The following is a 57,671-nucleotide window of genomic DNA, read 5'->3' on the forward strand; positions in this document are numbered from 1 at the left end:
ACACGACGTGCCGTAGCGCGCAACTATATCGGACGCAAAACGCCCGATCCAGCGCTCCTTGGCCGTCACCGGTCGCCGGTTGCGCAATCGGATTGACTCCGCTGAACCCACCCCACCAGACACCGCGTGCTTGAACAACGGACAACGCCGACACCGACCGGTGCCGGAACGCGCACTGCGGACACGAGGCCGACTGCAACGCCCGGCCGACACCGCAGTACGCACGCGGCTCCCGCCGCGTCCTCGGCCGCGGCCCGCCTGCGCGTCGGGCTCTTGACAGCGCGAACGCCAGCAAGCAACACCGCGCGTCCACGTCTCACCCGTCATTCGTCCCAGTGACGGACATCCTCCCACCGCTGCACGAATCGTCGCCACATCACGCCCGTACACCTCCGCCGCTACGCCGTAGCCGACGAACAGCCCCGTCAGCGTCCCATGCCGCACCAGCTCCACATACCGATCGGCGCCTCACCCACACTGAGACGATTCAGATCAGCCGGCCGCATGATCTCCCGCGCGACAGTCTTCTCCTGCGATCCAGACCACACTCGGGGCCACGACGACCCCGGCCACCCCACGCTACACCTGCGATGCGAGCCCGATCCCCGTTCACAGGCTCTCCCACCCTGTGCCGCGCCTGCCACCGTCCACACCCACCGGGCACAGGTCACGGACAGCCGACCTCCGCGGCTGCCGTCGTCCAGTCCTCGTAGACCACTCCCGCGGCCGTCAGTCCCGGCCAGTCCCGGCCGTCGAGCGCCGCACGAAGACACACACCCGCGCCAGAGTCGACGCGCTGGTGTCGCAGTGACCAGGGAGATCACACCGTTCTGCGGCTCATGGACAGCGCGTGGTGACTGGCGGCCGCTCGTAAGGCGTCCCCTGGGCGGCAGGGGAAGCGATGTGCCGGTGCAGATGGGGCGTTACCCTGCTGACTTTCGCCAGCGAACATGCACATCAGGTGCGCTCGGAGTCGAATACGACCCTGCCTCGACCGCCACCGCCACCGCTGGTCCGGACGATGCCCAGTGTCCATCCGCCGAAGGTAGCACCTCTCGTCGAGACTCGCGGACCACATGCTCGACATGCACCCGGGGAGGCCACCAGAACCTTGCCGGGCAGCCGGTGGGTAGCTGGTCCAGGAAGGGCGACGTGTGCTCGTCTCTCGAAGACGATCTGTTGTCGAGGTCCGTTAGTAGCACAGCGGGGTCCAGTATAGTGGGGCACCCGACACGATGGCGCTGCAGGAAAAATGTACACGAGATACAGGTGACGCGCTCCATGGCGCGCCGACGTACTTACTCCGCGAGGTCGAACTCTCTCTTGCGTGGCGCGGACGCCGCGTGTCACCGCGCGCACCGGAACCGTTGGGAGGCAGCTTACATGTCGGCGCACACCATGCGCACGGAATCGCACCGACACCGATCGACCCGATGTCGATCATCACGACGATGGGCCGGTGGAGAGGCAGGCGTTCAAGGGTGGTGGGGCCCTGCCATCGGGTGTGTGTACTGGCGGACATAAGCGCATATATCGGACAGACGGTTTTGCGTGGACGTTTTTTCGTCGGTGTGGATTCTCGTCGTCGCCGGGCACTTGCGCGGGCCAGACTTCTCGACGATCTGTCCGATGCCGTAGGCCGGGATGTACGATCGTTACCCATGACGAGTGCTGCGACGATGACGCTCTGGTCGCCGCAGGGGTGCCGCGAAGGCCCGATCGGGGAGGTCATGGCGTGATCTGGTGACCGAGCAGATCTCCGGAGCGTGTTCGTCCGGGCATCCATCGAGCAGGGGTTGTCCGTCCGGCGGATCGAGCGGTTGTCGTGCGGGTCGTGGTTCGCGACGGGACGTGGCATGTCGTTCTTTGATGCGCCGCGCGGCAGAACGGTCCTGGAGCTGCTTGAGAGGAGGTACGCTTTAACCATACAGAATTACCGCTTACTGTATGGTTAAAGATGTGTTTGTGCTGGGTGGGAGCTGCCTGACGTGGCCCTGCAGGCTTTATTGTCCACGGGCGCTGTTTACCTGTCGCGCTGAAGAGGGAGAAAGGTGCGGCCGCCCTTGCTCTTTCGCTGGGTTCGTTGTGGCATCCGGGTGCGCTTTCGCGTGTGATCGTCCTCGTTTCTGTCGGGATCGGTTCGGTGCCAGCAAGATCCACAAGCCGCGGGCCGTCTAAAACGATCAGAGATGGGCGAGGCTCCGTCGGCGGTCCTTCGCGCTCGAGTGGCCTGCCTCGGTGGAGCAGCCGCGTGGCCTGATGATCACCAGCCTCCAGCGATTTGATCATCTGCAGGCGGTTTGTCTTATTTGGGCCGTTCTTTGGAGGGCCTTCTCTGATTGTGTCGTATGACACGGTGGATGTCGTCATTCCCGGGTCGCGCGCGGGCCGCTCAGTCCCTGTGTCGTCAGTAAGCAAGTGTTCGCTCATGAGCTGGTCGGCGTTGTCGAACATCCTCGTTACGCCGGCGTAGCGCTTTGGATCGGGGCACTCCCCGGGCTTCCGGCCTGGAACGCGCGAATATCGTTGTGTATGGCGATATTCGTCCCTGTCGGCCAGTGACAAGGCACAGAAGGTGAAAGTCTCTGAGGCGCGGGGCTTGAGTCCTTCTGACGTAAGCGGGGCGGCGGCGCGTGGCTCATGCGGTCTCGCCGCGGACGAGGAAGACGTGCGCTGGTGCGACTGGTCGGAGGCCTCAGTTTCCAGGAGTAGGGCAGCTCGTAGACGAGTTGTGCTGGGCTGACGCCGCCGCCGACCATAGGCGCGTTTCTGGGGCGTTGTGCCGCTCGTACCTGCGAAGACGATCAGAGCGATGGCGACCGCCACGACGACCGCCGTCAGCAGAGGATGACGATCGGTTGGACATGCGGCAGAGTCGTACCGCTTCATGGTCATTGCGTGGATAACGGAGATCGGCGGCGGATCGGCGCTGCGTGTGTGCACCGGTGGGTCAGCCGGTGTCGGCGGTAGGTCAGTCCAGTGGGCGGTGGTGAGCCGGATGGGAAATCGTCGAGGCGGAGCGGGGTGTGGCGCGAAGGGGGATGGGGTGACGGCGGAGGTCACCGAGCGGTGCACCGGCATTGGGGCCGTACAGGTGCGGGAAGGCCTCGCCGGCTCAGTCCGGGCCACCTCCAATAGGTTTGTCGCACGATCCAGGCCGGTCGGTGTCGATGGTGAGCAGCAGACGAGGGGTCGGTGACGTCGCGGCTTAGAAGCGTTCGAACGCACGCGGCGTAGCTGTTCGTAGTGGCCGGTGTGCCGGGCGTGGATGAAGCCGATACTCGTGTCGAGGGTGTGGCGATGGGTGGTGTGAGATGCCGGTAGCTGTACTTCTACCCCACGCCGGGCGTGTGGTCGTGCGCTCTCCCAGTCGCGGCCGAGGGCCAGAGTGCAGCGGATGGTCATCGCCACATGGTGCCCGTCGGTGATGTGGTCGCGTCCGCCGCCCGATCGTCGTGTCCCGGCCGGGCGTGGGTCGGTGTCCCGCCGGACGGGGGTGTTCAGATGGCCGTGTGCCATTCCGCGGCGCAGGATCGCTGGTAGACCAGTGCGCTGGCCCACTGCTTAGGAACGGACTCGTTGGTCGACATGGTGTCGTAAGGCCTCGCGCGTCGCCATGCCTGAGTGTTGTCTTCCAGAGACGTCGCGGTGTGGAGGCGCGTGGTTGCGGGCGTCGAGGCGTTTCCGCTGATGTATGCGTGCAGTCCAGGTCCTGGGGTCGGAGCCGAGTGTGCCAGCATGGGCGTGCCGATCTCGGTGGCGTATCCGATGGCCCCAGTGGATGGTCGGGGTGCAGGACAGTATTAGCGAGTTCCGCTGCCGCGTGCCGCTGCTGTACCAGTGGAGCATAGCCGTCGTGCTCCACCTAGTTTGCCGGTGTGGCCATGTTTCGCGGCCAGGGTGAGGGTCTGTCTCTTCCTCCAGCAGTCGTGTCTGGGCCATCTCTTGGTGTGCAGTGGATCGTCTCGCTCTCGGTGCGGGTGCGGGGTTCCCAGTACAGGGTAGCGGGTCACCTCGGGCAGTCGCGCTGGATGGCAGGTGCAGGGCGTCGCGGTCGCGTCGCGGGTGTAGGGGCTGCAGGAGTCAGGGCGTTCGGATCCTGATGGGGTGTAGGTGTGCGTGAGCACCGCGCCTAGGTAGTGTGCGGGCCGGTCGGTGGCGAATCGGATTTCCGTTGCGGCTCGGGCGCCGGGAGGAGCACGGGAGCAGCGGCGCTACGGGGTGGCGCGCGGCGGAGTGCGCAGGGAGGTGCGCGTGTCAGGAGGGTGCAGGTGCGGGACGGCCGGAAGGGTGGGTGCTTTTATACAGTGGGTAGACCAACCTCCGTGCCTGAGTGATGAGCACATAGGACGACGTCACGCCGATGATCAAGGTGGCGATGCCGGCGGGCCTTGGCGAGGTTGATGCTCTCGCACGAGAAGAGCACACTGCGCATGTGCGGCGATGATCCGCGTGGGTTACCGGCGCCCGACTGAGCCCCAGACGGCGTAGGCGTCTTTGCCGCAGCGTTCGCCATTTGCCCTGGAGTTTGCAGTACCTGGGCCAGTGAGCTATCAGGATAGGCGGCGCGCGTATCCGAGCCACGAGACGCGAGGGCCCAGCCCTTGTGGGAGAAGCCGTCGCTGAGTTTGTGAGGGCGGTGGTCGCCAGCGACCACTCGGGCGACGATGATCGCGGCGTGGCGGCCAGGATTGCAGCCATGCCATGGTGTCTCCCCTGAGTGATGAACAAGTACATCAGTTACCTTTTCATGGGGTACGTCGGGGTCGTGGTGTGCGCGGGGCGTGGCGTGGTGCGCAGGATCCGGGCCTAGCGACCCTGCTCCACTTGCGAGTGGTGTCGAAGAGCGTGTCTCCAGCTGCGAGCGTACCGTATGCCATGGGATGCGCCTGTCCTGCTCTCCGTCCGCATTCCGCCTGACGTCAGGCCGCGGATCGAGCGTGTTCCGCGCTGACCAGGGTTCACGGGGCGCTGACCGCTCACGACAGGTGCTGAGGCCGTACCGCGCTGGAGTGCACTCCGCAGGTGGGCGGTCAGTCCGTACCGGGGTGCGCGCATGCGTGCCGGTACTGTTCGGCGCGGCGGGCGCACGCTTGTTACCTGTGAGGCTGGACGCGTGGTGCTGACTTCGATTTCGCGCATCGTGTGTGCGGACCAACATCGTAGCGGCGGTTGCGGGCCGAGCGTGTCGCGCTGGGCGCGAGCACGTGAAGCGTGCGTGTAGGCGGTGACTGCTGACTTCAGGGGCGCGAGCACATCTACCGGTTGATGCCGCGCGGGTGCTGGCGGCGTGTTTGCGCGAGCCGGGCGCCGCTTCACCGGTGTACACTCACGAGCCGGTCGATCCTGCGGGACGCCGATCTGCTGGCCGCGGCCCGTGCGGGGGTGGTGTGTCAGATCGCGATTCGTCGTGCGACGACGTATCCGCGCAGTGTGAGCGCGGGTGCGCGCGGGCCGTCAAGAAGGCGGCTGGAGCTGTGGCGAGCTGAACGAGCGGGGGTGGCGTGCGGGTGGCTATGGCGCCGGTGCTAGGCCGTTGCTGACGCGCCTCCCCTCGACCAGCCTGGCGGCGACGCGTGTCGGGTCGGGGTGAGCCGACGCCGGGGCGGTCAGATCCTGGTGCCGCATGTGCTGCGCCGTCCGCCGGAGGTCTACGTGAGTGGTCTATCTGGGGTGGGCTGGTGAGCACCATCCGGTCCGCGCTGGTGGAGTCACGGTATGACGGTGACTGATACGGGCGTGGGGCCACGACGCCGAGGAGGGTATGTCTGGGCGTCGGTTGACGCGCTCAGTGGCTGCCGAGCTGGCGGCGCGTTAAGCACGTCGAGCAGTGGCGGGCCGGCGCGGCGTAGCCGAGCAGACGGTTATTTAAACATGACCTGAAAACAGGAGAATGGGAGGGCTGGGCGTTTCGTCGCGTGCGTCAGGCGGACTCAGGAGTGAAAAACAGTGAGTCTAAAGTCTGAATGAGGATAGTATATGCCTGCAGGGCGGGAGACTCGAGTATGGACGTTCGTGGGTTGTGTGCGGGACGAGAATCGGTGCGAGTACAGTGGGTGTGGGGTGAGGGTGAGGTTATGGTGCGACTCGGCCGCATGTGACCGCGTGCAGGCACGGGCAGTCCCACCCTTTGCGGATACGGTGTCCGGTTTGGCGGCGCTGTAAGGCAGGGGCGGTGTGCCAGGTCCGCCGCGTCTAGCAAACGATGCCGCGTGCCCTTCGCTCCACTGTGCTTGAGAGGGGCACGGCTGCCAGAAGCGCCCAGCAGTTATTGTTCCACTCGCCATCTCGGGGCGTCGTAGTGCCCTTGATGGTGCTTCAAACGAGTCGCCGCTGCGGGACCTGGTTGTAGTGACCGACAGCGTGCTGTCGAGGGACGGGAGCTGAAGTGCATCCTGTGGCTGTACGTTTGCGTCGGCCCATGGGCCCAGACGTTGTTTGAGGGCGTGACGTACTCGCCCTGTTGGAGAAGCGGGCGGCAGTGTGGTGTGTGATCATGAGTCGTAGTAGCCGGGGTGCCGTGCCCTTCTTGGCGGCCCGGGGAGCATCAGTTGCCGCTCGGTGTGGACTGTGCCCATCGCGCCAGGTGGTACGCCGCTGGTGGATGGTGTACCATCGCGGTCGGTGCTGGCAGTTGCCGCGCGCTGATGAGCATGGTCTGCACGACCGTGCCAAGTCGCGCTTGACGATCATCTTGTGCTTGCGGTGTGTGGGCTGGAGATGTGTGTCGATCTGGGCGGGCCGATGCGGATGACCTTCGGTGGTGTTTCTTCGGTGCCGTATCATGTCCTTGCCGCCGCTGGACCGCCTGAGGCTGGGCGGTGAAGGTGACCTTCTGGGTTTGGGGCTGCCAGAATTCGCGGTGCGGTCGATCACGGTGGTGTCGTTGATACCACCGCCAGCGCGCCCTGGCGGGTTTTCGTTCCGAGGTGACACCTCCAGGGCGCGTTCCACGGCGGCCTTGCTCGGCCTGCGCGTGATCTGCTGCTGGTTGAAGGTGACGATGATGGGTGCTCACGACGCCGACCTTCTGCGCCTTGACGGCCGGGGTGACGTCGGTGACCTGGAGTCGTCGCGCTCGGGTTTGAGGGTGCGGAAGGAGCTGGTGGCGTGGTGCCAGTCGACAGCGCGCGCGTGCCGTAGAGCGGATGTACAGTGCGTGCTCTGGCGGGGATCATGGGGGTGCTGGAGACCCATGCGGGTGCGTCTGGCGTCCGAAGTCGTCCGCTGAGGGGGCTGGTCGCCGCTTTTGACGACGACCGACCTGACACTCCTCCAGGGCGGCGCCGGCGGCGGTGACGACGACCTTCTTGTTGGGGCGCACTGCTCTTGCCGCCGTCGGCGGGGCTGATCTTTATGACGGGTGCTGCGGCGGGCGTGGGCGTGCTGGGAGGCTGCGCGGGTGCCGCCTCGGTCCCGGAGCCGGGCTTGGCTCCGGAGTTCCTGTCGTGAGCGGCTGAGCAGGCGGTGGCTGGCGAGTCATCCGCCGCGGGTCGCCAGGGGCGTGCCAGACCGGCCAGCGGCGTCCTGAGGTGTCGGCGTTCTAAAGCAGATCAGCACAATTTCTCTCCCGCCCCTACAACAAAGTGCGCGTAAACACTAATAGAGAGATGCATGGTGACTGAGGGCATGTGTTGCGCCGTTTGGTAACATTCGGTCCTCGTTGCGTAGGCCGGAAAAACACCGGGCTCTCGTCACGCGGCGCCGCTGGTGACCCAGGCCGGGATACCGCCTTCGGGCGGTGCCGGTGCGCCGGGCACCGAAACCCTCGTCGGCCCAGGTACAAGTCGCCCCGGCCGGCCCAGGCGTGCATCAACGCGCCGCGCGGCCGGGCAGGGTGGTGCCACGGTCTTCCCAGTGCCGTGCTCCCCCGCCCGTCCGGCCGACACAGGCCGTCCGCCCACCGGGCGACGAAAAGATAATCGGGTCTGCCCCTACGCGAACGGAAGCCCCGGGTGTTGACAGGACCTTCCTCCATCGCGGCCTGCCAGGTCACTGACCGGCCTGGGCCGGCCGACGGCGTCCGCTGGCTCCGTCCGCCGGGCGGCGCCCTCGGTGACCACGGCGCCGATACCCGACCTGTCGTACGGGCGCGCGCCGGACGCAGCGGCTGCTCGCGCGCCATCGTGCAGGAGTGCGGCGAGTGGGATCGTCGTGTGCGACGCGCCTTGGGCGTGGTCGTGATGCGCTAAACGCCTGCGCCGCGGCCGAGCGTGAGCGCCCAGATCGTGCCCGCAGCGGGTGCCGGCCGTCCGGCCGGCCGCGCGCTGGACCTGATCGGGCAGGGGGCCGAATGGGAGAGCTCGTGAGCACGAGCACGGGGGGCGGCGGCTGCTGGTGCGTCACGCGAGAGCTTCGGCGGCGCCCACCGGGCCTGGTATCTGCGTGATCGTCAGCGCCGAGTCGTGGCCAGGACCGACGCGTCTGCTGGCCGAGCGCGTTGACGAGCACCGCGTTCCTGCTGGAGGCCGTGCAGCACAGGCCTGTCGGCCTCGCTGAACCTGCGCCGCTGCGCGCGTACCGAAGCGGTCGAGCTGGCCGTTTCCCTTCCTGAGCCAGACACCCGGATGCGATGGTCGTTAGGACGCTGCCGCTCCCGCCGGCGCCGCCAGGCGCGACTCGGCTGCGCCTGAGCGGCCGATCGGACCGGCCTGCCTAGCAGGAGGGCGCATCGCACCTGGTACGCGCCGTCGGGCTCGATGGTGCCGGGGCTGACCGAGGCGCTGTGTGCCGGGTTCCCGCCGGTGCCACAGCGCACGCGGCCCGGCACCCCGTTGTGCCCGCAACGGCGTGACGATCAGATGCCCGGCCGGGGGCCGAACCCCTGCGGCAGCACCCACCCCGGGGCACCTGACCGGGGTCCAGCCAGCGGCTGGGCACCGGCGGGAACCCGGCCAGCGCCTCGGTCAGCCCCGGCACCTGCCCGGCGGCGTTCAGGGCGATGGCGCCCTCCTGCAGGCGCCGGTCGTCGCCGCTCAGGCGCCAGCCAGTCGGCCTGGCGGCGCCCGGCGGGAGGCAGCACGACCATCGCGGTGTCGGCCAGGAAGGGAACGGCCAGCTCGACCGCGGTACGCGCGCAGCGGCGCAGGTTCAGCGAGGCCGACAGCCTGTGCCCGGCCTCCAGCAGGAACGCGGTGCGTCCCCGCTCGGCCAGCAGCGCGTCGGTCCTGGCCGACTCGGCGCTGACGTCACGCAGGTACCAGGCCCGGTGGGCGACGCCGAAGCTCTCGCGGCGCACCAGCAGCCGCCGCCCCCCGTGCTCGTGCTCACGACTCTCCCCTTCGGCCCCCTGCCCGTCCAGCAGCGCCGCGGCCGGGCCGGAGGCCGGCACCCGGCCGGGGACGATCTGCGGCGCCAGCTCGGCCGCGGCGGCGTTGCGCATCACGACCACGCCCAAGGCGTCGCACACGACGATCCCCCTCGCCGCACTCCTGCACGATGGCGCGCAGCAGCCGCTCGTCCGGGCGCGCGCCCGTACGACAGGTCGGGTTCGGCGCCGTGGTCACCGGAGGGGCGCCGCCCGGCGGACGGGCCGGGGACGCCGTCGGCCTGGCCCAGGCCGGTCAGACCGGCCAGGCCGCCGATGGAGGAAGGTCCTGTCATCACCCGGGGCTTTCCGTTCGCGTAGGGGCAGACCAGATTATCTTTTCGCCGCCCGGGGGCGGACCGGCCTGGGCCGGACGGGCGGGGGAGCGGCACTGGGAAGACCCGTGGGCACCACCCTGCCCGCCGCGGCGCCGTTGATGCACGCCGGGCCCGGCCGGGGCGGCGTACCTGGCCGACGAGGGTTTCGGCCCGGCGCCACCGGCACCGCCCCGAAGGCGATCCCGGCTGGTCACCGCGGCGCCGCGTGACCGAGGCCCGGTGTTTTTCCGGCCTTACGAAGAGACCGAAATGTTACCAAACCGGGCGCAACCATGCTCAGTCACCATGCATCTCCTATTAGTGTTTTAAGCGCACTTTGTTGTAGTGGGGGAGAGAAATTGTGCTGATCGTAGAACGCCGACACCTCAGGACGCCGCTGGCCGGTCTGGCCCTGGCGACCGCGGCGGTGCTCGCCACCGCCTGCTCCGGGGGGCCGCTACGAAGGACTCCGGAGCCAAGCCCGGCTCCGGGACCGAGGCGGCACCCCGCCGCCTCCAGCACGCCCACGCCCGCCGCACCCGTCATAAAGATCAGCCCCGCCGACGGCGGCAAGAGCGTGCGCCCCAACAAGAAGGTCGTCGTCACCGCCGCCGGCGCCGCCCTGGAGGAGGTCGTCGTCAAAAGCGGCGACCAGCCCCTCAGCGGCGACTTCGACGCCGAACGCACCCGCTGGGTCTCCAGCACCCCCATGATCCCCGCCAGCGACTACACCGTCTCGGCACGCGCCGTCGACGGCACCACCGCCACCAGCTCCTTCCGCACCCTCAAACCCGAGCGCGAACTCCAGGTCACCGACGTCACCCCGGCCGTCAAGGGCGAGAAGGTCGGCGTCGGAGCACCCATCATCGTCACCTTCAACCAGCAGATCACCGCCAAGGCCGGCAAGGCCGCCGTGGAACGCGCCCTGGAGGTCACCTCGGAAAAACCCGCCCAGGGCGCCTGGCGGTGGATCAACGACACCACCGTGATCTACCGCACCGCGAAATTCTGGCAGCCCCACCAGAAGGTCACCTTCACCGCCCGCCTCAAGGGCGTCCAGGGCGGCAAGGACATGTACGGCACCAAGAACACCACCAAGGTCATCCGCATCGGCCCCGCCCAGATCGCCACCATCGACACCCGCAAGCACAAGATGATCGTCAAGCGCGACGGCAAGGTCGTGCAGACCATGCTCATCAGCGCCGGCAACGCCAGCACCCGCGAGTACACCACCACCAGCGGCGTCCACCTGGCGATGGGCAAGTCCAACCCCGAGCGCATGATCTCCCCGGGCCGCAAGAAGGGCGACCCCGGCTACTACGACCTCATGATCAACCACGCCGTCCGCTTCTCCAACAGCGGCGAGTACGTCCACGCCCTCAACAACGTCTGGGCCCAGGGCCGACGCAACGTCAGCCACGGATGCATCAACTCCCGCCCCGACCAGGCCCGCTGGTACTACAACCAGGTCCAGCGCGGCGACGTGATCACCATCAAGGGCACCGACCGCGAGATGGAGTGGAACAACGGCTGGGGCTTCTGGCAGCTGCCCTTCAAGCAGTGGAAGAAGGGCAGCGCCATCGGCTGACGGCTGACGGCACCCGCCCGCACAGAAACCGGACAGACCGCAAAGGGGGGCCGGCCCGCACGGGCCGGCCCCCCTCGCGTCTGCAGATCTCTCGCGTCTGCAGATCTACAGAAGACTCATCTGCGCCTGACGCGGCAACGCCAGCGGCAACGGCTGCTCGGGCCGCGCCGGCCCCATCCCGTAACGCGCCGCCAGCTGCAGCACCTGAGCGGTCACCGCCCGCACATACCCCTCCTCGGCGTCGGCCCCACGCCCGTACAGCTCCGCATACCGCTCCACCAGCGCCGGATGGTGCTCACCCAGCCACCCCAGATACCACTCACGAGCCCCCGGCGGCAGCCGCAGCACATGCGGCACCAGACTGACCGCCCCGGCGTCGGCCACCCGCCGCACGGTCGCCGCCAGCTGGTCGGGGGAGTCGGTCAGCAACGGCAGCACCGGCGCCATCGCCACCCCGCACGCCACCCCCCGCTCGTTCAGCTCGGCCACCAGCTCCAGCCGCTTCTGCGGCCCCGGCGCACCCGGCTCCACACTGCGGCGGATACGGTCGTCGACGAACGCGATCGACACCACCACCCCCGCCCCCGGAGCCGCGGCCAGCAGATCGGCGTCCCGCAGGATCGACCGGCTCTTGGTGTACACCGTGAACGGCGCCCCGGCCTCGCGCAACGCCGCCAGCACCCCCGGCATCAACCGGTAGATGTCCTCGGCCCCCTGGTAGCAGTCACCGCCCACACCCACGCTCACGTGCTCGCCGTCCCAGCGCGACCCCAGCTCGGCCCGCAACCGCCGCACGATGTTGGTCCGCACCACGATGCGCGAATCGAAGTCCGCACCCGCGTCCAGCCCCAGGTAACGGTGCGCCCGCCGCGCCGAACAGTACCGGCACGCATGCGCGCACCCCCGGTACGGACTGACCGCCCACCCCTGCGGAGTGCTCTCCAGCGCGGTACGCGCCTGCACCTCGTAGCAGGTCAGCGCCCCGTGAACCCTGGTCAGCGCGGAACGCTCGATCCGCGGCCTGACGTCAGGCGGAGCGGAGAGCAGGACAGGCGCATCCCATGGCATACGGCTCAGTGGAACACGCTTTCGACACCACTCGCAAGTGGAGCAGGTCGCGGCCCGGATCCGCGCCGCCACCCCCCGCGCCACCACACCCCGACGACCCCATGAAAAGGTACTGATTGTACTTTTCATCACTCAGGGGGAGACACCATGGCATGGCTGATCCTGGCCGCCGCGATCATCGTCGAGGTCGTGGCGACCACCGCCCTCAAACTCAGCGACGGCTTCTCCCACAAGGGCTGGGCCCTCGTCGTCGTGGCCGGATACGCCGCCGCCTTCCTGCTCCTGGCCCAGGTACTGAAACTCCAGATGGACGTCGGCACCGCCTACGCCGTCTGGGCGGGCGCCGGAACCGCGGTCATCGCCGCCATCGGCGTGCTCTTCCTCGGCGAGAGCATCAACCTCGCCAAGGCCGCCGGCATCGCCCTGATCATCGGCGGAGTCGTCATGCTCAACCTCGCCGGAGGCACCCACTAGCCCCACCCCGGCCCGCGCACCCCTCACCGCACCTCCCGCGCACCTCCCGCGCGCCCCCCGAGCCGCCGTGCTCCCGTGCTCCTCCCGGGCCCGAGCCCGTACCCCCGGAAATCCGATCGCCACCGACCGGCCCCGCCCTCTACCCTGGCGCGGTGCTCACGCCCACCTACCCCATCAGGACCGAACGCCTGATCCTGCGCCCCTACACCCCCGACGACCTCGACGCCCTGCACGCCATCCAGCGCCTGCCCGAGGTGACCCGCTACCTGTACTGGGAACCCCGCACCCGCACCGAGAGCGAGAAGTCCCTGCACACCAAGATGGCCCAGACACGACTGCTGGAGGAGGGACAGACCCTCACCCTGGCCGCCGAACTGGCCACCACCGGCCAACTGGTGGGCGACGGCATGCTCCACTGGTACAGCAGCCGGCACCGCGGCGCGGAACTCGGCTACGTCCTGCACCCCGACCACCACGGCCACGGATACGCCACCGAGATCGGCCACGCCCTGCTGGCACTCGGCTTCGACGGCCTGGACCTGCACCGCATCATCGGACGCCTCGACGCCCGCAACCACGCCTCCACCCGCGTCCTGGAAAAACTCGGCATGCGCCGCGAGGCACACCTGGTCGACAACGAGTTCGTCAAGGGGGAGTGGGCCAGCGAACTGGTCTACGCGATCCTGCGCCGCGAATGGCACCCCCGCCACTGAACACCCCCGTCCGGCCGGACACCGACCCCGCCCGGCCGGACACGACCACCCCGGCGGCGACGCGACCACACCCGACGGGCACCATGTGGCGATGACCATCCTGCACCTGGCCCTGGCCCGCGACTGGGAGAGCGCCCGCCCGGCGGGGGAGTACCGCATCTCCACCCTCGGCCACACCCTCGACGAGATCGGCTTCATCCACGCCTGCACCGGCCACGAACAGCTACGCGGCGTCGTCGAACGCTTCTACCGCGACGTCACCGACCCCCTCGTCCTGCTCACCATCGACCCGACCGGCCTGGACGTGCGCATGGAGGTGGCCCCGGACTCCGGCGAGGCCTTCCCGCACCTGTACGGCCCCCTGCCGGTGACCGCGGTGACCTCCGCCGTCCCCTTCCCCCTGCCCACCACCCCGCCCGCCCTCGACGACCCACCGGCCACCACCGCCCACTGACCACCGCTGACCACCGCTGACCACCGCTGACCACCGCGCGCCCGATCCGCCGATCTCCGTATCCCACGCAATGACCATGAAGCGGTACGCTCTGCGCATGTCCAACCCGATCGTCATCCTCCTGCTGACGGCGGTCGTCGTGGCGGTCGCCATCGCTCTGATCGTCTTCGCGGTACGAGCGGCACAACGCCCCAGAAACGCCCTGGTCGGCGGCGGCGTCAGCCCCGAACTCGTCGAGCGCATCCTGGAACTGAAGGCCTCCGACCAGTTCGACCAGGCCGTCTTCCTCGTCCGCGGCGAGACCGGCATGAGCCACCGCGCCGCCGCCCGCTTCGTCAGAAGACTCAAGCCCCTCGCCTGAGACCTTTCACCCTTCTGTTCCTTGTCCTGGCCGACAAGGGACGAATATCGCCATACACAACGATATTCGCGCGTTCCAGGCCGGAAGCCCGGGGGAGTGGCCCCGATCCAAAGCGGTACGCCGGTAACGAGGATGTTCGACAACGCCGACCAGCTCATGAGCGAACACTTGCTCTGACGACACAGGGGAGAGGCGGCCCGCGCGCCGACCCCGGGAATGACGACATCCACCGTCATCGAACAATCAGAGAAGGCCCTCCAAAGAACGGCCCAAATAAGACAAACCGCTCAGATGATCAAATCGCCTGGAGGCTGGTGATCATCCAGCGGCTTCCACCGAGCAGGCCACTCGAGGCGAAGGACCGCCGACGGAGCCTCGCCATCTCTTGATCGTTTTAGACGGCCCGGCGGCTTGTGGATCTTGCTTGCCGAAACGACCGAACGAGGACGATCACACGCGAAAGCGCACCCCGGATGCCACAACGAACCCAGGAGAGAAGGGGGCCGCACCTTTCTCCCTCTTTCCGCGACAGGAAGCGCCCGGTGGACAAAAGCCTGCAGGACACGTCAGGCAGCCCCCACCAGCACAAAACATCTTTAACCATACAGAAGGGTAATTCTGTATGGTTAAAGATTACCCTCTCAAAGCAGCTCCATGACCGTTCTGCCGCCCGGCGCATCGAACGACATGCCACCGTCCCGTCGCGAACACGACCCGCACGACAACCTCCGATCCGCCGACGGACAACCCCTGCTCGATGGATGCCCGACGAACACGCTCCGGATCTGCTCGGTCACCAGATCACGCCCATGACCTCCGATCGGGCCTTCGCGGCACCCCTGCCGGCGACCAAGGTCATCGTCGAGCACTCGTAGGAACGCGTACACCCGGCCTGGCATCGGACAGATCGTCGAAGTCGGCCCGCAAGGCCCGGCGACGAGAATCACACCGACGAAAAAACGTCCACGCCAAACCGTCTGTCCGATATATGCGCTTATGTCCGCCATACACACACCCGATGTCCCGGCCCCACCCCCTGAACGCCTGCCTCTCCCCCGGGCCCATCGTAGTGATGATCGACATCGGGTCGATCGGTCGGTGCGTTCCGTGCGATGGTGGCCGACATGAGCCTGCCTCCCAACGGTTCCGGTCGCGGTGACGAGGCGTCCGTGCCACGCAAGGAGAGTTTCGACCTCGCGGAGTACGTCCGGCGCGCCAGGAGCGGTCCCTGTTTCGTCTGCGCCATCGTGTCGGGTGCTCCCGGTTACGACCTCGAACAGATCGTCTTCGAGGACGAGCACCACGTCGCCTTCCTGGACCGCTACCCCACCGTGCCCGGCAAGGTTCTGGTGGCTCCCCGGGTGCATGTCGAGCATGTGGTCCGCGATCTCGACGAGGAGGGCTACCTTCGGCTGATGCGGATCGTCCGCCGGGTGGCGGTGGCGGTCGAGGCGGTCGTCGCCTCCGAGCGCACCTATGTGCTGTCGCTGGGAAGTCAGCAGGGTAACGCCCATCTGCACTGGCACATCGCTCCCCTGCCGCCCGGGACGCCTTACGAGCGGCAGCAGTACCACGCGCTGATGACCGAGAACGGTGTGATCCCCTGGTCACGGGACCAGGCCGTCGATCTGGCGGGGTGTCTTCGTGCGGCGCTGGCCGGGATGGCCGGGACTGACGGGAGCTGACGAGGACTGACGAGGCCGGGAGGTCGGCTGTCCGTGACCTGTGCCCGGTGGGTGGATGGGCAGGCGGCAGGGGGCATAGGGACGGGTGATCGGGTTAGCGTGGGGTGGCCGGGGTCGTCGTGGCCTGGCGGGTGTGGTCTGGATGCAGGAGAAGGGGTGTCGCGGGAGTCATGCGGCCGGCTGATCTGAATCGTCTCAGTGTGGGTGAGTGCGCCGATCGGTATGTGGAGCTGGTGCGGGCCAGGACGCTGACGGGGGCGTTGTCGGCGTCGACGGCGGAGGTGTACGGGCGTGATGTGGCGACGTTCGTGCAGCTGGTGGGTGAGGATGTCGTCCTGGACGATCTGACGGGTGAGGACGTGGACGCGGTGTTGCTGGCGTTCGCGCGTAAGCCCGACGGGCGCAGGCGGCCGGGGCCCGAGGACGCGGCGGGAGCCGGTGCGTCGGGGGTGTCGGGGGCGTTGCAGTCGGCCTCGTCGCAGGCGCGTTTCCGGCGGTCGGTGTCGGCGTTGTTCAAGCACGCGGTGCTGGTGGGGTGGGTTCAGGTCAATCCGATGGCGACGGCGACGGTGACGGCCAAGGAGCGCGGGGGGTTGCGTCCGCAGCGGCGGGCGTTGACCCGGGAGCAGGCGCAGGGGCTGATCGGTGCCGCGCGTGAGCTGGGTGAGGTGGGGGCCGGCGGTGGTGCGGGGCCGGCTCCGGCCGATGCCGAGGGTGGCGGTGAGGGGCGGGGGCGGCGTCGTGACCAGCGTACCGAGCTGCGTGACGGGTTGATCGTCTTGATGTTGTCGACGATGGGCCCGCGGGTGTCGGAGCTGGTGCGGGCGAACGTGGAGGACTTCTACACCAATGACGGGGTGCGGTACTGGCGCATCTTCGGCAAGGGGGGCAAGACGCGGGACGTGCCGTTGCCCGGTGACGTGGCGGCGGCGCTGGAGGCGTATCTGGCGCGGGGGCGGATGGAGTCGCCGGAGAAGGCGTTGCTGTTGTCGTGGCGGGGCAGGCGGCTGGCGCGGGGGGACGTGCAGGCGGTGATCGACCGGGTGCAGCGGGGGGTGGAGGCCGATCGGCGCCGGTCGGTGACGCCGCACGGGTTGCGGCACACCACGGCCACGCATCTGCTGGCGGACGCGGTGGACATGGACGCGGTACGGCGGGTGCTGGGGCACAGTGATCTGGCGACGCTGGGGCGTTACCGTGACGAGCTGCCCGGGGAGCTGGAGGTGGCGATGCGGTCGCATCCGTTGCTGCGGGGTCCGGGCAGGGGCTGAGGGGGCCCGTCGTGCTCCTCTCCCCCGCCGCCCGGCCCGGAACCGGCCCGTCAGGGGTCGTGGGAGGCGTCCGTGGCGGGTTGACCCTGTCGTAACGTGAGGGTGCACGCTGGCGGGATGAGGCTGGGAAGCACCATGGAGCAGGCGGTGGAGTACGCGGTCGGGCAGGTGGCCCGTATCGCCTCGGTGAGCGTGCGCACGCTGCACCACTACGACGAGATCGGCCTGGTGTGCCCGTCGCGGCGTACAGCGGCGGGGTATCGCCGTTACACCGGGGAGGATCTGCGGCGTCTGCAGCACGTGCTGTTCTACCGTGAGCTCGGTTTCGCCCTGGAGGAGATCACGGTCATCCTCGACGATCCCGCCACCGACGCGCGGGCTCATCTGCGTCGTCAGCACGAGCTTCTCAGCCGTCGTATCGAGCGGCTGCAGACGATGGCGGCCGCGGTCCAGCACGCTCTGGAGGCCGACATCCTGGACATCTCTCTGACGCCTGAGGAGCGGTTCGAGGTGTTCGGGGACTTCGATCCCGCCGAGCACGAGGCCGAGGCGCGTGAGCGCTGGGGTGAGGGTGAGGCGTGGCGGCAGTCGCGTCACAGGGTCGCCGCGATGACCCGGCGGGACTGGGCGCGTTTCACCGGTGAGGCGGCCCGGACGGTGGAGGACTTCGCCGCCGCGTACCGGGCCGGTCTGCCGGCGGGTGGGCCGCGGGCGATGGAGCTGGCCGAGCGGCATCGTGAGCACATCTCCCGCTGGTGTTACGACTGCTCGTACGAGATCCATCGTGCCCTGGGTGACCTGTACGTCGGGGACGCGCGGTTCGCGGCGCACTACGAGGCGGTGGCCGCGGGGCTGAGCCGTTACATCCGTGACGCGCTGCACGCCAACGCCGACCGTGCCGAGGCTCTCCTGCCGCCCCCGTGACCCTCCCCCTCTCCCCCGTCCCGGTGCGGGAAGGGACGGGAGGGAGAGGCGCGAGGAAGGTCAGCGGGAGGCCGTGACCCCGCCGGTGAGCTCCCCCGCCTCTGCCGCCGACACCGCCGATACCGACACGGCCGTCGTCGTCGCGGCCGTGGTGCCGTGTGCGGTGCCGTGCGGTTCGAACTGGGTGCGGTACAGCTGGGCGTAGCGGCCCTCGGCGGCCAGCAGGTCGTCGTGGGTGCCGCGTTCGACGATGCGCCCGTCCTCGACCACCAGGATCAGGTCGGCGGCGCGGACGGTGGACAGCCGGTGGGCGATGACCAGGGCGGTGCGTCCGGCCAGGGCCTCCCCCAGGGCCTCCTGGACGGCCGCCTCGGAGGTGGAGTCCAGGTGGGCGGTGGCCTCGTCCAGGACCACCAGGCGGGGGCGGGCCAGCAGCAGGCGGGCGATGGTCAGGCGCTGGCGTTCGCCTCCGGACAGGCGGTAGCCGCGTTCGCCGACGACGGTGTCCAGGCCGTCGGGCAGGGACGTGACCAGGTCGGCCAGGCGGGCGCGGCGCAGCACGTCCCACAGCTGCTCGGTGCCGGCCTGGGGGCGGGCCAGCAGCAGGTTGGCGCGGATGGAGTCGTGGAACAGGTGGCCGTCCTGGGTGACCATGCCCAGGGCCTGCTGGATGGAGGAGGCCGACAGTTCGCGTACGTCGACCCCGGACAGGCGTACGCTGCCGCTGTCGGCGTCGTACAGGCGTGCCGTCAGTTGCGCGATGGTGGACTTGCCGGCTCCGGAGGAGCCCACCAGGGCGATCATCTGCCCGGCCTCGGCGCGGAAGGACACCTCGTGCAGTACCTGGGTGCCGCCGCGGGAGTCGAGGGTGGCGACCTCTTCGAGGGAGGCGAGGGAGACCTTGTCGGCCGAGGGGTAGGCGAAGCCGACGCGGTCGAACTCCAGGCTGACGCCGCCCTCGGGGACGGTGCGCGCGTCCGGCCGGTCGACGATGAGGGGTTTGAGGTCGAGGATCTCGAAGACGCGCTCGAAGCTGACCAGGGCGCTCATCACCTCCACGCGGGCTCCGGCCAGGGCGGTGAGGGGTGCGTACAGGCGGGTGAGCAGCAGGGCCATGGCCACCACCGCGCCGGCCTCCAGGCGTCCGCCGAGGGCCAGGACGCCGCCCAGGCCGTAGACGAGGGCCAGGGCGAGGGCGGAGACGAGGGTGAGGGCGGTGACGAACACCGACTGCACCATGGCGGTGCGCACGCCGATGTCGCGGACCCGCCGGGCGCGTTCGAAGAACTCGGCCGATTCCTGGGCGGGGCGGCCGAACAGTTTGACCAGGGTGGCGCCGGGGGCGGAGAAGCGTTCGGTCATCTGGGTGCTCATGGCGGCGTTGTGGTCGGCGGCCTCGCGTTCCATGCGGGCCAGGCGGGCGCCGACGCGTCGTGCGGGCAGGACGAACACCGGGAGCAGGGCCAGGGCCAGCAGGGTGATCTGCCAGGAGATGCCGAGCATGACGACCAGGGTCAGGGTGAGGGTGACGAGGTTGCCGGCGACTCCGGAGAGGGTGTCGCTGAAGGCGCGCTGGGCGCCGATGACGTCGTTGTTGAGGCGGCTGACGAGGGCTCCGGTGCGGGTGCGGGTGAAGAAGGCGATCGGCATGCGCTGGACGTGGTCGAAGACGGTGCCGCGCAGCTGCAGGATGAGTCCTTCGCCGATCCTGGCCGACAGCCAGCGGGTGGTCAGGCCCAGTGCGGCCTCGGCCAGGGCGATGACCGCGATCAGTATGGCCAGGCCGGTCACCACGCCGTCGGCGGCGCCGGTGACGATGGCGTCGACCACGCGTCCGGCGAGCAGTGGTGTGGCCACGGCGAGGACGGCCGACACCACGCTGAGCAGCAGGAACCACACGAGCAGGGCGCGGTGCGGGTGGGCGAAGGCGGCGATGCGCCGCAGGGTGGCCATGGAGAAGGGGCGCCGGTCGCGCTGGGCGTTCATGGCGTTGTACAGCGAATGCCAGGCGGTCATTTCCATGCTCATCGCGACACCATCACTTTTTCCGTGTTCTCGGCGTTCCGGGAGGGGTCCGCCGGGTGGGGGGCGGGCCGGTGGTGGCCGTCCGCGTGCTCGTCCGGGTGGCCGGGGGTGCGGGCGGGGCCGTGACACGACCATAGAACCTCAAGATAACTTCAGGTCAAGGCCGAGGGGGTGGCGCTCCTGCCGGCGACGGGCGCCGCTCCCCCGGAGGGGACCCGGTCTCGCGGGGCGCGGGGTGTCACAGGTCCAGGACGGCGCGGGTGGCCGCCCGGCAGCGGCGCGGGTCGGTCAGCAGGTCGGTGCTGTGGGCGAACTGGTCGATCGAACCCACCCGGGGCAGTGCCCGCACCCGGGTGTCGGTGATGGCCCGGTGCAGTGCCTCGGCGAAGCGTCCGGCGTCCAGCACCGGGAAGGGCCGCCGGTGGTGGTCGCGCAGCCCGTCGTCCAGCGCGGCCGCTCTGCCCATCCGGTTGTGCAGTGCCGCCGCGCGCCGGTAGACGACCCCCAGGTGCCGGTGCCGCTCACGCCACGCACCGGCCCCCACCTCCGCCGACACCGCCGCGGCCAGCTCCTCGGACGCCTCGGCGGCGCCCGACACGCGGCCGAAGGCACTGCCCAGCCACTTGGCGTACGGCGGGTAGCGGCGCCGCATCAGCAGCCACAGGCACATCAGGTCGCGGGCCAGCTCCGCGGTGACCAGCGCCGACCCCAGCTCGTCGCCCACCTCCCCGCACCGGCCGGGAAAGGCCTCCTGCCGGGCCAGGCGCCGCCACTGCCCGGCCAGCACGTAGCGTTCCAGGTCCGGCGGGTACCAGCGCAACGCGGCCCGGGCCGGTTCCAGCACGTTCAGGCCGTCGTGGAAGACCTCCCCGCTGGTGACCTCGGCCAGGCGCTGCCAGGGGGTCGACAGCCAGTCCAGCACGCCTACCCCGGCCAGCGGGTCGAAGCCGAGACGTTCGGTGAACCAGGTGGAGGCCTGGCTCACCTGCACCCCGTGTGAGCCGCTCTCCCCCAGCTCGGTGCGGTAACCGCAGAAGACCTCCGGCAGGCCCTCGTCCAGGGCGTGCCGTACCTGCCCGGTCCGCTCCAGGGTGACGAACAGCACCACCCGCGGTCCCCAGTCGTGATCGGTGGAGCGTTCGGTGTCGAAGGCCAGCACCTCCGACCCGGCGCCGATCAGCGCGGCGCTGTGCGGCACCCCGGCCACCAGGGGCCGCACGACCTGGAGGTAGAACGTACGCGAAAGCTCCAGGCCAGGTATGAAACTGGACATCATTTCGCCCACTCTGCCTGCCGGGGCGTCGTCCCGCACATGGTTTTCCCGCCCTTGCGCGCCCCCGGCTTCTCCCTGCCCTCCGTGCCCTGCGGGGGTGTCCGCCGGGACAGGTTCAGGGGTGCTCGGCGGAGGCGGCCGCGAGGGGGCGGATGCGCAGCCCGAGCCGCTCGTACAGGGCGATCGCGGCGTGGTTGGCGGTGTCGACCATCAGGGCGGCGCGGCCGTGCGCGGCCACCAGCTCGCCCAGCGCGAAGCGGCACACCGCCTCGCCCAGGCCGCGGCCGCGCCAGGCCACGGCCGTAGCCACCCCGGCGACGAAGCCGACCTGAGGGCTGGACCAGGCGTCGGCGGCCACCGCGACCAGCCCGCCTTCCGTGCCTTTTGTGCCTTCCGTGCCTTCCGTGCCGGTGGGGTGGCACACCCCGGCCCAGCGGCGTATCCCCGTCATGCCCGGTACCGCCCAGGAGGATGGAGCCGCGCACGCCAGCAGCGCGGCGACCTCCCCGTCGCGGGCCCGCGGCAGCCACCCCGCCCGCTCACCGTCCGTCCGCGCGGCATGCGGGCCCGCGGGGGGCGGCGGGGGCCGGTGGGTGTCCATCCACTCGAACGAGCCCGCGATCCGCAGCCGCGGCCAGCCGGCCACGACCTCCTCCACCAGGGTGCGTGAGCCCACCATCCGGTAGGAGGGGCCGACCTCGGCCAGGGCGTGCTCCACCAGGGCCCGCACCTGCCCGGCCGGGCCGCGCACCGTGATGCGGTCGCGGCGGTTGAGGTCGGCGCAGGTGACCGCGACCGCCTCCCCCAGCGCCCAGGCGCGCACGCCGGGCCGCAGCCCCTGGGCCCCCCACAGCAGGAGCGGGTCGTCGTCACAGGCCGCCGCGAGCTCGGCCACGTCTCGCAGCGCGACGGGCCCAGCGTTCAGAGGATCGCCCCGGGCCGGTAGGCGGCCGCCCGCGGGTGACGGCCGGTGATCTCCCCGATCCGTGTCACGACCGCCTCCACCTGGGAGGAGGCGGCGCCGGTGAAGGAGACCCGGTCGGCCAGCAGTGCCCGCAGCGCGGCCTCGTCGAGCGGGAAACGCTCGTCGGCGGCCAGCCGGGCCAGCAGCTCGTTGCCCGCGCCGTCCTCGCGCATCGCCAGCGCCGAGGCCACCGCGTGCTCCTTGATGAGCTCGTGGGCGCTCTCGCGTCCCACCCCGGCCCGTACCGCGGCCATCAGCATCTTCGTCGTCGCCAAGAACGGCAGGTAGCGCTCCAGCTCGGCCGAGACCACCGCGGGGAAGGCGCCGAACTCCTCCAGCACGGTCAGCATCGTCTCCACCAGCCCGTCGAAGGCGAAGAACGCGTCCGGCAGCGCCACCCGGCGTACCACCGAGCAGGAGACGTCGCCCTCGTTCCACTGGTCACCCGCCAGTTCCCCGGCCATGGACGCGTACCCGCGCAGCACCACGGCCAGGCCGTTGACGCGTTCGCAGGAGCGGGTGTTCATCTTGTGCGGCATGGCCGACGAGCCGACCTGGCCGGGGGCGAACCCCTCGGTGACCAGCTCGTGCCCGGCCATCAGGCGGATCGTCTTGGCCAGGGACGACGGCGCGGCGGCCAGCTGCACCAGCGCGCTGAGCACCTCGTAGTCCAGCGAGCGCGGGTAGACCTGCCCGACGCTGGTCAGCCGGTGGGCGAAGCCCAGGTGATCGGCGACCTCGTCCTCCAGGCGCGCCAGGGCCTCCTCGTCGCCGCCGAGCAGGTCCAGCATGTCCTGGGCGGTGCCGACCGGGCCCTTGACGCCGCGCAGCGGATAGCGGCCGATCAGCTCCTCCAGGCGGGTGAAGCCGGTCAGCAGCTCGTCGGCGGCCGAGGCGAAGCGCTTGCCCAGTGTCGTGGCCTGGGCGGCCACGTTGTGCGAGCGCCCGGCGACCACCAGCTGCGAGTGCTCGGCCGCCAGGCGCGCCAGGCGGTCCAGCAGCGCCACGCACCGGTCGCGTACCAGCAGCAGGCTGTCGCGGATCTGCAGCTGCTCGACGTTCTCGGTCAGGTCGCGGGAGGTCATGCCCTTGTGGACGTGCTCGTGCCCGGCCAGGGCGTTGAACTCCTCGATGCGGGCCTTGACGTCGTGGCGGGTGACGCGCTCGCGGGCGGCGATGGACTCCAGGTCCACCTGGTCGAGGACCTTCTCGTAGTCGGCGATCGCCTGCTCGGGAACCGCCACCCCCAGGCGTGCCTGCGCGGTCAGCACGGCCAGCCACAGGCGCCGTTCGGCCACCACCTTGTACTCCGCCGACCACAGGCGGGTCAGCTCCGCGGAGGCGTAGCGGGAGGCAAGGACATTGGGGATACGCGGCTTGGCAGTCACGTTGCGTCAGTATATTCGGCCCCGCGCGCCCGCCCGGCGCAGGGGCCGCCCCGCGCGGACGGGACAGCACCGGGACGGCGCCGGAAGACCGGTGGGAGGCCCGGAAGACCGGCGAGAGCCGCGGGGGCCGGGCGTGTGGCCGGGCTCCCGCGGCTCCCGCGGCTCTGGTATGTGCTGGACGGAGTCAGGGCGCCGGGGAGGGTGCCGGGGTCAGGTCGTCCCTGTCGTAGACCTTCGGCTCGGCACGGTGCTGCCCCTGGGCCGCAGTACCGTCCGCGGGGCCGTCCGTACCGGCGTCCGTGCCGCTGTTCGCGGTGGCACCCGGGGTGGCCTTGGGCTTGCGCCGCAGCCGCTCCTTGAGGCGCTCCACCATCACGTACAGGGTCGGCACCAGCACCAGCGTCAGCAGCGTCGACGACAGCAGGCCGCCGATCACCACGATCGCCAGCGGCTGGGAGATGAACCCTCCCGAACCGGTCAGGCCCAGCGCCATCGGGACCAACGCGAAGATCGTCGCGACCGCGGTCATCAGGATCGGCCGCAACCGGCGCCGTCCCCCCTCGATCACCGCCTCCACGATGCCCATCCCCTGCGCCCGGTACTGGTTGATCAGGTCGATCAGCACGATCGCGTTCGTCACCACGATGCCGATCAGCATCAGCATGCCGATCAGCGCGGGCACGCCCATCGGGGTCCCGGTCGCCAGCAGCAGGCCGATCGCGCCGGTCGCCGCGAACGGCACCGACACCAGCAGGATCAGCGGCTGCACGAAGCTCCGGAACGCCGCCACCATGATCATGAAGACGATCGCGATCGCCGCCAGCATCGCCAGCCCCAGCTGACCGAACGCCTCGGCCTGGTCGGCGCTGACCCCGCCCACGGTGAAGGTCGCCCCCGCCGGCAGCGACAACGCATCCAGCTTCGCCGTCAGCGCCGTCGTGGTGGCACCCAGGTCACTGCCGGTCGCCGTACCCGACACCGTCGCGCTGCGCTCACCGTCGATACGGGTGATCTGCGCCGGGCCCTGCGCCCTGGCCACCTCGGCCACCTGCGACAGCTTCACCACGCCCGCCGCCGTCGGCAGCTCCAGCGCCCGCACCTCCTTGACCGTCTCGGGCGCCTCCCCGCCGCTCAGCACCACCGCGCCACTGCGGCCGTCCAGCGTCATGTCGCCCATCGGCGCCCCGCGGAACCGCTGCGCCACCAGCTGGCCGATCTGCACCTCGGTCAGGCCCCGGGCCGCGGCCTTGCGCCGGTCCACCCGCACCTCGACCCGCTCGGCGCCGGCCTCCAGGTTCGAGGTGACGTCACGCAACCCCTCCAGGCCCGCCATCGTCGTGCGCACCGACTCGGCCGCGGTACGCAGCGTGGCCACGTCCGGCGCCTGCACGATCACCTGCAGCTGGTCGTTCGCGCCACCCGCCGGACCGCCCTGGCCGCCGCCCACGGTGACCTCACCGACGCCGCTCAGCTCCTTCAGCCGCGCGCGCAGCGTGTCCTGCAGCGCCCCGGAGTCACTGCCCTCCTCGACCGTCAGCGAGTACGACGCCCGGTCCCCCGCGCCGCCGCCGAGACCGCCCAGGAACCCGCCGCCACCGCCGACGTTCACCTGGTAGTCCTTGACGCCCTTGAGGGAGGCCAGCACCTCCTCGACCTTCTTGGCCGCCGCGTCCGTCGTCTCCAGGTCCGTGCCCGCGGGCATCTTCTGGCTGAGCGAGACCGTGTCCTGCCCGGAGGAGTCGATGAAGTTGGTCTCCAGCCGCCCGGCCAGGCCCATCGTGACGGCGAACACCACCAGGCCCACCAGGAGCGTCACCAGCCGCCGCCGGGTGGCGAAACGCAGCACCGGCAGGTAGGCCCGCTGCAACGGGCTGCGCAGCTCCTTGGCCTCGGCCTTCTCCCGCGCGGCGCGCGCCTGCTCGGCCGACAGCACCGGCGCCCTCAGGAACCAGTACGCCAGCACCGGCACCACCGTCAGCGACACCAGCAGCGACGCCAGCAGCGCCACCGTCACCGTGATCGCGAACGGCGCGAACAGCTGCCCCACCATGCCGCCCACCACCGCGATCGGCAGGAACACCGCCACCGTCGTCAGCGTCGAGGCCGTCACCGCGCCGCTGACCTCGCGCACCCCCGCCAGCACCGCCTTGCGCTTGGCCTCGCCGTACTCCAGGTGACGCTTGATGTTCTCCAGCACCACGATCGAGTCGTCGACCACCCGGCCCACCGCGATCGTCAGCGCCCCCAGCGTCAGCAGGTTCAGCGAGTAGTCACCCACCCACAGGGCGATCAGCGCGATCACCACCGACAGCGGGATCGAGGCGGCCGTCACCAGCGTCGAGCGCACCGACAGCAGGAACACCAGGATGACCAGCACCGCGAACGCCAGCCCCAGCAGCCCCTCCGTCGTCAGGTCCTCGATCGAGCGCTCCACGTACGGCGCCTGGTCGAAGACCACCGTCACCTCCGAGGAGTCACCGATCGCCCGCACCAGCTCCGGCAGCTTCTCGCGCACCTCGTGCGAGATCGCCACCGCGTTGCCGCCCGGCGACATCGTCACCGACACCCCCAGGCTCGGCTGCCCGTTGGTACGCGTCAGCGACGTGCCCTCGGCCAGCTCGCGCTCCACCGTGGCCACGTCCTGCACCCGTACCGGCCTGGGAGCCGGCGGCGCCACCTGACGGCGCGCCGCCTGCGCCGCCTGGGCCTGCTGAAGCTGCGCCTGCTGGGCCTGCTGGGCGGCTCCTCCCCCGCCCCCGGGAGCCTGCCTGCCCTGCTGCTGACCCTGCTGGGGCAGCTGCACCGGCGCGGCCGGCGTCAGGTACAGCTTCTTCAGCTCCTCCAGCGTCGTGACCCGCTTGCCCACCTGCACCGTCAGCGACATCTTGTCCTCGGTCAGGCTGCCCGCCGGGACCGGCTGGCCGTTGGCGCGCAACGCGTCCGCCACCGCCGACGCCGGCAACCCCACGATCGCCAGCCGCTTCGGGTCCGGGGTGATCGTCACGACCTCCTCGCGGGTGCCCGTCACCGACACCTCGCGCACCCCCTCGACGGCCTGCAGCTGCGGCACCATCAGCCGCTCCAGCCGCTCGGCCATCACCCGCTGGTCACCGGCGTCGCCCACCGCCAGCTGCATCACCGGGATGTCGTCGGTCCCGCCGGTCAGGACCTGCGGATCCACCCCCTCGGGCAGCTGCGTCTCGATCCGCGACAGCGCCTGCTGCATGTCCGACACCGCGGCGTCGATGTCGGTGCCGTACTCGAACGCCACCTGCACCTGCGACATCCCCTCCCGGGACGTCGAGGTCATCTCCTCCATGCCTTCCAGCCCCTGGAAGCTGTTCTCGATCGGCTCGGTGACCTGCTCCTCGACGATCTCGGGAGAGGCGCCGCTGTAGGGAGCGATCACGAAGGCCCCCGGAAACGACAGCGACGGCAGCAGCTGCTGTTTCAGCGACGGGATCGCGAAGACGCCGAAAGCGCTCAGCACCAACGCGATCATTATGACGAGGCTGCGGTTGGCAAGGCTCAACCTGGCCAGGGAGGTCATGGGGGCGGACTCCTAAAGGGATGTCACGACAAGATTTGCCCCAGACTAACACTTCGCCTGATACGAATATTTAACGAAGCAAACCATCCTGATAACCTTCTCAGGAACCGAGAGGTGAGAGTGAACGACGAACGCGAACAACTGATCCACCAGATCGGCGCCATCCAACGCGACCTGGGACGACTGTTCGCCCAGCAACGCCCCTCCTCACCCCTGTTCGACTCCAACCTCACCATGCGCCAGCTCAACGTCATCATGCTGCTGTCCCTGCGCCGCTCGGCCACCGGCCAGGAACTCTCCCACCACCTCGACGTCGGCCTCGGCACCGTCACCGGCATCGTCGACCGCCTCGTCGCCCACGGCCTCGTCACCCGCCGCGAAGACCCCCACGACCGCCGCATCCGCCGCATCGAACTCACCCCCGCCGGCCACACCCTCATCGAGCAGATCGCCGACGCCGGCCTCAACGAGTTCCGCCGCGTCCTGCAACACCTCGACACCCCCACCCTGCGCGACCTGTCCACCGTCATGGACAAACTCCAGAACGCCGCCCTCGCCCTGCACGAGACCTCCCCCCACCCAAACATGGGATGATAGGTTCCGTCGCTGTGAGCACACCCTCCACCGACCTTTTCTCCCTCACCGGACGCACCGCCCTCGTCACCGGCGGCAGCTCCGGCATCGGACACGCCATCGCCCACGCCCTCGGCCGCGCCGGCGCCAACATCGTCATCACCGCCCGCCGCCCCGAACCCCTCACCCGCACCATCACCGAACTCCACCACCACGACATCCAGGCCGCCTCCATCACCGCCGACCTCGCCGACCCCCACGACCTCGACCGCGTCATCGACCACGCCCCCACCCTCTTCGGCGACATCGACATCCTCGTCAACAACGCCGCCAACAACATCCGCCCCCACATGAACGACCTCACCCCCCACGACTACGAACAGACCATCAACCTCAACCTCACCACCCCCTACCTCCTCGGCCAGCACTTCGGCCCCCGCATGGCACGACGCGGCTGGGGACGCATCATCAACATCGGCTCCCAGCAATCCCACCGCGCCTTCGGCAACAGCGGCGCCTACGGCATCTCCAAAGCCGCCATCACCGGCCTCACCCGCTCCCAGGCCGAAGCCTGGTCCCCCCACGGCGTCTGCGCCAACACCATCATCCCCGGCTTCGTCCTGACCCCCCTCACCGAACCCGCACAGGCCATCCCCGGCCGCGTCGAAGCCCTCGCCGCCCGCACCATGATCGGCCGCAACGGCCTCCCCGCCGACTTCGCCGGCATCGCCGTCCTGCTCGCCGGCGACGCCTCCGCCTACATCACCGGCCAGACCATCTGCGTCGACGGAGGATTCTCCGTCCACTGACCCACCCGACCCACCGACCCCGCACACCCGCCCGAACCGTTCACCGACCCCGCACCACCCACCCCGTACCCCACGCGCACCCGACACCCCCCACCGACGGCGCGCACCCACACAGCCGGGACCACCGTGACCACCACCCCCACCCGCCGACACACCAACGCCCGCGCCGCCGTCTGCTACTTCTTCATCCTCCTGGGCACCGTCTCCGGCGCCTGGGCCGCCCGCATCCCCGACGTCAAGAACACCCTCCACCTCACCGACGGCCAGATCAGCTACGCCCTCCTCGCCGCAGCCCTCGGCCTCGTCCTCGGCATGCGCTTCGCCGGACACCTCAGCGACCGCCTCGGCAGCGCCCGCCTCCTACCCCCCGCCGCCATCGCCACCGCCCTCGTCATCACCCTCCCCGGATACGCCCCCGACCTCCCCGCACTCATCACCGCCCTGTTCCTGTTCGGCCTCATCAGCGCCAGCGTCGACGTCTCCATGAACGCCCACGGCGTCGAGATCGAACGCGCCTACGGCCGCCCCCTGATGTCCTCCTTCCACGGCATGTTCAGCATCGGCGTCCTCGCCGGCGCCGCCATCGGCGGCCTGTTCGCCTGGCTCGACCTCAACGCCGCCGCCACCCTCACCGCCGTCGGCATCCCCCTCGCCCTCGCCACCCTCTACGTCCGCCGCCACCTGCTGCCCACCACCCCCCACCCCACCGACCCGGACGGCGACCCGCACACCCCCACCCCACGACGCGCCCGCTGGAACCGCTGGATCATCCTCATGGGAGTCGTCTCCTTCGCAGGCCTCGTCGGAGAAGGCGCCGCCAACGACTGGACGGCCGTCTACCTCTTCCAGAACCTCCACGCCTCCGAACCCGTCGCCGCCGCCGCCTTCGCCGTCTTCTCCGCCACCATGACCATCGGCCGCTTCGCCGGAGACCACCTCGCCCAGCGCCTCGGACCCACCCGCCTGGTCCGCTACTCCGGCCTCGTCGCCGCCATCGGCCTCGGCGGCGCACTCCTCGGCGGGCAGATCCCCATCGCCTTCGCCGGCTTCGCCCTGTTCGGCCTCGGCCTGGCCCCCATCGTCCCCCAGGTCTTCTCCGCCGCCGGGAACCAGGACCCCGTCACCGCCGGACGCGCCATCGCCCAGGTCGCCACCGTCGGCTACGCCGGACTCCTGGCGGGCCCCGCCATCATCGGCGCCGCCGCCGAACTCGTCGGCCTGCCCGCCGCCCTGGGCATCCCGGCCGTGCTCGCCCTCTTCATGGCCGCCTCCGCGGGAGCACTACGCTCCCCCGCGCCCCGATGACCGGGCCCTGCCTTTCAGGTGATGAGTCTTCAGTCCATTGTAGATGATCTTGAAGTTCGGAGATCGCCTTTACAATGTAGATTAATAAGTTATGAAGAGGGGCCTTCGAACCGTGCGGACGCGACCCGGCCGGCCGGACGGACAGCCGGTGGGCGGAGACGCGCCGACCGCGGCCCAGAGCCGCCCCCGCATCATCGGCATCCCCCTCGTGCGGTCAGTCGAGGACCGCGGTGGCCTCGACCTCGATCAGCAGGTCGGGCTCACCCAGAGCAGCGACGCCCAGCAGCGTGATCGGCTTGACCGGGTCGACGCCCAGCCGAGCGGCCGCGCGGGCGACCCCCTCCCCCAGCAGGGGCAGCTTGTCAGGGCTCCAGTCGACCACGTAGACGGTCAGCTTGGCCACGTCGTCGAAGGAGCCGCCGACCGCGGCCAGCGCGGTGGCGACGTTGAGATAGGCCTGCTCGGTCTGGGCGGCGAGGTCGCCTTCGCCGACCTTTCCCCCGTCGGCGTCACGGGCGACCTGACCGGCCAGGAACACCAGCTTCGATCCGGTGGCGACCGACAGCTGCCGGTACACCTCGGGCTTGGGTAGTCCGTCCGGGTTCATCAGGGTGACGGCCATGATCGCTCCTTCGTCTGCGAGGGGAGTACGCGGGGTGTTCCATAAACCATAGCAATGCCATGCATTGGAAACCATAGCATCGCTATATATTGTGGTGTCATGGCGAGGACGAAGAACCCCGCGGCCCGCTCACTGCTCATCGAGCGCGCCGCGCAGATGCTCCGGTCCCGCGAGCCCGTCACCCTGCGCTCCCTGGTGGCCGGGACCGGGGTGTCGACCATGGCCGTCTACACCTACTTCGGGGGCATGGACGGGGTGTGGAAGGCGGTGCGCCAGGAGGGCTTCTCCCGCCTGGCGGTCCGGCTCGCCACCGTAACCGTCTCGGCCGACGCGGTACGGGACCTGACCGCCCTGGGCTCCGCCTACCTGTCCAACGCCCTGGACAACCCCGATCTGTACCGGGTCATGTTCGACGCCACCTTCGACCTGGAGGACTCCCACGCCGCCGACCAGAGCCTGCACCATCTGGTCCGCGCGGCCGAACGGGCCAGGGACAGCGGCCGCTTCCGCGGCGACGTCGACCCGCTGGAACTGGCGACGCAGAGCTGGACCATCGGTCACGGTCTGGCCTCCCTGGTCGCCACCGGTCCCCTGCCGCGCCAGATGCTCGCCCACGGCGTCCCGCTGCTGACCGCGCTGTTCGTCAGCGCCGGGGACGACCCCGGCCGCTGCCGCTCGTCGGTCGAGCAGGGCTGGAACCTGCCCTCCTCTCCCCCGTGCGACGACGCGCCTGGGGAGAAGGCCTGAGAAACGCACCGGGCCGCCCGTACACGATCGATGTCAGGGGCGCGTCCGCCACCCGGGCCTCCGCCGGGGGCGACGCGTCAGAGCGGTACGGGTCAGCCGGCCTCGGCCTCCTCCAGCGTCCGCTTCATCTCCTGCGCGCCCCGCTCGACCCGCACGCGGGTCTGCGCCGCCAGCGTGTGCGGCAGCAGGTCGGTCAGCCAGACGAGCCGGCTGCGGTCCGGCCCTTCGGCGAAGACCTGGAACGAGGCGTGGTGGTGGGTGACGGACTGCCGCGTGCCGCCGATCACCGCGTAGGCGAGCCGGCGAGCGGTGTCGTCGACGTCGACGATCAGCTCCCGGACGACCGTCCCGCCCGGGAGGACCAGGATCCTGACGTCGCCCTCCATACGGGTGTCGACGACACGGCCGGGCAGCAGGCGCCGGTGCACCGCGCCCACGTCGCGTATCGCCTCCCACACCCGCTCGGGGCGGGAGTCGATGACGACCTCCGTACGGATGGAAGCCACGTGCCGGTCTCCTGACTGCGTGATCCTCGGAATTCCCGGATCACAGCGGTTGGCGGTGAGGGGCCGGGCGTGTCCGCCGGGCCCAGGGGGTACGCCGGGATGCGCCGCACCGGACGGCCGGCGGGCGGGAGGGTGCGGCTCAGGGCCGATCCCCCTGCGCGTCGCCGGGGTGGTCCGGCCGTTCCGTAAGAGCCCGGCCGAGGTGTTCCGAGACGCGGTGCTGGTTGTCGGCCAGCAGCAGGCACAGGTGCCGCAACCCGGCCAGCTCGGCGCGCGTGAAGCCCTGGAAGATCGCCGCCATGGCGGCCTGGGTCGGCCGGCGGAAGGCGTCGATCCACGCCCGCCCGGCGGGGGTGATCCGGACCAGGACCGAGCGCCGGTCGCGCCGGCCGGGGACGCGCCGTACCAGCCCGTCGCGCTCCAGGGTGTCGACCAGGCCGGTGACGTTGCGCGAGCTCACCCCGGCCGACCGGGCCAGATCGCCGATGGTGAGCCCGTCGTCGCCCGTCCCGTCGTCCCCGTCGCCCGCATCGGCCGTGTCGGTCCTGATGTCCGTGTCGGCCGTGTCGGCCGTGTCGGCCGTGGTGTTCAGGCGGATCAGGACGTCGAGCGCCCCCGAGCTCAGCCCGCGACCCTGGGCTCCGTGAGCGCGCATGCGCTCGACGGCGTGGAAGGCGGTGCGGACGGCGGTCGCCGCCTCCAGGGCGAGGGTGTCCTCCCCCGCGGCGAACCGGGTCATCGCGGCCCTGGCCCGGGGGTCGAAGAGCGAGCCGTCGGGATCACGTTCGAAGCCCGCCGTCGATTTATCTACGTCCTTCATAATAAGTCAAAAGATTAGTACGTCCTTCCCTATCTGTCGAGCCCGAGCCGACCTGTCAGCAGGCCAGACAGCGGATCTTCAAGCCACTACCGGGCGGGTCTGCTCGAACTGCTCCAGGCGACGCTGTCGGCGCTGTAGCGGATGAGGAGGCGGGCGAACTGGACGCGTTCGTCGGGATCCCAGTTCGCGGTGATCTCTTCGAACACGTGTCGCTGGGCGGCGGCGAAGCGGTCGCGCTCGGCCCGTCCGGCATCGGTGAGTTCGAGCACGGTGCGCCGGCCGTCCTGCTGGGACACGGCCCGGCGCATCAGGCCGTCGTCGATGGCGGCCGCGACGGAGCGGCTGGCGACCGGCTGGCTGACGTTCATCTCGGCGGCCAGCGCGCCGACGGTGATCTCGCCGTCGTGGTCGCCGACGATGTTCAGCACCAGGTTCCGGGTGAGGCCGCCCGGTTCGCTCATGGTGCGGCGGCGCATCCGGGAGATCGCCGGACCTACCTCGTCGAAGATGGAGCGCTCGGGCGGGACGGGTGTACTGGTCATGACAATAGCGTACCCAACACAGATGCATGTCGTAGGTATTTACATATCAAATGGTATATAGTTGGGCAGCGAGAAGCCGACCATGAGCGAGGTACTTCATGACTGTAACCGCCATCACCGGGGCCAAGGTGTTCGACGGGATCGACACCCACGCGCCGACCACGGTGCTCATCGACGGCAGGCGGATCGTCTCCGTCGGCGGCCCGGTCCCCGAGGGAGCCGATGTGGTCGACGGATCGGGCGCCACCCTGTTGCCCGGCCTGATCGACGCCCATGTCCATACCAACGCCGGCGCGCTCGCGCTGGCCCTGACCTTCGGCGTGACGACCGAGCTGGAGATGCAGGGCACCAACACCCGCGACAACCGCCGGCACATCAGCGACGACGACACCCTGGCCGATGTGCGCTCCTCCGGGTTCGGCATCACCCCGCCCGGCGGGCATCCCAGCGAACTGTTCCCCGAGGGCTCCCGCCCCGGCCCGCCGCCCGGTGCCCGGCCCACCGGCAAGCCGCCGCTCATGCCCTTCTCCACCACGCCGGAGGAAGCGGTCGCGTTCATCCCCCAGCTGATCGAGCGCGGCTCGGACTACATCAAGTTCATGGTCGACGACGGCAGCGTCGAAGGACACCCCGGCCTGCCCATGCTCGACCAGGCCACCCTGAACGCGGGCGTGGCCGAGGCCAGACGGCACGGCATGCTCACCGTCGCCCACACCCTCACCCTGGACGCCACCCGCATGGCCGTCGAGGCGGGCATCGACGGCCTGGCCCACGTCTTCATGGACCGGCCGCACACCGATGAGATCATCTCCCTGCTCAAGGACTCCGGCACCTTCGTCGTCCCCTGCATCGTCCTGAACGCCTCCATGATGGGCATCACCGGCGACGAACTCGCCGACGACCCCCGAGTCGCCTCCCGCCTGGACGACGACTGGATGACCACACTGCGCTCCAGCTTCGGCCACTACCCCCAGGGGAAGATCTCCCACGTCCTGGACACCGTGCGCGCCCTGCACGACGCGGGCGTCGACATCCTCGCCGGAACCGACGTCTCCGTCCCGCTGCCCTTCCTCGGCGGCCTCGCCCACGGCGCCAGCGTCCACCACGAACTCCACTACCTCACCCGCGCCGGCCTGAGCCCGCTCCAGGCCCTGCGCGCGGCCACCTCCACCACCGCACGCCGTTTCGGCCTCACCGACCGGGGCCGCATCGCCGAAGGCCTGCGCGCCGACCTGCTCCTCGTCGACGGCGACCCCACCACCACCATCACCGACACCCTCAACACCCGCGCCGTCTGGCGCCACGGCACCCTCCTCGACGCCTGAGAGGAGCCACCGGTCCTGCGACGGTCACCTGGGGATGGTTCGCACAGTGACCTCTTCGGCGGGGTCCTGGCCGGCCGGGCCGGGTTGCGGGCGCGCGTTGCGCAGTGCGGTCTCGACGCGGCGATTGCCGGTCATGGTCGCGGTGACGGCGGTCATGGCCAGCAGGAGGCCGGCGGCGGCGTAGAGCGGGGTGCGCAGGTCGTAGGCGGTGGCCAGCCAGCCGCCGAGGAAGGCGCCGAACGGGGCGGCGCACATGGCGAGCATGCGGGAGGTGGAGGCGACGCGGCCCATCAGGTGGGCCGGGACGATGGCCTGCCGGAGGGAGGGGCCGAGCACCATCGTGGCGCCCATGCCCGCCCCGCAGACGGCGAGCGCGAGCCCGGCCACGTACGGGTCCGGGGCGAGGGCGAGCCCCAGGATGGCGAGGCTCTCGATCGCGGCGGTGCAGGTCAGCGCGGTTCCGGTGCCCAGGCGTCGGCCGAGGAAGGAGGCGATGCCCGCGCCGAGCAGGCCGCCGGTGGCCTCGGCGGTGAGCAGCAGTCCGAAACCCAGGGCACCGACTCCGAGATGTTCGTGGGCGAACAGGGCCAGGACGGTCTCCACGGCGAGGAAGGCGACGTTCCCGACCGCCGGACGGAGCGCGAGCCCGAGCAGCAGCCGGTCCCGGAAGACGTAGGAGGCCCCGGCCCGCGCCTGGCGGAGCAGCGACTCACGGGCGCTCGCGGCCGGCTGCGGCACGGCGGGCAGCGACCGGACGAGCAGCGCGGACAGCGCGAACGACACGGCGTCGGCGAGCAGCGGAACCGAACGTCCCAGCGCGAGCAGCGCACTGCCCACAGGTGGCCCGGCGAAGCCGGACGCCGCGGTCTGGGCACCGCGCAGGCGAGCGTTGGCGCGCTCCAGCCGGGCGGGGTCGCGGCCGAGCAGGTCCGGCAGGTACGCCGTGGCGGCCGTGTCGAAGAACAACCCGCCGAGGGCCAGCAGGAACGCGAGGGCCGCCAGCAGCGGGACGCTCAGCACGTCGAGCGCCGCCGCCACAGCGGGTACGGCGAGCAGCACCGCACGCGCGGCGTCCGTGACCCACATCGTGCGGCGGCGGTCCCAGCGGTCCACCAGCGCACCGCCGAGCACTCCGAACAGCAGCCAGGGCAGTGTCCCGGCGGCCGTGACGACGGCCAGCGCCATCGGATCCCGGGTCAGCGTCAACGCCAGCAGCGGCAGCGCGGCATGCATCACGCCGTCACCGAGCGAGGACACCGTCTGCGCGGCCCACAGTCGCCCGAACCCGGCCGGCGGCCTCACCACGTCGTTCGCCGGTTCCGGGGTCACTCGGCCTCCCCCTCGACCTGCAGGCGCGCAGCCGGCCGGAACAGTGCGAAGACCAGCGACACGTCGGGAAGCGACGGATCGGACAGCGTCCGGTACTCGTCCGCCAGTGCCTGCAGGCGTGCTCCCAGCTGCGTGAACTGCTCCTCGGTGAGCCGAAGATGCGCCATTCGCACGTGCCGCTCATCGTCCACCGGCGACGCCTCCAGGTCCGCCACCGCATTCCGCAGCAGCACGTCCGGCTGCCCCGGCCCTGGATCCGGCAGCTCGATCGACCGCGCGGCCATCGCGTAGTACCGCTCGGTGACCCCTCTCACCTTTCGCGTCCGCACCACCTTCACCAGGCCGGCCCGCTCCAGCAGCCGCACGTGATAGCTGGAACTTCCCTTCGCGAGGCCCACCCGCCGGGCGATCTGCGTGATCGTCGCCGGCTCGAAGCGGAGCATGGCCATGATCCGGTGACGGGTGAGATTGGAGACGGCGCGGAGTTGCTCGTCAGTGGTGACGTGAAACGTCTCGGGAAGATCATCGGTAGGCACACGAGCAATGGTCAACGATTCTTGACCATTGCGCAAGGGGTTTTATCCCTGGCGATACGGCGCCGATACCGACGGATTCACCCCCGGCTCGACCGCGGCTTCTCCGGCACCACCCGCCGCGACCGCAACGGCGGCCGGTGGTGACGGTCTTGCCGGTGGGCGGGAAGGCCGCCACCCCCGGGAACGCGAAGGGCGGTGGCCACCGTCCGTGGTTACCACCGCCCGCTACCGCCGTGCCGATGGGATCAGGGCTTGAGGATGACCTTCTCGCAGTCGTCCTGCTTGTTCTTGAAGATGTCGAAGCCGTGCGCCGCCTGCTCCAGCGGCAGGGTGTGCGTGATGATCCGGGTCGGGTCGATCTCACCCCGCTCGATGCGCTGCAACAACGGCTTCATGTAACGCTGCACGTGACACTGGCCCGTGCGCAGCGTCAGGGACCGGTTCATCCACGCCCCGGCCGGGAACTTGTCGAGCAGGCCCCCGTAGACGCCGATGACCGACACGATGCCACCGCTGCGGCACGACATGATGGCCTGCCGCAGCGCGTGCGGGCGCTCGGTCTCCGAGCGCACCGCCTGCTTGACCCGGTCGTAGGCACCGATGTGGGCACTGCCGTGCGTCGCCTCCAGCCCGACGGCGTCGATGCACTTGTCCGGGCCGCGCCCGCCGGTCAGCTCCAGCAGCTCCGAGCGCACGTCGGTCTCGTCGAAGTTGACGACCGTGTGACCGGCCTCCTCGGCCATGCGCAGCCGGTACGGCTCCTTGTCGATCCCGATGACCTTCGCCGCCCCCAGGGCCCTGGCGCTGTCCATGGCCAGCTGCCCCACCGGCCCGGCACCCCACACCGCGACGACGTCACTGGAGCGGATGTCGCACATCTCGGCACCCATGTAGCCGGTGGGCAGGATGTCGGACAGGAACAGCACCTGCTCGTCGCTCAGCCCCGACTCGATCTTCAACGGGCCCACGTCGGCGAACGGCACCCGCGCGTACTGCGCCTGCCCGCCCGCGAACCCGCCCGTCAGGTGCGAGTACCCGAAGATCCCCGCGACCGGGTGACCGTACATCTTCTCCGCGATCCCGGCGTTGGGATTGCTGTTCTCGCAGCAGGAGTACAGCTCCGCCGCGCACGCCGCACAGGCGCCGCAGGCGATCGGGAACGGCACCACGACACGGTCACCGACGCGCAGCCTCTCCGGCGCGACCGCGGAACCGACCTCCACCACCTCGCCCATGAACTCATGACCCAGGATGTCGCCGTCCTGCATCGTCGGCACGTACCCGTCGACCAGGTGCAGGTCCGAACCGCAGATCGCCGTCGAGGTGATCCGCACGATCGCGTCACGGCCGCTGAGGATCGTCGGGTCCGGCACGTCGCGGACCTCGACCTTGTTGCGCCCGGCCCAGGTGTTGGCCCTCATGCCAGTGCCCCCTTCTCCAGTTCCTCGGCCGACAGCGGCTGCGCCGGACGCTGCGGGAACTCCTTGCGGGCCTGCTTGCCCCAGGGAGCCCCGTCCGAGCGCACCACCTCACCGGTCTCCAGCACCTGCTTCAGCCGGCGCAGATCGTCGTCGATCTGCTGGTGCGGCTCCTCACCGAAGTACGTGGCGACCGCCTTGCCCAGCGCGCCGCCGGGGATGTCGTAGACGAGCAGCACGTGCACCTCGGTGCTCTCACCGTCCGGTGCGGGCACGAACCACACCTTCCCGGCGTTCGGTACGTCGGCGTCGGCGCTCGAACGCCAGCCGATCCGCTCCCCCGGCACCTCGTCGGTTATCTCGGCGTCCCACTCGACCGTCCGGCCGAACGGGGCGCTCGCCGTCCAGTGACTCGTCCGCTCGCCCGTCGACCGCACCTCGTCCAGGTGGGACATGAACGTCGGGAGGTTCTCCAGGCGCCGCCAGAACGCGTACAGCTCGGACGCCGGCTTGCGGATGGTTGTCGTGGCAGTCAGATCCATCGTTCCTCCTTTCCCCCGTGCTACCGGCCTGAGCTGGAATTACACCTCCCTGGCCAAAAAATAACCGGCCACGTCCCCGGACGGGGATCGGGCTCCGGGCGTCCCGGCGCGATGAGCTGGACCTGGCCGGTGAAACCGCCACCCCCGATCGGTCGGCCTCTCCCTCCTTGGCGATCTTCTTGTGAACGGTTCTGAAATCGAGGGAGCGACTTTACAATGTAGATTAATAGCGACGGCCGGCTCTTTCGCGGTCAGCGCACCAGCCCCGCGACGACGGTCGCTCCCGCCCCGCGAAGCGTGCGCAGCTCCCTGCTGCGGCCCGTGCGCACGTCCACCGCGTAGAGCACCGACGGCCGGTTCGACTCCGCCGTGGCCAGCATGGTCACCTCCGTGGCGTTCAGCCAGGCCCCCAGGTGTCCGGCGTGCAATCCTTCCGCCATGCCGGATATGCGGGTACGCCTCTCCCGGCCGCCCCGTATCGCGTCGACGACGACGATCGAGCCGCCCTGCCGCAGCGTGGCCGGCCGTTCCGGATCGACGCTCCTCTCCACCCGGGCCAGGGTCCTCCCGTCAGGAGCGAGCGCGCTGTAGTCATACGCGAAGTACCCGATGGTGATCGGCTCGTGGCCGAGCACCCACACCCGGCTGGTCATGTCATAGGGCCTGGCCAGGACGACGGGCCCGGACCCGTCCGCCACGCTCACCGGCCACCACCCGCGCTCAAGGTCGGTCACGGTCCCCCGCTCCACGTCCACCAGCTTGTTCGGCTCCCGCCTTCCGCCCCATCCCGACACGATGAACCGCAGCCCGCCGGGGGACAGCCGCAGGGAGAACTCGACCGCGAAGTCCTCGGCGGGCTGCTTCAGCGGCGCCCTCCACACCCTGCCGCTCGCCAGGTCCCGCACCACGATCCTGCGCTGCCGCGCGCTGTAGTAGGCGATCCTGCGGCCGTCCGCGGTGATCGCCAGCGGCCCCTGCGAGGACACCTCGGGCAGCTCGTAGGTGGTGTCGCCCCCGTCGGTCACCAGCAGCCAGACGCGCCCGCCGCACGACTCGAAGCCGACCCGGCACACCGGCCTGTACGCCTGGACGGCCGGGCCGATTCCCCTGGCGGGGAGCGGAACCGTCCTGGCCGGCGGCGGGGTGAGCACGACCGGGGGCTCGGGGCGTACCTGCTGGACCAGCGCGGCGCCACCGCCCGCGATCAGGCAGGTCACGGCCGCGGCCGCCACGGCCAGACGGGTCGCGCGCCTCCTGCGCGCGCCCCGCACCGCCCGGGCCGCCAGGTCGACGGCGGGCGCCTGCTCGGCCAGCGCGTGCAGGTCCTCACGAAGCATGTTCATCGGTACACCTCCTGGGGGGTGAGCGCGCGCAGCTTCGCCAGCGCGTAGTTCGTCTGGCTCTTGACGGTGCCGACCGAGACGCCCATGAGCCGGGCGGTCTCGTGCTCGGAGCAGTCCTCGTAGAAGCGCAGCACGATCACCGCCCGCTGCTTGGCGGTGAGCCGGGCCAGCGTGCGGAGCAGGACGAGACGGCGCACGGTCGTCTCGTCGTGCGCCTGCCGGGACTCGGCGACCTCCGGCAGTTCGGCTCCGAGCAGCTCGACGTGCCTGCGCCGGCGCCAGGACAGGCTCTGGTTCACCAGGGCCTTACGGGCGTACGCCTCGGGGTTGCCGCCATCGGCGAGCTTGCCCCAGTGGGAGGCGACGCGGATGAGGACCGTCTGCAACAGGTCCTCGGCGAGATGGGCGTTCCCGGTGAGCAGGTACGCCGTCCGCATCAGCGACTGCTGGCGAGCGCGTACGAACTCGTGGAACCCCTCGTAACGGTCCATGTAAGGAAACAACTCCGCGGAGGGGCTCCAGGTTGGAATACCGGCGTGGACGGGAGCGCGCGCGGTCAGGTGCAGGTTACCGGCCGCCGACGGCCCGCACGGGGTCGGCGGCCGCGGGACGACGGCGGGACGCGAGCCCGGGGCCGGGCCCGGGGCGTGTCACGGCCACCCGCATCCCGCCGGCCTCGGAGCCGCGCGTCATGTCCCGGAAGGCGACGGGAGCGGCCGCGTCCTAGTCGCCGCAGAACACCTCCTTGAGGAGCCTGTCCAGCGCCTTGGGGAACACCTGCGCCTGGTCGATCGCGGCGTCCCCGAGGGTGATCGAGGCGATCATCGTTTTGCGCCCGTCGGGCGTGCTGTACATCAGCGCCCCGTAGCCGTTGGTGCTGCCGTTGTGGTTGAGGACGATGCCGGAGCACTCCGGGCCGGTGTCCTTCACGTACAGCCCGAGGCCGTAGCGGCCGTAGAGCCCGCCGCTGTCGGGGTGCGGCGTGCGCATCTGGGCCAGCAGCCGGGCCGGGAGGAGCCTGCCGCCCTGCAGCGCGGAGAAGAACGTCTGGAGATCCTCGGTGGTCGAGATCATCTCACCGGCGCCGGCGATCCAGGAGGGGTTCTGCCGGGTGACGTCGACGACCTTCCACTGGCCGGCGTCCTGGTAGCGGTGGTAGCCGTGGGCGTGCGGCCCGGGGATGCCCGGCCGGGTGCCCGGCACCACGGTGCCGCGCAGCCCGAGCGGCCGCAGGATCCGCCGCTTCATCTCCTCGGCGTACGAGCGGCCGGTGACCTTCTCGATCAGCAGCCCGGCCAGGACGTAGTTGGTGTTGGAGTAGCTCCAGCCCTTCCCCGGCTCGAACGTCGCGGGCTTGGACAACGCCAGCCGTACCAGCTCCTCGGGCCGGTAGGTGTGGAACCGCCGGTCCACCCACTCCTTGCCCTGCCAGGGGATGCCCGGCACGACCGTCCCGTCGGGGTAGTACTGCCCGGTGTGGTCGAACAACCCGCTGGTGTGCTGCAGCAGCATCCGCACCGTGATCCGGCGGTCCAGCCCGAACCGGGGCAGGTGCTCGGCCACCGGGTCGTCCAGTCCGACCCTGCCCTCGGCCACCAGCTGCAGCACCAACGTCGCGGTGAAGGTCTTGGTGGCGCTGCCGATCCGGAAGCGCCCGTCGGTCGGCACCGTGGCGGTCCCGCCGAGCCTGCGCACCCCGGCGCTGCCGGTCCACTCGCCCCTCCGGTCGCGTACGCGCAGCTGCATCCCGGCGTAACCGGCGTCGACGATCTCCTGGACGACCTTCTGCAGTTCCGGGCGGTCCTGCCCGGGGGCGGCCTCCGGCACGGCCGTGCCGTCCGCGGCGGCCACCCCGGGTGCGGCCGTCCCGGCCAGCAGCGCGGCCGCCAGCGCCGGCACGGCCACCCGCCGCAGGATCTCGCCGAGGCCGGACGGACGCCGGCGCGCACCCGCGACGCGCGCCCCGCTCTCCGTGTTCTCCGTGCTCTCCGTGTTCTCGGGCAAGGCGGGCAGGGCGGGCAGGGGTCGGATTCTCATGTTCTCTCGTCTCTGTGCCGTGCCCGGGCGAGGAACGCGCCGGGCGATTCGATGGGGACGGGTGACCGCGGGCCGGTCACGCGTCCCAGGTGACCGGGAGGCTCTTGATCCCGTAGATGTCCGCCGTCTCCGGGCGCAGGGGGACCTCCCCGGCCGGTACGGCCAGGCGCAGCGTGGGGAAGCGGTCGAACAGCGCGGGCAGGGCGACGCGCAGCTCGACGCGGGCCAGCTGCTGCCCCAGGCACTGGTGGATGCCGTGACCGAACGCCAGGTGCCCGCCGTGCTGCCTGCGCAGGTCGAGCACGTGCGGGTCGGTGAAGCGCCCGGGGTCACGGTTGGCGGTGTTGTACGACAGGATGAGCGTCGTACCGGCCTCGATGGTGTGATCGCCCAGCTCCACGTCCTCCAGCGCGACCCGCGTGAACTGCTTGGCGACGGTCAGGTAGCGCAGCAGCTCCTCGACGGCCCCCTCGGTGAGCCCGGGGTCGGCGCGCCACGCGGCGAGCTGTGCGGGGTTGCTCAGCAGGGCGAAGGTGCCCAGCGCGAGCATGTTCGCGGTGGTGTCGAACCCGGCCGACAGCAGGATCAGGGCCATGCCCTTCAGCTCCTCGTCGGTCAGGTCGCCGTCGAGCAGGTCGCTGAGCACGTCGTCGGTGGGGGTGGCGCGCTTGGCGGCCACCAGCTCGGCGAGGTAGACCTGGGTCGCGGTGTAGGCCGCGATCAGCTCCTCGTCACCGGCCTCTCCGCCGAGGAAGGTGTCGATGTTGTCCTGGAAGGAGCCGCGGTCTGCGTACGGGACGCCCAGCAGCTCGCAGATGACGACGGAGGGGATGGGCCTGGCGAACGCGGTCACCAGGTCCGCCGGGGGTCCGGCCTTCTCCATCGCGTCCAGGTGCTCGGCGGTGATCTGCTCGACGCGCTCGGTGAGCCGGCGCATCCGCCGCACGGTGAACCTGCCCACGAGCGGCCTGCGGTAGCGGCCGTGCTGCGGCTCGTCCATCAGCAGGAACTCACCCGGCGAAGCCGGAGGGACCTCGATGTCGCCGTAGTCAACCAGCGGGTGGTGGCGCATGAGCTCCCTGCGGGAGCTGAACCGCGGGTCGGCCAGCACCGACCGGACCAGGTCGTACCCGGTGACCAGCAGGCCCTGGTGCCCGTCGGGGAAGGGAAAGCGGCTGATCGGACCGTGCTCGCGGGCCTCGGCCAGCTCCGCGGGCGGGTCGAAGGGGCAACCGGGCCGGCGCTCGGCCGGCATCGTGGCGACGGTGTACAGGGACTCACCCATGATCGTTCCTCGTCTCGCGGTGGCGGATGTCCGGCACGGCTCGGGGGCCGTGCCGCGCCCGGGGTCCGGGTCGGCCGCGGGAACCGCGTCCAGGCGGATGACGCACCGATTCCGTGACTCCGGGGCCGGGCCCGCCGAGCCGTTCATGACGCCCACCATCGCCGACCGCGCTGACACGGGGCCGTCGCCGGGCTGACACGGCCACTGACACGACGATCATCCGTACGGCACGGCACGGCCCGGCCCGGCACCGCGTCCGGCGGACACCACGCCTCACCGGCGGCGACCTGATCGACGAGGAGAGCCCGGCCGTACCGGGACCGAGGCCGGGACCGAGGCCGGGACCGAGGCCGGGCGGACCGGTGACCGGCCGCGTGACCGGCCGCTACGGCTCGGGGCGCCGTCACGGTTCGGCACAATGGCCGGTGTGCGAGTTGAACTGCTCGGGCCCTTCGCGGTCCGCACCTGCGACGGGGCCGTGGTGGAGGTGCCCGGGGTCCGGCTGCGCGCGCTGCTGGCCGCACTCGCCCTCGAACCCGGCCGGATCGTCTCGCGGACGAGGCTGGTGGACTGGATCTGGGGGCGGCGGCCGCCCGCCGACGAGGCGAACGCCCTGCAGGCCCTGGTGTCCAGGCTGCGCAGGGTCCTGCCGGACGGCGTGATCGAGGCCGAGGCCGGAGGTTACCGGCTGGCCGTGCCCCCCGACGCCGTGGACGTGTACCGGTTCGAGCACCTGGTCGGCCGGGCCCGTGCCACCGGGCCTCCGGAGCACGCGGAGCCGGCGATGCTCGCGGAGCGGGCCGATCTGCTGCGCTCGGCCCTGGCTCTGTGGCGCGGTACGGCCATGGCGGACATCGCGCTGCGCGACAGCGACGCGTTCGACGCCGCGGTCGCGCGTCTGGACGAGCTCCACGTCACCGCGCTCGGCGACCGGGTGGACGCCGACATCCGCCTCGGCCGCGGCTCGGAACTGGTCCCGGAGCTGACCGGCCTGGTCGCCGCCCATCCGCTGCGGGAGGGCTTCGTTGCGGCCCTGATGCGGGCGCTCGCCGAGGCCGGACGCGGATCCGAGGCGCTGACCGTCTACCGGCGCACACGCGAACTGCTCGCCGAGGAGCTGGGCACCGATCCGTCGGCCGAGCTCTCCGCACTGCACACCGCGCTGCTGCGGGGCGAGCTGGGCCAACGGGCGGAGCACCGCAGGACGAACCTGCGCGCCGAGCTGACGAGCTTCGTCGGCAAGGACGGCGACACCGCCGCGGTCGCCGCCCTGGCCTCCGGGCACCGGCTGGTCACCCTGACGGGGCCGGGCGGCTCCGGCAAGACGAGGCTGGCCACCGAGACCGCGCGGACGATGCTCGCCGGGCTGCCGGACGGGGCGTGGCTGGTCGAGCTGGCCTCGGTACGGGCGGGCGGCGACCTGGCGCAGGCCGCCCTCACCGCGATCGGCCTGCGTGAGCAGGCACTGCTCGGTGACGCGCGGGGCGGGGAGGCCATGGACCGGCTCGTCACCGCGCTCCGGGAGCGCGCGATCCTGCTGATCCTGGACAACTGCGAGCACGTGATCGAGGCGGCCGCGGCCTTCGCGGACCGGCTTCTGGGCGAGTGCCGCAGGCTGCGGATCCTGGCCACGAGCAGGGAAGCGCTCGGTATCACCGGGGAGGTCCTGTGGCAGGTCGAGCCGCTCGCGCTGCCCGCGGAGGGAGCAGGCCCCGCCGAGGCCGGCTCCTCCCCCGCGGTACGGCTGCTGCGCGACCGCGCCGAACTGGTCCGCAAGGACATCGGCTCCGACGCGCACACCCTGGCGGCCATGGCGCGGATCTGCCGGGCGCTCGACGGGATACCACTGGCGATCGAACTGGCCGCGGCACGGCTGCGCACCATGTCCGTCGACCAGCTGGCACGCCGGCTCGACGACCGGTTCCGCCTGCTGACCGGCGGCAGCCGTACGGCGCTCCCCCGGCACAGGACGCTGCGCGCGGTCGTGGACTGGAGCTGGGACCTGCTGACCGAGACCGAGCGCGCCGTGCTGCGGCGGCTCTCGGTGTTCTCCGGCGGGGCGAGCCTGGAGGCGGCCGAACGGGTGTGCGGGAACGCCGATCCCGCCGCACCCGCCGCACCCGGTGCTCCCGGTGCTCCCGGCGTGCCCGGCGTGCCCGCTGTGTCCGGCGGGGGGCAGGTGCTCGACGTGCTGACCGCGCTGACCGAGAAGTCGCTGCTGGTCGCCGACGGCGAGGGCACGCCGCGCTACCGCATGCTCGACACCATCAGGGAGTACGCGGCGGACCGGCTCGCCGAGGCCGGGGAGACCGAGGCGGCGCGCCGGGCGCACCTGGCGCACGTCGTCGAGCTGGCCGAGACGGCCGATCCGTACCTGCGCCGGGCCGAGCAGCTGGAGTGGCTGTCCGTGCTGGAGGCCGAGCACGACAACATCGGCGCGGCCCTGCGCGGGGCGATCGCCGCCGGATGGGCCCGGGAGGCGATGCGGCTGGTCGCGGCCGCGGGGTGGTACTGGTTCCTCAGCGGGCACCGGGTCGAGGGCACCGAGCTGAGCGTCGCGGCGACCTCGCTGCCCGGTGAGGTGCCCGACGAGACACGGGCGATGGCGTGCACCATCGTGACGGTGTTCATGACCTCCGGGCCCGGTGGCGACCAGTACCGGGCGCGGGAGTGGATCGAGCAGGCCCACCGGCTCACCCGGCGCGGCGGCTACCGGAACCCGCTGCTGGGGTTCGTCGAGCCGCTGGAGCGGATGCTGCGGGACCCGGCGGAGGTCCTGCCCGCGTTCGAGCCGCTCATCGCCGACCATGACCCCTGGGTGCGCGCGCAGGCCAGGCTCACCCGTGGCCGGTTGCGGCTCACGCTCGACGGCGACGAGACCGACGTGGACACCGACATCGGCACCGCCCTGGCCGAGTTCCGCACGCTGGGCGACCGGTGGGGGATCTCACTGGCGCTGACCTTCCTGGCCGACCGGCTCGCCATGCGCGGAGAGTTCGCACGCGCCTGCGAGCACTACCAGGAGGCGGCCACGGCGCTGACCGAGGTGGGCGCGACCGGGGACGTGGTCACCCTGCGGGCGCGGCAGGCCCAGCTGTACTGGCTGCTCGGCGACGAGCGCTCCAGCGCCTCCGCCATGGCCGAGGCGCAACGGTGCGCGGGCGGGATCACCTGGCCGGACGTGCCGGTCGAGCTGGCGCTCTCGAAGGCGCAGCTGGCGCGCTGGCGCGGCGAGCCGGAGGCGGCGCACCGTCACCTGGCCACGGTACGGGCCGTACTGGGCGACGGCGCCTCCTTCAACGTCAAGGCCAGGGACCTGTACGGCTACCTCACCGAGGACCTCGACGAGGCCCGCGCGCACCGGAGCGAGGCGTTCCGCGTGGCGGTGGGGTACGGGTACCCCCCGCTGATCGCCGAGGTGCTCGTCGGGATCGCCGACCTCGCCCTGCGCCGGGGCCGGCACGAGCAGGCCGCGCGGCTGCTCGCGGCCGGAGACGTGGTACGCGGCATGCCGGACCGTTCGCAGCCGGACGTCTCCCGGATCGCCGCGCAGGCGCGGGACCACCTGGGTGAGGCGGCCTTCGCCGAGGCGGTCCGTGCCGGTGAGCGGGGCGACTGGCGCGAGCTGGCCGAGACCACGCTCGCGCCGTGACCGCCGCACCCGCCCGCAGGCGTCCGGCGGGCCGCTCAGTCCGGCCGCACCCCGTACAGCCGCGCCAGTCCGGCGATCGCGGCCGCCATCAGCTCCCGCAGCTCGGCCGGCTCCAGGACCTCCACCTCGGTCCCCATCCGCAGCAGCAGCCAGCGGGCGTGCGTGACCGACTCGATGGGCAGGCGCAGCACCACCCGGCCGTCCCGGTCGGGCGGGCCCGCCGCCGCCAGCGCCGTGTCGACGACCTCGCGGCCCACGGTGTGGCGTAACAGCTTGTCGGCGCCGGGCTCCAGCCGCACCACGGCCTCGCCGTTGTACATCCGCCGCTCGCGGAACTCCGTCGCGTACCCCTGCCAGAAGGCCGCCAGGTCGAACCGCTCGGGGCGCTCGAAGCGGCCCTCCAGCAGCTCGGCCGACAGGATCCGCGACACCCGGTAGGTGCGCGGCCCGCCCGCCCCGGCGGAGGCCACCATGTACCACGCCCCGCCCTTGATGACCAGGCCGTACGGGTGCGCCACGCGCTCCACGTCGCGCGGCCCCCAGCGGCGGTAGGTCATGCGCAGCGGGCGCTGCTCCCACACCGCCTCGGCGACCTCCCCCAGGAAGGGCGTCTCGTCGGCGTCCCCGTACCAGCCGGGGACGTCCAGGTGGAAGCGCTCGCGCATCCGGGAGGCGTGCGAGCGCGGCTCGGGAGGGAGCGCGGCGAGCATCTTCATCTCCGCGTTGGCCGCCATCTCGGCCAGCCCCAGCTGGGCGGCCGGGCCGGGCAGCGCGGCCAGGAACAGCGAGGACGCCTCGGCGGGGGTCAGGCCGTTCAGGCGGGTGCGGTAGCCGTCCAGCAGGCGGTACCCACCGGCCGGTCCACGGTCGGCGTAGACCGGCACCCCGGACGACGACAGCGCCTCCACGTCCCGGTAGACCGTGCGGACCGACACCTCCAGCTCCTCGGCCAGCTCGGGGGCCGTCATCCTTCCCCTGGTCTGCAGGAGCAGGAGCAGGGAGAGCAACCGACTCGCGCGCATGCCCCATTGTCCCGCACGTTTGCGGAACGCACACCATCCATGTTCAAATGAACACGTGGAGAGTAACGATCGGATCCGGGAGATCATGTCGGCGCTGCGCGTCACCGACGTCGTCTCGGTGGCGGAGCTCGCGGTCGCGCACGCCGTGTCGGAGATGACCATCCGCCGCGACCTCGACGAGCTCGCCCAGCAGGGCGTGGTCAGACGGGTCCGCGGCGGCGCGGTGAGCCTGCTGCTGCGCGGCGAGGAGCCCCCCTTCGCGGTACGCGAACGCGAGGCCCTGGAGTCCAAACGCCGCATCGCCGCCGAGGTCGCGGCCCTGCTCGCCGACGGCGAGGCCGTGCTGCTCGACAGCGGCACCACCTGCCTGGAGATCGCGCGCGCGATCCGCGACCGCCGCCTGACGGTCCTGCCGCTCTGCCTGCAGTCGGCCGCCGAGCTCAGCACGGCCCCCCGGATCCGCCTGGTGCTCCCCGGCGGCGAGATCCGCCCCGGCGAGCTCAGCCTCACCGGGACGCTCACCGAGAACGCCATCCGCTCCCTGCGGTTCGACACCGCGATCATCGGCTGCTGCGGCCTGTCGGCCGAGCACGGCCTGACCGCCCACGACCTGTCCGACCTCGCCGTCAAACAGGCGGCCATCTCCTCCGCCCGCCGGGTGATCGCCGCCACGGACTCGGGCAAGTTCACCCGCACCGCGTTCGGCGCGGTCTGCCCGCTGGACCGGCTCGACACGGTCGTCACCGACACCGCCCTGCCGGCCGGCGAGCACGAGGCCATGACCGCGGCGGGCGTCACCGTCCGCACCGTCTGACACCCTCGCTCCGGTACGCCCCTCACCCTCTCGGCACGGCCCCTGGCCTACGGCCCACGACTCATGGCCCGTGCCACGCTCCCCGCCACGCCCCCACGTCCCCCTGTCGTCCCTCGGCCGCCTCCCGCCTCCTTCTTTTCCCCGCCTTCCCGACGCGGCGCCCCTCCTCCGTCCCGATCCCCCGCTCCCCCGTGTCCCCACGTCCCCTGTCCCCCTTGTCGTGATCTCCGATCTCCGCACCCCCAGACCCATGTCCCACCCACCCGGATCCACCCGGTCCGACGGCCGACGGGAGTCCCTCCCATGCACGTCACCTCATCGGAGCGGGCCACCCTGCTCCGCGGCAGAGTCGCGGTCTGCCTGCTCTTCCTGCTGTCCGGCATGGCCATCGGCACCTGGACGGCGCGCATCCCCTCGATCAAGCAGAACCTGGACCTGAGCGACGGCGAGCTCAGCATCGGCCTGCTCGGCATCGCCGCCGGGGCGATCGCCGGCATGCAGGCCGTCGGCCGCCTCGTCGACCGCTACGGCAGCGTCAGGGTGATGCTGCCGATGGCCTTCGCCCAGAGCGTCGTGCTGATCCTGCCCGCCCACATGCCCGGCCTGACCGGCCTGACCGTCGCGCTGTTCGCCTTCGGCCTGGTGCACGGCACCCTGGACGTGGCGATGAACGCCAACGGCGTCGAGGTGGAACGGGCCCTCGGCCGCCCCATCATGTCCTCCCTGCACGCGGTCTTCAGCATCGGCGGCTTCCTCGGCGCCACCACCGGGGGGCTGCTCGCGCAGGCGGCCTTCGGCCCGGAGGCGACGTTCACCGCCGTCGCGGCCGTGATCGCCGTCCTCGCGTTCTGGGCCACCCGCTGGGCCCTCTCCCCCACCCCCCACCCCACCACCCCCACGGCCACGCCACCACCGGCCCGCGGCGGCCGCGGCGTGCTGCTCCTGGGCGTGCTGGCCTTCTGCTGCATGATCGGTGAGGGGGCGGTGGCCGACTGGAGCTCGGTCTACCTGAGCCAGGACCTGGGAAGCTCCGAGGGGTTCGCCGCGGCCGCCTACGCCGCCTTCTCGATCATGATGACCGCGGGGCGCCTCGCCGGGGACAGGCTGGCCGCCCGGCTCGGGCCGGTGACGCTGGTGCGCGCGTGCGGCACGCTGGCCGCCGGCGGTCTCGGCCTGGCCCTGCTCGCCGGTCACCCGGTCGCCGCGGTGATCGGGTTCGGCTGCTTCGGGGCCGGGCTGTCGTGCATCGTGCCCCAGGTCTTCTCCGCGGCCGGTCGCCACGATCCGGCCCGCGCCGGACGGGCGCTGGCCCGGGTGGCGAGCCTGGGCTACGTGGGCTTCCTCACCGGGCCGGTGCTGATCGGCGGGATCGCCGAGCTGCTGGGCCTGCCGCGCGCCTTGGCCGTCCCCGCCCTGCTGGCGTTCTTCGTCGCCTTCGCGGCGGGTGCTCTCCGGATCCCCGCCTTTACAAAGTAGATCAACAAAAGGCAGATCGTACCCGGATCCACGCCCGTCCCGTCCGCGCGAGCGGACTCGCGCGAGCGGGACGGGCGCACGGCGTCCGGGCGGACACGCGCGGGCAGGACGCGCGGACCGCTCGGGCCGTGCGGACCAGGTGTGGATCAGGCCTGTGGATCAGGCCTGCGGATCAGGTCGTGCGGAGCCAGACCGCGGTGTCGCCGGGAAGCGTCCCGTCCTCCAGCGGGCCGCTGGCCAGCAGCACCGACTCGTGCTCCGGCAACGGCACCGGCTCGGTGCCGAGGTTGACCACGCACACCAGGCCCGAGTCCCGGCGGAAGGCCAGCACCTCCTGTGGGGCGTCCAGCCAGGTGAGCGTGCCGTCACCGAGCAGCTCGCGCCGCAGGCGCAGGCCGTTGCGGTACAGGGTGAGCATCGAGCTGGGGTCGCCCGCCTGCACCTCGGCGGTCAGCGCCTTCCACTCCGGCGGCTGCGGCAGCCACGGCCGCCCCGCGCCGAACCCGAACGGCGGCTCGTCACCCGACCACGGCAGCGGCACCCGGCAGCCGTCGCGACCCAGGTCGGTGTGGCCCGAACGGAACCAGATCGGGTCCTGGCGCAGCTCGGCGGGGATGTCCTCCACCTCCGGCAGCCCCAGCTCCTCGCCCTGGTAGACGTACAGGCCACCGGGCAGGGCCATCGCCAGCAGCGCCGCCGCGCGGGCCCGCCGCTCGCCCAGCACCGGGTCGGTGGGCATGCCGTGCTTGCGGTCGGCGTGGTCGAAGGAGGTGTCGGGCCTGCCGTACCGGGTGACCGGGCGGGTCACGTCGTGGTTGGACAGCACCCAGGTGGGGGGCGCCCCCAGCGGCAGGTGCGTGGCCAGGGTCAGGTCGATCGACCGGCGCAGCGCGCCCGGCTCCCAGGCGCACGCCAGGAAGTCGAAGTTGAACGCGGTGTGCATCTCGTCGGGGCGAAGGTAGAGGGCGAAGCGCTCCTGGTCGGGCAGCCACACCTCGCCGATCAGGATGCGGTCGTCGTACTGCTCGGCCACCTGCCGCCAGCCGCGGTAGATGTCGTGCACGCCGTCGAGGTCGGTGTAGGCCTCCGGTCCTCCCCCGCCGTCCATCTCCTTGACCAGCAGGGCGGCCGAGTCGATGCGGATGCCGTCCACCCCCCGGTCGAACCAGAAGCGCAGCACGTCGTGGAACTCCTCGACGACCCGCGGGTCGGCCCAGTTGAAGTCGGGCTGCTCGGGGGCGAACAGGTGCAGGTACCACTCGCCGTCGGCGACCCGGGTCCACGCCGGCCCGCCGAAGATCGACTGCCAGTCGTTGGGCGGGAGCTCGCCGTCGGTCCCGCGGCCGGCGCGGAAGATGAACAGCTCGCGCTCGGGCGAGCCGGGTCCGGCCTCCAGGGCCCGCAGGAACCACTCCTGGCGGTCCGAGCCGTGGTTGGGGACGATGTCGGTGATCGTCTTGATGCCCAGGGCGTGCGCCTCGGCGATGAACGCCTCGGCCTCGGCCAGGGTGCCGAACGACGGCTCGATGTCGCGGTAGTCGGCCACGTCGTAGCCGCCGTCGGCCATCGGCGAGGGGTACCAGGGGTTGAGCCAGATCGCGCCGATCCCCAGGTCGGCGAGGTAGGGAAGGCGCGCGCGGAGTCCGGCGAGGTCGCCGATCCCGTCGCCGTTGCCGTCCGCGAAGCTGCGCAGGTAGACCTGGTAGATCGCGGCCCCCCTCCACCATGTTTCGGGGTCCGGGGTCGCTTCCGGGAAGATGCTGCCGGACATGCTGGAACAACTCCTTGCGGTAAAGGACGGTCGAGGATCGGTGAGGCCGGTGACGCCGGTGGCACCGGTGACGGGGTCAGCCCTTGAGGCTGCCGGCGGTGAGACCGGCCATGATGCTGCGCTGGAAGATCAAAAAGACGATCATCGTCGGGATGCTGGCGATCACCAGCGAGGCGATGAGCACGTTCTGCGGCATCTGCGCCGACAGCGAGGCGATGCCCACGCTGATCGTCATCTTCTCCCCGTCGGGCAGCACCAGCAGCGGCCAGACGAAGTCCTTCCAGACGTTGACCACCGACAGGATGGACACCACGCCCAGGATCGGACGGGAGACCGGCAGCACGATCGACCACAGGATGCGCACGGGTGAGGCGCCGTCGATCTGCGCGGCCTCCAGCAGCTCCTTGGGGATCGAGTCGAAGAAGCGTTTGAGCAGGAAGATGAAGAAGCCGTTGGCCGCGGCCGGCAGCCAGATCACCCAGGGGGTGTTCAGCAGGTCCCAGCCGAAGATCGGCATGTCCTTGACCGTCAGGTAGGCGGGCAGCAGGATCACCATCGGCGGGATCATCAGGGTGGCCAGCATCAGGCCGAGCACCGCCTTGCCCAGCACCGGGCGCAGCTTCGACAGCGCGTAGGCGGCCGAGACGTCGATGGCCAGGGTGAACAGCCAGGCGCCGCCCGCGTAGATGACGGTGTTGGTCAGGAACAGTCCCAGGTCGAGCTGGTCCCACGCCTCGGCGTACACACTGAAGTCGAGCGAGGTGGGGAAGAAGCTGGGCGGGATCTGGGCGAGCTCCTCGGGCGACTTGAGCGCGCCGGTGACCATCCAGTAGAGCGGGAAGACGAACACCGCGGTGAAGGTCACCACGACCAGGGTCAGCACCAGGCGGTAGAGGAACCGCCCGCGCGGGGTGGTGAGGGTGTGCGGGGAGACCAGGCTGCGGAACTGCCTGTCGGGCTCTTTGTTCCGGCGACGGCGCGGGCGCCGGGCCGGGGCGGCGGGGCCGGGTCCCGGGTCCTTCACGAGGGTCGGGCGGCTGGGCCGGGCGGTGAGGTTCGACATCGGCGCTACCTCCTCAGCTCTGGTCGTCGCGCGACAGGCGCAGGTAGAAGGCGGAGAACACCATCAGCACGACCATGAGCATCAGCCCGAGCGCGCCTCCGGCGCCGAAGTCGCCGAAGTTGAAGGCGTACTGGTACATCAGGTAGGCGACGGTGAGCGTGGAGTTCTCCGGGCCGCCGCCGGTCAGCAGGTAGGGCTCGATGAAGACCTGCATGGTCGCCACGATCTGCAGCAGCAGCATCACCAGCAGGATCAGCCGGGTCTGCGGGATCGTCACGTGCCAGATGCGCTTGAACAGCCCGGCGCCGTCGAGCTCGGCGGCCTCGTACAGCTCGCTGGGGATGCTCTGCAGGGCGGCCAGGTAGATCAGGGTGCCGGTGCCCAGGTTCATCCAGGTGGAGACGATGACGAGCGAGATCAGCGCGGTGTCGGTGGAGTCGAGCCAGCTCAGCGCGGGCAGGTGCGCCAGCTCCAGGATCTGGTTGAACAGGCCCGCGCCCGGGTCGTAGAACCACTTGAACAGCAGCACGCCCACGGCCGGGGGCAGCATGACCGGCAGGTAGACGATGAAGCGCAGGTAGGCCTTGGCGTGGCGCAGCTCGTTCAGCACGATCGCCGCGAAGAACGGGATGACGTAGCCGAACACCAGGGCCAGGCCGGTGAAGGCCAGGGTGTTGAGCCAGGCGTCGGCGAAGGCCGAGTCCTCGGTCACCGTGCGGAAGTTGTCCAGGCCGACCCAGACGGGGTCGTCGACGAAGTTCGTCTGCTGGAAGCTGAGCAGCACCTCCCGCACCATCGGGTACCAGGAGAAGAAGGCGAAGCAGATCAGCGCTCCGCACAGGAAGCCGTACGCGGTGAGGTTGCGCCGCAGGCCGCGCCGGAAGGCTCCCGGTCTCCGCCCGCGCGGACCTTTCACGGTCCCTTTGGCGGTCATGGTGGTCATCGGTCGACTCCCGATTTCGACATGGGTGCCGGGGTGCCGGCCGACGGGCCGGCACCCCGGGTCTCAGAAGGTCAGCTCGACTTCGCCAGGACCTTGTTGGCCTTGGCCTCGGCGTCGGCCAGCAGCTTGTCGATGTCGGCGTCCTGCCTGGTCAGCACCGCCGACATGGGCACGTCGAGGATCGCGTACAGCTCCTGGGACTTGGGCGGCTCCAGCTTGTTCTGGATGGCGCCCGATCCCTCCACGAAGGGGGTGAAGTTCTCCACCGGGACGGTGGCGTTGGCCTTGCGCAGCTCGACGATCTCCTTGCCGGGGGCGCTGTCGCCGTACAGGTCGGGGATCGGCAGGCCGACCGGGCGGCCCTGCTTCTTGCTGCGCGCGTAGTTGAACTGGCCCTGGCCGGGGGTCAGCTCGTGGAAGTCCAGCCACAGCATGGCGGCCTTGATCTTCTCGGGCGTGGCCTTGGGGTTGATCATGTAGCCGTCGCCGCCGTTGAGGGAGGCCTTGGCCTCGGGCATCGAGGTGACGCCGTAGTCCTCGAACTTGCCCTTGAAGTCGTTGTTGACCGCCTGGACGACGTCGGGGGCGCCGATCATCATGCCGAGCTTGCCGCCGCCCATCATCCGCATCAGGTCCTCCCACTGCAGGAGCTGCTTGGTGCCCATGCTGTTGTCGGTCCAGCGCATCGTCTTGAGGTTCTCCAGGACGGCCTTGCCCTCGGGGCTGTTGAAGGCCGCGGTCTTGCCGTCGGGGCCGACCATCTCGCCGCCGCGCGCGTACAGGGAGGCGGCGAAGTGCCAGCCGCCGGTGTTGCCGGCGCTGTACTCACCGAAGCCGACGTGGCCGGGGCCGAGCGCGGCGATCTTCTTGGCCGCGGCCTGCACCTCGGCCCAGGTCTTCGGCGGCGCGGCCGGGTCCAGGCCCGCCTGGGTGAACAGCTTGCGGTTGTAGACCAGGCCCATGGAGTAGTTGTTGCGGGGAAGGCCGTAGATCTTGTCGCCCTCCTTGAAGATGCTCATGACGTCGGGCCGCAGGTCGTTCAGCCGCTTGACGGTGCTGACGTAGGGGCTGATGTCGGCCGCCTGGCCCGCCGCGATGATCTTCTTGACGTCGGTGTAGTAGACGTAGAAGACGTCCTCCATCGTGCCGCCGGCCAGCTTCGCCTGGAAGGTGTCGGGGTTGATGCAGGGGAAGGCGTCCTTGCTGTCGATCGTGATGTTCGGGTGCATCTTCTTGAACGCCGCGACGTCCTCGTCCCAGGCGGTGCGCTCCAGCGGGTTGCTCTTGGGCGGCTGGCAGCCCACGGAGATCGTGACCGGAGCGTCGGCCCCGGCGGCGCCCGGCGTGGCGTTCGCGGCCTTGGATCCGCTGTCGTCGTCGCCGCACCCGGCGGCGGTGAGCGCGAGGGCCGCGGCGAGCAGCATCGCGAGCTTGGGGGATTTCATCCGGGGGCACTCCTTGGCGGGTCGGTTGCGAGAAACATATAGACGCGTGCAGGAACTAGCAAGAGGTCGTCAATCTAGATGCAAAAAAGTGACAGTGATCGCCCGGTCATGGCCCCGTAACGTGATCGCCGTCCCTTCTCACCCGCGTCGAGCTGCGGTGACGGCGGGATGACACGCGGTGGAGTCACCCGCTTGCGGATCGATGCCGTACGACGTCAGGAATCTGACGGAATTTTCACGCCGGTTTCAGCGGCATGCCCGTCGGCACCCGTCAGGAGGACGGCAGCGAGGACGGCGGAGGCGACGAGGACGACGGCGGGGGCGGCGGGGGTGCGGTGGAGGCGCGGACCACCAGCTCGGGGTCGAAGAGCAGCTCGCCCCCGGGCCGGGCGGCGGCGTCGATCTGCGCCACCAGCAGCTCCACCGCGGCCCGGCCCATGGCCTCGATCGGCTGGCGCACCGTGGTCAGCGGCGGGTCGGTCCGGTTCATCAGGGGGGAGTCGTCGTAGCCGATCACCGAGACGTCCTGCGGCACCCGCAGGCCCTCGCGCCGGACCGCGCGCACCGCGCCCAGCGCCAGCAGGTCGCTGCCGCAGACCAGCGCGGTGACGCCGGCCCCGACCAGCCGGGCGGCGGCGGCCTGGCCGCCCTCCATCGAGAACACCGCGTGCTCGACGAGGCGGTCGCCGCCCTCCAGGCCGCGCTCGCGCGCGTAGGCGGCGAAGGCGTCCAGCTTGCGGCGCGAGGGCAGGTGGTCGGCGGGCCCCAGGATCATGCCGATCCGCCGGTGGCCCAGGGCGTGCAGGTGCCCGGCCGCCATCCGGGCGGCGGCGACGTCGTCGCAGGAGACCCGGGAGAACCCCAGGTGGCCGACGGCCGCGTTCACCAGCACGGCGGGCAGGCGCCGCTCCCGGATGCGCTCGTAGTGCTCGTGACCGGCGTCGGCGTCGGCGTAGGCGCCGCCCGCGAACAGCACGCCCGAGACGTGCTGGGCCAGCATCGCGTCGACGCGGCCGGCCTCCTGCGAGCCCCCCGGGGTGCGCGTGCACAGCACCGAGGTGAACCCCTGCTGCGCCAGTGCCCCACCGGCCACCTCGGCGAACGCCGGAAAGACCGGGTTGCGCAGGTCGGGGAAGACCAGGCCGACCAGGCGGGCCCGATCGCGCCGCAGCCGGGTCGGGCGTTCGTACCCCAGCGCGTCCAGCGCGTCGAGCACGGCCCGCCTGGTGGTCTCCGAGACGCCGGGCCTGCCGTTGAGCACCCGGCTCACCGTCGCCTCGCTCGTCCCGACCCTCCGGGCCACCTCGGCAAGCCTTCGCGTCATGCCCGCAAGCATACGGTCGAATCAGCAAAATTTTTACATACTTTTTGCGAGCTAATTTCATCGCGTGTTCGATGTGGCCGCCACCTGCCGTGTACTCCCCCGGTCGTAGCCGCGTCCGTCGGCCGTACCCCTCCTACGCCGGGCGATGTAGTGCCGATGACCTTCCCCGGGGTGACGACGGCGCCGTCGCGACCCGGAAGCCTGGGCGTCGTGATCCAACGGAGGTTCCCATGATTTCCCCGGCCCCCCTGACCGGCCCATCCTCGGTGACCGGCCCGGCTCCCCCGGCCGCCCCGGCCCGCCTGCCCGCCCGGACCCTGTGGGCCCTGCGCGTCACCGCCACCGCGCACCTGGTCACCGTGCTCGGCCAGGCGGTCATCGGCGGGCTGTTCGTCACCGGCGAGGTGGACCTGCTGACCCAGCACAACATCAACGCCACCGCAGGCACCGTGCTGGCGGGCCTGCAGCTCGTCGCCGCGATCGTCCTGTGGCGGCCCGGCCGGGGACCGGCGTGGCCGCTGTGGGTGAGCGCGGCCCAGGTGGCGCTGATGAACGGCCAGATCCTGCTGGGCATGGAGAGGGCGGTCGCCCTGCACATCCCGCTCGCGATGGTGATCTTCGGCGTGGCCGTGTGGATGACCGCCTGGACCTGGCGCGCGGGACGGGAGAGGTCATGATCTCCAGAAGGCGCTTCCTGGGCGGGCTCGGCGCGACCGGCCTGCTCGCCACCGGATGCGGCGCCGTGTCGGCCGAGACCTCGGGGCAGACGCTGACCAGCGCGCTGCCCCTGCCCCGGCCGTTCACCGTCCCGCTGCCGATCCCCGCGCAGGCACGCCCAGTGCGGCCGGGACACTACGAGGTCGTCCAGCGCCAGGCGCGGATGGAGATCGTCCCCGGCACCTCGACCGAGGTGTGGGGGTTCGACGGCACGTTCCCCGGGCCGACCTTCCGGCTCAGGCGCGCGAGCCCGGTCACGGTCAGGGTCCGCAACCGGCTGCCCGTACCGACCTCCACCCACCTGCACGGCGGGGTCACCCCGCCCGGCTCCGACGGCTACCCC

43 protein-coding genes (1 of these 43 running past the window's edge) are annotated in these 57,671 nt (G+C 70.9%); 18 read left to right on the forward strand and 25 right to left on the reverse strand.

What is annotated here, in order from left to right; translation table 11 throughout:
- Positions 1 to 8,797: 8,797 nt before the first annotated feature.
- The gene (locus ABD832_RS39820) at positions 8,798 to 9,409 is read right to left on the reverse strand and encodes a hypothetical protein (RefSeq protein WP_344907338.1); all 612 of its coding nucleotides are present in this window, start codon (positions 9,407 to 9,409) and stop codon (positions 8,798 to 8,800) included.
- A gap of 576 nt (positions 9,410 to 9,985) precedes the next feature.
- Here ABD832_RS39820 and ABD832_RS39825 point away from each other — a divergent pair.
- Positions 9,986 to 11,212 (forward strand): L,D-transpeptidase, encoded by a 1,227-nt coding sequence (locus tag ABD832_RS39825; RefSeq protein WP_344907341.1) that lies wholly within the window; start codon positions 9,986 to 9,988, stop codon positions 11,210 to 11,212.
- 105 nt (positions 11,213 to 11,317) lie between these two features.
- On the opposite strand, the gene ABD832_RS39830 is transcribed toward ABD832_RS39825, so the two are convergent.
- Positions 11,318 to 12,280, reverse strand: coding sequence for a radical SAM protein (locus tag ABD832_RS39830; protein WP_344886755.1), 963 nt, complete (start codon positions 12,278 to 12,280; stop codon positions 11,318 to 11,320).
- Between the two features lie 147 nt (positions 12,281 to 12,427).
- On the opposite strand from ABD832_RS39830, the gene ABD832_RS39835 reads away from it, so the two are divergent.
- The 7 genes from ABD832_RS39835 to ABD832_RS39865 all read left to right on the forward strand — a co-directional run bounded on the left by ABD832_RS39835 (position 12,428) and on the right by ABD832_RS39865 (position 18,162).
- On the forward strand, positions 12,428 to 12,754 hold the full coding sequence (locus ABD832_RS39835) for a DMT family transporter (protein WP_344907344.1): 327 nt from the start codon (positions 12,428 to 12,430) through the stop codon (positions 12,752 to 12,754).
- Between the two features lie 152 nt (positions 12,755 to 12,906).
- Positions 12,907 to 13,467, forward strand: coding sequence for a GNAT family N-acetyltransferase (locus ABD832_RS39840; RefSeq protein ID WP_344907347.1), 561 nt, complete (start codon positions 12,907 to 12,909; stop codon positions 13,465 to 13,467).
- Between the two features lie 91 nt (positions 13,468 to 13,558).
- Positions 13,559 to 13,921 carry a DUF952 domain-containing protein gene (locus ABD832_RS39845; protein WP_344907352.1) on the forward strand — a complete coding sequence of 121 codons (363 nt, stop codon included), beginning with the start codon at positions 13,559 to 13,561 and terminating at the stop codon, positions 13,919 to 13,921.
- A gap of 97 nt (positions 13,922 to 14,018) precedes the next feature.
- Positions 14,019 to 14,282, forward strand: a complete 264-nt coding sequence (locus ABD832_RS39850) for a hypothetical protein (RefSeq protein ID WP_344907355.1) — start codon at positions 14,019 to 14,021, stop codon at positions 14,280 to 14,282.
- Between the two features lie 1,124 nt (positions 14,283 to 15,406).
- Positions 15,407 to 15,967 (forward strand): HIT family protein, encoded by a 561-nt coding sequence (locus ABD832_RS39855; protein WP_344907358.1) that lies wholly within the window; start codon positions 15,407 to 15,409, stop codon positions 15,965 to 15,967.
- A 170-nt stretch (positions 15,968 to 16,137) separates the two neighbouring features.
- Positions 16,138 to 17,238 (forward strand): tyrosine-type recombinase/integrase, encoded by a 1,101-nt coding sequence (locus ABD832_RS39860; RefSeq protein WP_413224584.1) that lies wholly within the window; start codon positions 16,138 to 16,140, stop codon positions 17,236 to 17,238.
- A 117-nt stretch (positions 17,239 to 17,355) separates the two neighbouring features.
- The gene (locus ABD832_RS39865; RefSeq protein WP_344907363.1) at positions 17,356 to 18,162 is read left to right on the forward strand and encodes a MerR family transcriptional regulator; all 807 of its coding nucleotides are present in this window, start codon (positions 17,356 to 17,358) and stop codon (positions 18,160 to 18,162) included.
- Between the two features lie 60 nt (positions 18,163 to 18,222).
- On the opposite strand, the gene ABD832_RS39870 is transcribed toward ABD832_RS39865, so the two are convergent.
- From ABD832_RS39870 to ABD832_RS39890, 5 genes are all read right to left on the reverse strand, one after another.
- A complete protein-coding gene (locus ABD832_RS39870; RefSeq protein WP_344907366.1) occupies positions 18,223 to 20,190 on the reverse strand; it encodes an ABC transporter ATP-binding protein in 1,968 nt (655 codons plus the stop codon).
- A gap of 235 nt (positions 20,191 to 20,425) precedes the next feature.
- Positions 20,426 to 21,463 carry a DUF4037 domain-containing protein gene (locus ABD832_RS39875; RefSeq protein ID WP_344907368.1) on the reverse strand — a complete coding sequence of 346 codons (1,038 nt, stop codon included), beginning with the start codon at positions 21,461 to 21,463 and terminating at the stop codon, positions 20,426 to 20,428.
- 112 nt (positions 21,464 to 21,575) lie between these two features.
- Positions 21,576 to 22,355, reverse strand: coding sequence for a GNAT family N-acetyltransferase (locus ABD832_RS39880; RefSeq protein ID WP_344907371.1), 780 nt, complete (start codon positions 22,353 to 22,355; stop codon positions 21,576 to 21,578).
- A 26-nt stretch (positions 22,356 to 22,381) separates the two neighbouring features.
- Positions 22,382 to 23,812, reverse strand: coding sequence for an adenylosuccinate lyase (purB, locus tag ABD832_RS39885; protein WP_344907374.1), 1,431 nt, complete (start codon positions 23,810 to 23,812; stop codon positions 22,382 to 22,384).
- Between the two features lie 184 nt (positions 23,813 to 23,996).
- The gene (locus ABD832_RS39890) at positions 23,997 to 27,362 is read right to left on the reverse strand and encodes an efflux RND transporter permease subunit (protein WP_344907376.1); all 3,366 of its coding nucleotides are present in this window, start codon (positions 27,360 to 27,362) and stop codon (positions 23,997 to 23,999) included.
- A 114-nt stretch (positions 27,363 to 27,476) separates the two neighbouring features.
- Here ABD832_RS39890 and ABD832_RS39895 point away from each other — a divergent pair, with 114 nt between their 5' ends.
- From ABD832_RS39895 to ABD832_RS39905, 3 genes are all read left to right on the forward strand, one after another.
- Entirely contained in the window at positions 27,477 to 27,956 is a 480-nt protein-coding gene (locus ABD832_RS39895) for a MarR family winged helix-turn-helix transcriptional regulator (protein WP_344907379.1), read from the forward strand.
- Positions 27,957 to 27,970: 14 nt separating this feature from the next.
- Positions 27,971 to 28,744, forward strand: coding sequence for an SDR family NAD(P)-dependent oxidoreductase (locus ABD832_RS39900; protein ID WP_344907382.1), 774 nt, complete (start codon positions 27,971 to 27,973; stop codon positions 28,742 to 28,744).
- A 126-nt stretch (positions 28,745 to 28,870) separates the two neighbouring features.
- Positions 28,871 to 30,049, forward strand: a complete 1,179-nt coding sequence (locus tag ABD832_RS39905) for an MFS transporter (protein WP_344907385.1) — start codon at positions 28,871 to 28,873, stop codon at positions 30,047 to 30,049.
- Positions 30,050 to 30,263: 214 nt separating this feature from the next.
- Here ABD832_RS39905 and ABD832_RS39910 read toward each other — a convergent pair whose 3' ends face one another.
- Complete coding sequence (locus ABD832_RS39910) at positions 30,264 to 30,671, reverse strand: RidA family protein (RefSeq protein WP_344907388.1); 408 nt, start codon at positions 30,669 to 30,671, stop codon at positions 30,264 to 30,266.
- Between the two features lie 99 nt (positions 30,672 to 30,770).
- On the opposite strand from ABD832_RS39910, the gene ABD832_RS39915 reads away from it, so the two are divergent.
- Entirely contained in the window at positions 30,771 to 31,418 is a 648-nt protein-coding gene (locus ABD832_RS39915) for a TetR/AcrR family transcriptional regulator (RefSeq protein WP_344907391.1), read from the forward strand.
- 92 nt (positions 31,419 to 31,510) lie between these two features.
- Here the strand turns inward: ABD832_RS39915 and ABD832_RS39920 are convergent, their stop codons facing one another.
- The 3 genes from ABD832_RS39920 to ABD832_RS39930 all read right to left on the reverse strand — a co-directional run bounded on the left by ABD832_RS39920 (position 31,511) and on the right by ABD832_RS39930 (position 33,286).
- Entirely contained in the window at positions 31,511 to 31,924 is a 414-nt protein-coding gene (locus ABD832_RS39920; protein WP_344907394.1) for an SRPBCC family protein, read from the reverse strand.
- A gap of 139 nt (positions 31,925 to 32,063) precedes the next feature.
- Positions 32,064 to 32,744: a MarR family winged helix-turn-helix transcriptional regulator gene (locus ABD832_RS39925; RefSeq protein ID WP_344907397.1), complete on the reverse strand. Its 681-nt coding sequence runs from the start codon at positions 32,742 to 32,744 to the stop codon at positions 32,064 to 32,066.
- An 86-nt stretch (positions 32,745 to 32,830) separates the two neighbouring features.
- Positions 32,831 to 33,286, reverse strand: coding sequence for a MarR family winged helix-turn-helix transcriptional regulator (locus ABD832_RS39930; protein ID WP_344907400.1), 456 nt, complete (start codon positions 33,284 to 33,286; stop codon positions 32,831 to 32,833).
- Between the two features lie 98 nt (positions 33,287 to 33,384).
- Between ABD832_RS39930 and ABD832_RS39935 the strand changes: the two genes are divergently transcribed.
- The gene (locus ABD832_RS39935; protein ID WP_344907403.1) at positions 33,385 to 34,611 is read left to right on the forward strand and encodes a metal-dependent hydrolase family protein; all 1,227 of its coding nucleotides are present in this window, start codon (positions 33,385 to 33,387) and stop codon (positions 34,609 to 34,611) included.
- 24 nt (positions 34,612 to 34,635) lie between these two features.
- Here the strand turns inward: ABD832_RS39935 and ABD832_RS39940 are convergent, their stop codons facing one another.
- From ABD832_RS39940 to ABD832_RS39975, 8 genes are all read right to left on the reverse strand, one after another.
- Complete coding sequence (locus ABD832_RS39940; protein WP_344907407.1) at positions 34,636 to 35,940, reverse strand: MFS transporter; 1,305 nt, start codon at positions 35,938 to 35,940, stop codon at positions 34,636 to 34,638.
- The gene (locus ABD832_RS39945) at positions 35,937 to 36,476 is read right to left on the reverse strand and encodes a helix-turn-helix domain-containing protein (protein ID WP_344907411.1); all 540 of its coding nucleotides are present in this window, start codon (positions 36,474 to 36,476) and stop codon (positions 35,937 to 35,939) included. The genes ABD832_RS39940 and ABD832_RS39945 overlap by 4 nt, the downstream gene beginning before the upstream one ends.
- Before the next feature lie 245 nt (positions 36,477 to 36,721).
- Complete coding sequence (locus tag ABD832_RS39950) at positions 36,722 to 37,897, reverse strand: zinc-dependent alcohol dehydrogenase (RefSeq protein WP_344907413.1); 1,176 nt, start codon at positions 37,895 to 37,897, stop codon at positions 36,722 to 36,724.
- Complete coding sequence (locus ABD832_RS39955) at positions 37,894 to 38,436, reverse strand: SRPBCC family protein (RefSeq protein WP_344907417.1); 543 nt, start codon at positions 38,434 to 38,436, stop codon at positions 37,894 to 37,896. The genes ABD832_RS39950 and ABD832_RS39955 overlap by 4 nt, the downstream gene beginning before the upstream one ends.
- A gap of 251 nt (positions 38,437 to 38,687) precedes the next feature.
- On the reverse strand, positions 38,688 to 39,779 hold the full coding sequence (locus ABD832_RS39960) for a WD40 repeat domain-containing protein (RefSeq protein WP_344907420.1): 1,092 nt from the start codon (positions 39,777 to 39,779) through the stop codon (positions 38,688 to 38,690).
- Entirely contained in the window at positions 39,776 to 40,270 is a 495-nt protein-coding gene (locus ABD832_RS39965; protein ID WP_344907422.1) for a SigE family RNA polymerase sigma factor, read from the reverse strand. The genes ABD832_RS39960 and ABD832_RS39965 overlap by 4 nt, the downstream gene beginning before the upstream one ends.
- Positions 40,271 to 40,502: 232 nt before the next feature.
- Complete coding sequence (locus ABD832_RS39970; protein WP_344907426.1) at positions 40,503 to 41,816, reverse strand: serine hydrolase domain-containing protein; 1,314 nt, start codon at positions 41,814 to 41,816, stop codon at positions 40,503 to 40,505.
- A 76-nt stretch (positions 41,817 to 41,892) separates the two neighbouring features.
- The gene (locus ABD832_RS39975; RefSeq protein WP_344907429.1) at positions 41,893 to 43,101 is read right to left on the reverse strand and encodes a cytochrome P450; all 1,209 of its coding nucleotides are present in this window, start codon (positions 43,099 to 43,101) and stop codon (positions 41,893 to 41,895) included.
- 427 nt (positions 43,102 to 43,528) lie between these two features.
- Between ABD832_RS39975 and ABD832_RS39980 the strand changes: the two genes are divergently transcribed.
- Positions 43,529 to 46,753, forward strand: a complete 3,225-nt coding sequence (locus ABD832_RS39980; RefSeq protein ID WP_486389086.1) for an AfsR/SARP family transcriptional regulator — start codon at positions 43,529 to 43,531, stop codon at positions 46,751 to 46,753.
- A 35-nt stretch (positions 46,754 to 46,788) separates the two neighbouring features.
- On the opposite strand, the gene ABD832_RS39985 is transcribed toward ABD832_RS39980, so the two are convergent.
- Positions 46,789 to 47,775: a helix-turn-helix transcriptional regulator gene (locus ABD832_RS39985; RefSeq protein WP_344907435.1), complete on the reverse strand. Its 987-nt coding sequence runs from the start codon at positions 47,773 to 47,775 to the stop codon at positions 46,789 to 46,791.
- 55 nt (positions 47,776 to 47,830) lie between these two features.
- On the opposite strand from ABD832_RS39985, the gene ABD832_RS39990 reads away from it, so the two are divergent.
- Together ABD832_RS39990 and ABD832_RS39995 are read left to right on the forward strand one after the other, a co-directional pair.
- Positions 47,831 to 48,589 carry a DeoR/GlpR family DNA-binding transcription regulator gene (locus ABD832_RS39990; RefSeq protein ID WP_344907438.1) on the forward strand — a complete coding sequence of 253 codons (759 nt, stop codon included), beginning with the start codon at positions 47,831 to 47,833 and terminating at the stop codon, positions 48,587 to 48,589.
- A gap of 303 nt (positions 48,590 to 48,892) precedes the next feature.
- Positions 48,893 to 50,065, forward strand: coding sequence for an MFS transporter (locus ABD832_RS39995; protein WP_344907441.1), 1,173 nt, complete (start codon positions 48,893 to 48,895; stop codon positions 50,063 to 50,065).
- Between the two features lie 172 nt (positions 50,066 to 50,237).
- Here ABD832_RS39995 and ABD832_RS40000 read toward each other — a convergent pair whose 3' ends face one another.
- The 5 genes from ABD832_RS40000 to ABD832_RS40020 all read right to left on the reverse strand — a co-directional run bounded on the left by ABD832_RS40000 (position 50,238) and on the right by ABD832_RS40020 (position 56,611).
- Positions 50,238 to 51,836 carry a glycoside hydrolase family 13 protein gene (locus ABD832_RS40000; RefSeq protein WP_344907444.1) on the reverse strand — a complete coding sequence of 533 codons (1,599 nt, stop codon included), beginning with the start codon at positions 51,834 to 51,836 and terminating at the stop codon, positions 50,238 to 50,240.
- Positions 51,837 to 51,912: 76 nt separating this feature from the next.
- A complete protein-coding gene (locus tag ABD832_RS40005; protein WP_344907447.1) occupies positions 51,913 to 52,899 on the reverse strand; it encodes a carbohydrate ABC transporter permease in 987 nt (328 codons plus the stop codon).
- 13 nt (positions 52,900 to 52,912) lie between these two features.
- On the reverse strand, positions 52,913 to 53,842 hold the full coding sequence (locus tag ABD832_RS40010) for a carbohydrate ABC transporter permease (protein WP_344907451.1): 930 nt from the start codon (positions 53,840 to 53,842) through the stop codon (positions 52,913 to 52,915).
- 71 nt (positions 53,843 to 53,913) lie between these two features.
- Positions 53,914 to 55,287, reverse strand: a complete 1,374-nt coding sequence (locus ABD832_RS40015) for an ABC transporter substrate-binding protein (RefSeq protein WP_344907453.1) — start codon at positions 55,285 to 55,287, stop codon at positions 53,914 to 53,916.
- A 271-nt stretch (positions 55,288 to 55,558) separates the two neighbouring features.
- Positions 55,559 to 56,611, reverse strand: coding sequence for a LacI family DNA-binding transcriptional regulator (locus tag ABD832_RS40020; RefSeq protein ID WP_344907455.1), 1,053 nt, complete (start codon positions 56,609 to 56,611; stop codon positions 55,559 to 55,561).
- 230 nt (positions 56,612 to 56,841) lie between these two features.
- On the opposite strand from ABD832_RS40020, the gene ABD832_RS40025 reads away from it, so the two are divergent.
- The gene (locus ABD832_RS40025) at positions 56,842 to 57,288 is read left to right on the forward strand and encodes a hypothetical protein (RefSeq protein ID WP_344907458.1); all 447 of its coding nucleotides are present in this window, start codon (positions 56,842 to 56,844) and stop codon (positions 57,286 to 57,288) included.
- On the forward strand, positions 57,285 to 57,671 hold the start of the coding sequence (locus ABD832_RS40030; protein WP_344907460.1) for a multicopper oxidase family protein. 1,161 nt of this gene lie beyond the right edge of the window; 387 of the gene's 1,548 nt are visible here — the first part of the coding sequence; the start codon lies at positions 57,285 to 57,287; the stop codon falls past the right edge of the window. The genes ABD832_RS40025 and ABD832_RS40030 overlap by 4 nt, the downstream gene beginning before the upstream one ends.

It is taken from the genome of Streptosporangium longisporum, assembly GCF_039534895.1.
Lineage (GTDB): Bacteria > Actinomycetota > Actinomycetes > Streptosporangiales > Streptosporangiaceae > Streptosporangium > Streptosporangium longisporum.

Excerpts from the sequence above, each read along its gene's own strand:
- ABD832_RS39890 (WP_344907376.1), bottom strand. The coding sequence starts at position 27,362 with ATGACCTCCCTGGCCAGGTTGAGCCTTGCCAACCGCAGCCTCGTCATA.
- ABD832_RS39850 (WP_344907355.1), top strand. The coding sequence starts at position 14,019 with ATGTCCAACCCGATCGTCATCCTCCTGCTGACGGCGGTCGTCGTGGCG.
- ABD832_RS39985 (WP_344907435.1), bottom strand. The coding sequence starts at position 47,775 with ATGCGCGCGAGTCGGTTGCTCTCCCTGCTCCTGCTCCTGCAGACCAGG.
- ABD832_RS39870 (WP_344907366.1), bottom strand. The coding sequence starts at position 20,190 with ATGAGCATGGAAATGACCGCCTGGCATTCGCTGTACAACGCCATGAAC.
- ABD832_RS39995 (WP_344907441.1), top strand. The coding sequence starts at position 48,893 with ATGCACGTCACCTCATCGGAGCGGGCCACCCTGCTCCGCGGCAGAGTC.
- ABD832_RS40015 (WP_344907453.1), bottom strand. The coding sequence starts at position 55,287 with ATGAAATCCCCCAAGCTCGCGATGCTGCTCGCCGCGGCCCTCGCGCTC.
- ABD832_RS39935 (WP_344907403.1), top strand. The coding sequence starts at position 33,385 with ATGACTGTAACCGCCATCACCGGGGCCAAGGTGTTCGACGGGATCGAC.
- ABD832_RS39975 (WP_344907429.1), bottom strand. The coding sequence starts at position 43,101 with ATGGGTGAGTCCCTGTACACCGTCGCCACGATGCCGGCCGAGCGCCGG.
- ABD832_RS39970 (WP_344907426.1), bottom strand. The coding sequence starts at position 41,816 with ATGAGAATCCGACCCCTGCCCGCCCTGCCCGCCTTGCCCGAGAACACG.
- ABD832_RS39960 (WP_344907420.1), bottom strand. The coding sequence starts at position 39,779 with ATGAACATGCTTCGTGAGGACCTGCACGCGCTGGCCGAGCAGGCGCCC.
- ABD832_RS39865 (WP_344907363.1), top strand. The coding sequence starts at position 17,356 with ATGAGGCTGGGAAGCACCATGGAGCAGGCGGTGGAGTACGCGGTCGGG.
- ABD832_RS39835 (WP_344907344.1), top strand. The coding sequence starts at position 12,428 with ATGGCATGGCTGATCCTGGCCGCCGCGATCATCGTCGAGGTCGTGGCG.
- ABD832_RS40025 (WP_344907458.1), top strand. The coding sequence starts at position 56,842 with ATGATTTCCCCGGCCCCCCTGACCGGCCCATCCTCGGTGACCGGCCCG.
- ABD832_RS39910 (WP_344907388.1), bottom strand. The coding sequence starts at position 30,671 with ATGGCCGTCACCCTGATGAACCCGGACGGACTACCCAAGCCCGAGGTG.
- ABD832_RS39845 (WP_344907352.1), top strand. The coding sequence starts at position 13,559 with ATGACCATCCTGCACCTGGCCCTGGCCCGCGACTGGGAGAGCGCCCGC.
- ABD832_RS40005 (WP_344907447.1), bottom strand. The coding sequence starts at position 52,899 with ATGTCGAACCTCACCGCCCGGCCCAGCCGCCCGACCCTCGTGAAGGAC.
- ABD832_RS40010 (WP_344907451.1), bottom strand. The coding sequence starts at position 53,842 with ATGACCACCATGACCGCCAAAGGGACCGTGAAAGGTCCGCGCGGGCGG.
- ABD832_RS39855 (WP_344907358.1), top strand. The coding sequence starts at position 15,407 with ATGAGCCTGCCTCCCAACGGTTCCGGTCGCGGTGACGAGGCGTCCGTG.
- ABD832_RS40000 (WP_344907444.1), bottom strand. The coding sequence starts at position 51,836 with ATGTCCGGCAGCATCTTCCCGGAAGCGACCCCGGACCCCGAAACATGG.
- ABD832_RS39950 (WP_344907413.1), bottom strand. The coding sequence starts at position 37,897 with ATGAGGGCCAACACCTGGGCCGGGCGCAACAAGGTCGAGGTCCGCGAC.
- ABD832_RS39860 (WP_413224584.1), top strand. The coding sequence starts at position 16,138 with ATGCGGCCGGCTGATCTGAATCGTCTCAGTGTGGGTGAGTGCGCCGAT.
- ABD832_RS40020 (WP_344907455.1), bottom strand. The coding sequence starts at position 56,611 with ATGACGCGAAGGCTTGCCGAGGTGGCCCGGAGGGTCGGGACGAGCGAG.
- ABD832_RS39955 (WP_344907417.1), bottom strand. The coding sequence starts at position 38,436 with ATGGATCTGACTGCCACGACAACCATCCGCAAGCCGGCGTCCGAGCTG.
- ABD832_RS39875 (WP_344907368.1), bottom strand. The coding sequence starts at position 21,463 with ATGATGTCCAGTTTCATACCTGGCCTGGAGCTTTCGCGTACGTTCTAC.
- ABD832_RS39925 (WP_344907397.1), bottom strand. The coding sequence starts at position 32,744 with ATGAAGGACGTAGATAAATCGACGGCGGGCTTCGAACGTGATCCCGAC.
- ABD832_RS39830 (WP_344886755.1), bottom strand. The coding sequence starts at position 12,280 with ATGCCATGGGATGCGCCTGTCCTGCTCTCCGCTCCGCCTGACGTCAGG.
- ABD832_RS39930 (WP_344907400.1), bottom strand. The coding sequence starts at position 33,286 with ATGACCAGTACACCCGTCCCGCCCGAGCGCTCCATCTTCGACGAGGTA.
- ABD832_RS39915 (WP_344907391.1), top strand. The coding sequence starts at position 30,771 with ATGGCGAGGACGAAGAACCCCGCGGCCCGCTCACTGCTCATCGAGCGC.
- ABD832_RS39965 (WP_344907422.1), bottom strand. The coding sequence starts at position 40,270 with ATGGACCGTTACGAGGGGTTCCACGAGTTCGTACGCGCTCGCCAGCAG.